This is a genomic window from Halorussus marinus, from assembly GCF_004765795.1.
GTDB classification, from domain to species: Archaea; Halobacteriota; Halobacteria; order Halobacteriales; family Haladaptataceae; genus Halorussus; species Halorussus marinus.
In genome coordinates, this window is the sequence record NZ_SBIV01000006.1 from 54,532 (window position 1) to 111,374 (window position 56,843).

The following is a 56,843-nucleotide window of genomic DNA, read 5'->3' on the forward strand; positions in this document are numbered from 1 at the left end:
GCCGACGACGTGCTCGCCGATGTTCGGGCCGTGCACGCCCGAGGCGTTGGTGACCGCCACGCCCCGGTCTTCGAACGCGTCGAGGGGCAGGTGGCCTGTCCCGGCGTACGCGCAGGCGAACAGTTCGATCTCCGCTGCGTGCGCGAGCAGTTCCTCGTCGATCTCCATCCCGGTGACCACCGGCGCGCGCTCGATGAACTCGCGCTCCTCGGCCGGCGTTCGGGCGACCCGCACGTCGGCCTCGGGCAGGCGCTCGCGGAGCGCCGCGGCGTAGTCGCTCAGGGCCATTCCGTGGGTCGGCTTCCGCAGAACGAGCACGTCTGGCGTGTCGGCGTCGGACATGTGGGGCGGTTCGGGAGCGAGTCCCAAAATAGCACTCCAATCGGCGAGGCGTCGGCTGAAGAATTAACGGCCTTAGAATGCTCGCTAGGGGATTTGAACCCCTGTCATTGGCTCGAAAGGCCAATATGATTGGCCGGGCTACACCAAGCGAGCTAGCTTTCGTTCGGGGACCGCCTCCGAACGTACTCTGACCGATGGCCTGCATACTTATAAACGCAACTAATTCGAGCTGTCCCCGTCCCCGATTCACCGAGTGGCCGTTCGTCGCTACCGCTTCGCCTCGAACAGAATCTCGACCGGCTCCTCGAACTCGATCGCGCCGTGATCTGCCCGCGGGTGACATCGGTTACAGAGCAACACCAGGTTTTCCGCTCGATGTGCGTCCTCTATCGCGAGTTCGTCGGCGCTACGAAAGACGCGAACTGGGACGATGTGATGCACTTCGAGCCGACGGTCTGAGCCGCCGTGGCCGCAGTGCTGACACTCTTTGTCTCGCTCCCGGATACGCTCTCGCATCACTGACCAGCCCGAGCCGTATCGGTTGCTGTAGCCGCCGCGCCAGTTGGGGTTCGCATCACCGGCCGTCGATTCGCTCATTTTCCGGCGCGTCTCCTCGGATCGAACAGTCCCCGTGAGCGACTCGGAGATCTTCCCGCGAACTTCGGACGGAAGCTCGGTTCCTCGCTGAGACTCGGAAATCCGTCGGCGAGTTCGTTCGGAGACCGAGCGGTTTTCTAGCGACTTCGAAATCCGTTTTTTCACGTTCTCTGCTCGTTCTCGTCCGTACATCGGGTGATTCTCTCCGCGCATCTCGCGCGTCGGGATGTCGAACCGGTTCATGTACCGACGCACTTGTCTGACCGAGATCCCACACTCCTCGGCGATTTCCCGCTGTGTCAGGTTCTCCTCCCAGTACTTGATTTCGAGCCACCAGCCGTTCCGGTATCGCTTCACGCGTTAGTTTAGGAGATATACCGATATAAATTTTAGATGGGGTGTTCTTGTTCCTGCTAATTGCGACCGAAAAGGAGACGGTCGAAATCGCGCCGCCCGAACCCGGGGTCCCTTACCGTCGACGGCGAGCCCCGACGGCGGTCGCTTCGCTCACTTCCCTTGGAAGTCGGGCTCGCCGTCGCCCATGAACGCCGTGACGCCCTCCATCAGGTCGTCGGTGTTCATCAGGTGGCCGAACGCCTGGGACTCGACTTCGAGGCCCGCGTCGGTGTCGTCCCGGCCCGCGAGCATCGCCCGCTTGGTGTACTTCTGGGCGATGGGCGGCCCCGCCGCGAGGTCGGCCGCGAGCTCGAACGCCCGGTCGCCGAACTCGTCGGGAGCGACGACCTCGTTGACGAAGCCGTACGACGCCATCGTCTCGGCGTCGAAGCGGTCTGCGGTGAAGATGATCTCTTTCGCGCGACCTTCACCGACGATGTGCTTGAGCCGCTGGGTGCCGCCCCAGCCCGGCAACAGACCCAGATCGTGTTCGGGCTGGCCCAGCTCCGAGCGGTCGGTCGCGATGCGCATGTCCGCGCAGGTCGCCAGCTCCATCCCGCCGCCGAGACAGTAGCCGTCGATGGCGGCGACGACGGGCATCGGACACGCCTCCAGCTTGCCGAACGTCTCTTGGCCCTTCTTCGAGAGCTCGACCGCAGTGAGCGGGTCTCCGCCGCCAGCGGCCATGCTCTGGACGTCCGCGCCCGCGGAGAACGCCTTGTCGCCGGCTCCGACGACCAGGAGCGCACGCACGTCCTCGTCGGCTTCGAGCGCGTCGACGGCGTCGGCGAGGTCGTCGAGCAGTTCCTCGCTGACCGTGTTCATCCGGTGGGGTCGATCGAGAACGACCTTCCCGACCATCTCGCCGGGCTTCTCGACCCGGATCGTGTCGAACTCGTAGGCGTCGCCGCCGTCGCCGTCGGCCTCGTCGCCGTAGAAGCCGCCCTCGTCGGCGGCCGTCCGGAGCGCGTCGCTCGGCTCGTAGCGGGCCGCGCCGGTCTCCTCGTGGAGTTTTTCGAGCGTCTCGACGAGGGCGTCGAGTCCGGCGTCGTCGGCCAGCTTCGCGGGGCCGTCGGGGAAGCCCGCCCCGAGCATGACCGCCTCGTCGATCGCCGCCGGGTCCGCCACGTCGTTGCCGACGAGCTTGGCGACCTCGTTGGCCATCACCGCCTGAAGTCGACGGACCGCGGCCTCGCTCCCGGCGTCGGTCGGGATCTCGACGCCGCCGTCCTCGTAGTCGTAGAACCCCTCGCCGGTCTTCTTGCCCAGCGTCTCGGCCTCGACCTTCTCGACCAGCAGGGGACACGGCTCGTAGGCGTCGCCCAGCACGTCGTGCATGTAGTCGAGGACGTGGTAGCCGACGTCGATGCCGACCTGATCGGCGAGTTCGAAGCTCCCCATCGGCAGGCCCATGTCGAACTTGGTGGCGCTGTCGACTTCGGCGACGGTGTACTCGCCGGATTCGACCATCCACGCCGCCTCGTTCATCAGGGGCACGAGGATCCGGTTCACGATGAATCCGGGGCTGTCCTTCCGGACCCGGACCGGGGTCTTGCCCATCTCCTCGGCGAGGGCCTCGGTCAGTTCGAGCACCTCGTCGTCGGTGTGGGCTCCGGAGATGACCTCTACGAGCTGCATCCGGACCGGCGGATTGAAAAAGTGCATCCCGCAGAACCGCTCGGGGCGCTCGGTGACCTCCGAGAGCTCGGTGATCGAGAGGCTGGAGGTGTTGGTGGCGAACACCGCGCTGTCGGGCGCGTACTCCTCCAGTTCGCCGTAGACGTCCTTTTTGATCTCCATCTTCTCGGGCACCGCCTCGATCACGAAGTCGGCGTCTTCGACCGCCTGCTCGAAGTCCACCAGCGCCGTCACCCGATCGAGCGCCGCGTCGGCCTCCTCGTCGGTGATCCGGTCGTTCTCCGCGAGCTTGCCGAGGCTCCACTCGATCTGGTCGTAGCCGTTCTGGACGAACTCCTCTTTGATGTCCCGGAGGTTCACGTCGAACCCCGCGAGGGCCGCGACCTCCGCGATGCCGTGGCCCATGTTTCCGGCGCCGAGAACTGCGACGGTGTTGATATCTTCGACTTCCATACCCGTACGCTCACTTGCCGGCCGTTTCAACGTTTCCCTCTCGGAATAAGAAACTCTGAGTGAGTTTATTTACGGTTACAAAGGAATTTACGGTCGGGTGTGCAATCGGCGCACATGGACTTTGGACTATCCGACGAGCAGATCGCGATCCGCGACGAAGTGCGGAAGTTCGCCGAAAACGAGATCGAACCGGTCGCCGGCGAGTACGATCAGGCCGAAAAGTACCCCTGGGACGTGATGGACAAGGCCGCCGAGATGGGCCTGACCGGCTCGAACATCCCCGTCGAGTACGGCGGCGCGGGCTACACGCCCCTCGAAACCGCCATCATCGTCGAGGAGTTGTTCGCGGTCGACCCCGGCATCGGGCTGTGTATCACCTCCGCGGCGTTCGGCGCGGACGCCATCCGGGAGTTCGGCACCGAAGAGCAAAAAGAGCAGTACCTCCGCCCGGTCGCGGAGGGCGAGGCCGTGATGGGCGCCGCCATCTCCGAACCCGACACCGGCTCGGACGTCTCGTCGGTCTCGACCAGCGCCGAGAAGGACGGCGACGAGTGGGTGCTCAACGGCAACAAGATGTGGATCACGAACGGCTCGGTCGGCGACTACTTCGTCGTGATGTGCGAGACCGACCCCGAGATCGAAGACCGGTACGCCGGCTTCTCCCAGATCGTCGTCGAGTCCGACCGCGACGGCTTCGAGGCCGACAAGATCACGGGCAAACTCGGCATCCGGGCGAGCGACACCGCCGAGCTCATCTTCGACGACGTCCGGGTCCCCGAGGAGAACCTCGTGGGCCAGCGCGGGATGGGCTTCCCCCAGCTCATGCAGTTTTTCGACGAGACCCGCACGATGGTCGCCGCCCAGGGCGTCGGCATCGCCAAGGGCGCCTGCGAGCGCGCCCTGGAGTACGCCCAGGAGCGCGACCAGTTCGGCCAGCCGATCTCCGAGTTCCAGGCCATCCAGCACAAGCTCGCCGAGATCCACACCAAGACCGAGGCCGCGCGCAACCTCACCTACAAGTCGGCGTGGAGCATCAACAACGAGGACGACCAGCTCACCCAGCTCGCGTCGATGGCCAAGGAGTTCTCCTCGCGGGTCGCGGTCGAAGCCGCCGACGAGGCGGTCCAGATCCACGGCGGGTCGGGCTACGTCAACGACTTCGACGTCGAGCGGCTCTATCGGGACGCGAAGATCACCCAGATCTACGAGGGAACCACCGAGATCCAGAAGAACATCATCGCCCGCGAGCTACTGGGCAAAGGGTTCTAGACGACCGACGACCCTTTCGAAGGGCGGCGCATAAACGCGCCGCCCTTGCAAACGCTCCATCAAAACCGCCGGAAGAGGGAAGCTCTCCCGAGCCTGCGTTCGCTCCGTTCACGCAGACACGGCGTTCCTCCCGCCGTTCGCTTCGCTCACTCTGGTCGTCGCTTGGTCCGCTCGCTCGTCGTGGTCCGAGAGAGCGACGCTCTCTCCTCATCACGAAAGGCGATGGCGTTCGAACGACGACGCTCCTCGCTCGCGGTGCGATTGCTGGTGCTCACAGCATCGCACGACTACGGCATCGCGCCTACGCCCACGTCTCCCCAAGCACTCGAAGCCAGTTGTCGCGGGCGATCTTCTCCACTTCGTCCTCGTCGAACCCCCTGTCTCGAATTGCGGCGAGCACGTCGGAGAGCCCGGTCGCGTCGCCGATCGGGTCGGGGATGGTCGCGCCGTCGAAGTCCGACCCGAGCGCGACGTGGTCGACGCCGACGCGGTCGGCGACGTACTCGACGTGATCGACCAGCGTCGCGATCGGCGTGTCGGGGTCGCTCTCGCCGTCCGGGCGGAGAAACCCCACCGCAAAGGTGATTCCGACGAGCCCGCCCGAGGCGGCGATCGCGTCGAGCTGTTCGTCGGTCAGGTTTCGGCTCGACGGACAGATGGCGTGGACCGCGCCGTGGCTCACCACGAGCGGATCGGTCGACAGCGCCGCGACGTCTTCGAACCCGGCGGCGTTGAGGTGCGCGAGGTCGACGACGATCCCCCGGTCGTTGCAGGCCGCGACGAGGTCCCGACCGGCGTCGGTGAGTCCGGGACCCGCGTCGGGCGTCCCGGGGTACTCGAACCGGACGCCGTGGCCGAAGGCGTTCGGGCGGCTCCACACCGGTCCGATCGAGCGCACGCCCGCGGCGTAGAGGAGATCGAGGTTCGAGAGGTCGGGGGCGACCGCCTCGGCGCCTTCGAGGTGCGGGATCGCGGCGAGCGCGTCCGAGTCGAGCGCGGCGTCGAGGGCCTCGGCGTCGCCGACGATCCGGACCGCGCCGTCCGAGTCGGCCCGGATGCGGTGGAGTCGCGCCAGCGCGTCGTAGGTGAACGCCCTCGCTCGCTCGCGGTCGACCGCCGGCGGGAGGTCCATCTCGTAGCCCTCGGCGGTCGGCTCGCGGTCGTACTCGTGGTCGTCGTTCGGGACGAACACCGCGAACAGGCCGCCGGCGAGGCCGCCGTCGCGGGCCCGCGGGAGGTCGAGGTGGCCCGCCTCGCGTCGCTCGAAGAACGAGCGACCGCCCTCCCGGCCGTCCGCTCGGACGTCGAGGAGGGTGTCGTTGTGCCCGTCGAACACCGCGACCGGAGCGTTCGTCATACCGGGTCGGCGTCCCGGAGACCTGTCAATCTGTCGACCGGGATCAGGCCGAGTACTCGTCCTCGCGGAACTGGACGTACTTGCCGCCCCGGTACTTTCGCTTGGTGGTCTTGTACTTGGTGACCAGCTTCGCGCCGGTCAGCCCCGAGGAGAGCTTCCAGTCGAGGAGTTTGCCCTCGCTCTCGTCGGCGAGGATGTCGCTGGCGACCGCGAACGTCCGGTCCCAGTCGTCGGGGCCGTAGTCGGCGACGATGTCGGCGAACGCGACGTTCCGGAGTATCTCGTCGCCGATCGCGTCCTTCCAGCGGTCGTTGTAGCCGTCGAGTCGGCCCTTGCCGGCGAGTTCGCCCGCGATGGCGCCGGTGCGGGCCGCGACGTGGTACCCGCCCTCGTGAAACGCCGAGGTGGTCCCCATCGCGCCGCCGACCACCGCGACGTTGGCGTCGACCGGCGAGTCGATCGGCCGGGTCGAGGAGATCGGGTAAGTCTCGGTGCCGCCGGTCTTGCCCCGGTCCTCGACGCGAGGGAACTCCGAGAGGTCGTACTCGTCGCCGTACTCGCGTTCGAGCAGGCGGTCGATGTACTCGTTCGGTCGCGGGAGCGCCTCGTCGTCGTCCCGGAGCAGGTCGTACCCCGCCGGGTCGTCGACGTCGTCGAGGCGCATCCCGATCGGCATCGTGAGCCCGACACGGGCGACCGTCCCGTCGTTCGGGAACACCCACGGGTAGGCGGTCTCGCCGGGCATCACGCCCCACCAGAACTTGAGCGCGTCGGGGTCGAACAGCTCCTCGGGGAACTCCCGGTACTCCTGGTAGGCGATGTGGTTGGCGGTGTCGGGCGACAGCACCTCCGAGATCGGGCGGTCGGCCGGGCTGAACCGGTCGAGGACCCGCATCGTGACCTGTCGCTGGGGGCCGTCTGCGAGCACGAGGTAGTCGGCCTCGATCGCCTCGCCCGACGAGAGCGCCAGTGTGTGGGTCGGCGCGCCGGTCAGGTCGGTCTCGACGTCGGTCACGCTGGTCCCGACCCGGTACTCGGCGCCAGCGGCCTCGGCGCGGTCGCGGAACCAGTCGTCCATCCGGGCGCGGTGGAAGGTGAACCCGAAGCCGTCGTACGAGGACTCGATGCCGGTGGCCCCGAGGACACACGACTCGGTCGGGCCGTAGAACTCCGTCCGGTCGAGTTCCCGGAGCACCACGTCGTCTGGGATCTCCTCGAAGGGGACGTCGAGGATGTCCACCCAGTAGTCGAGCATGCCGGCGGCGTCGGTCGAGTCCGGTCCCAGCGCCTCGCGGTCGGCGCGCGGGACGCCCTTCTCGACGAGGAGGGTCTGGGCCCCCTGTTCGGCGGCACAGCGGGCGGCGGAGGTCCCCGCGGGACCGCCGCCGACGATGGCGACGTCGACTCGCTTCATACGACTACGGTTCCGCGCGGGGTATTAAATGCTTGACCTTCCCAATCCGTGAGACCTTCCGGCGCCGCGTTCGGCGACCGGCGCCGGAGTCGGCGGGGCGTTCCCGTTCGCGACCGCTCTCCGTCCGGACACGTCGCGGCGTCTCGGGTCCGACTGTTTCGAACCGAAATACTGATACTTCGATCGTCGCTGGTACGAGCCGTGAAAGCAATTGTCAACGGAACGGTCCACACTCTCACGGAGGCAGGGACCGTCGAGGACGGTGCGGTCCTGTTCGAGGACGGCGAGATCGTCGCGGCCGGCGCAGACGTGGACGTGCCCGACGACGCCGAGGTCGTAGACGCCGGCGGGCGCCACGTCACGCCCGGCCTCGTCGAGGCCCACAGCCACGCCGGGATGGGCGAGTGGGGCGAACCCGAGGACGGCGACGTCAACGAGGGGACCGACCCGATCACGCCCCACGTCAACGCGCTGGACGGCTTCCACCCCCGCGACGAGGAACTCCAGCACGCGTTTCAGGGCGGGGTGACGACCGTCAGCGCCCGGATGGGGAGCGGGAACGTCGTCGGCGGGATCATCTGCTCGATGAAGACCTACGGCGACGTGGCCGACGAGATGCTCGTTCGCGAGGACGGGATGAAGGCCGCGATGGGCGAGAACCCAAAGCGGTTCCACGGCGAGCAAAAAGACCGGGAACCGGTCACCCGGCCGGGCATCGCCGCCAAGCTCCGTCAGGCGCTGATGGACGCCGAAGACTACGTCGAGCGCCGCGCGAACGCCCGCGAGGAAGGCGAGCCGTTCGACCGCGACCTCGGGATGGAGAACCTCGCCCGCGTCGTCGAGGGCGACCTCCCGCTTCGGGTCCACGCCCACCGCGCCGACGACATCGCCACCGTGTTCCGGATCGCCGACGAGTTCGGCATCGAGGACCTCTCGATCGAACACGCCACCGAGGGCCACGTCCTCGCCGAGGAGTTCGCCGCTCGGGACGTGCCCGCGGTCGTCGGGCCGTCGATCTCGTCGGCGAGCAAGTACGAACTCCGAAACATCACCTTCGAGACGCCCGGCATCCTCCACGAGGCCGGCGTGAAAGTCGCGATCCAGACCGACGCGCCGGTGCTCCCCCAGGAGCACCTCGACGTCTGCGTCGGGCTGGCGGTCCGCGAGGGGCTCCCCGCCGAGGACGCGCTGGCGACCGTCACTCGCAACCCCGCCGAGATTCTGGGCATCGACGACCGAGTCGGCACGCTCGAAGCCGGCACCGACGCCGACGTCGTCGTCTGGGACGGCCCGATGTTCGATCTCGACTCGGACGCCCGACAGGTGTTCCTCGAAGGCGACCTGATCTACGACAGCGAGCGCGACGACGTCGACCCGCGCGAAGAGTACGCCTGGTAGCCGCCGGGTCACTCGACGCCGGTGATTTCGAACCGCGCGCCGCCGTCGGCCCCCTCGGTCACGCTGACGCTCCAGCCGTGGGCCTCGGCGACGTCCTCGACGATCGCGAGCCCGAAGCCCGTTCCGTCTCGGGCGGTCGAGAACCCGAACTCGAACGCGGCCTCGCGGTCGTCGGCCGGGATGCCCTCGCCGTCGTCTTCGACGTAGAAGCCGTCGCCGAGGTCGCCGATCGTGATCGCCACGCCGTCACCGCCCCGCTCGGGGGCGTCCTCGGGGCCCTCCGGGCGCCGTTCGTCCGTACCCCCGTGCTCGACCGCGTTCCGGACGAGGTTTTCGAGCAGTTGCTTGAGCCGGCCCCGGTCGGCCCGGACGGTCCGGTCGGTCTCGATCGAGAGCGTCGCGTCGGCCGTGTCGACGGTCCGCCAGCTCGCCTCGGCGAGGTCGGCGACCTCGATCGGCTCGGGGTCGGTCGCCGCCTCGCCCTCCCGGGCCAGCGTCAACAGATCCTCGACGAGCGACTCCATCCGGTCGAGCGACCGCGCGACCGCGTCGAGGTGGTCGCTGTCACAGCTCTCGGTCGCGACTTCGAGTCGCCCCTGCGCGACGTTCAGGGGGTTGCGGAGGTCGTGGGAGACGACGCTCGCGAACTCGTTGAGCCGCTCGTTCTGGCGTTCGAGTCGCTCGCGAGCGCGCTGGCGGGTGAGCTCGTAGCCCACCCACTGGCTCATCAGGTCGACGAGCGTCACGTCCCACTCGGAGAACTCCGTCTCGCGGGGCTGGTCGTCGTAGAAACAGAACGTCCCGTACACCTCGCCGTCGACGCTGACCGGCGCGCCGAGGTAGCACGAGATTCCCTGCTCCGTGTACCCCGCCCGATCGGTCAGTTCGGGGGCGTCCTCAGCGACGTTCGAGAGCACGAGCGTCTGCTCGGTCGCGACCGACCGCTCGCAGTTCGTCGACGACAGCGGGACCGTGTCGCCGGCCCGGACGCTATCGTCGGGCGATCGCACGACCTCGTAGACGTACTCGTCGCCCCGGACGTCCGAGAGCGTGCCGTACGACGTTCCGAGGGCGTCGCGCCCGATATCGAGCAGCGCCCCGACCTGCTCGTCGAACGACCGGTCGGTGTCGGCGATGACGTCGTGGATCCGCCGGAGGTGTCGCTCGTACTCGGTCCGCTCGCTGACGTCCCGGCCGGCGGCGACGATGGCGGTCGGCTCCCCGTCGGCGTCGGTCACGGGGTAGAGCGTCCCGTCGATGGTGAGCCGGTTGCCGTCGGCGTCGTAGTGGTCGGCCTCGTAGCGGACGAACTCCCCGTCTGCGGCCCGGTCGATCCACTCCCGGAGGTCGGCCTGCATCGCCTCGGAGTGGTTCCACCACGGCGTCTCGGCGAACGGTTCGCCCTCGACTTCCGCGGCGGTCACGTCGCCGAACGCCCGGGCGGTCTCGTTCGCGCGCTGGACGGTGCCGTCGAGGTCGAGGATGCCCATGAACGAGACGGGGTTGTCGAACACCGCGTCGAACCGCCTGCTCGTTCGCTCCAGTCGGTGCTCGCGCTCGCCCCGCTCGACGGCGTCCAGAACACGCTTCGCGAGTAGCGTGTAGCCGGCGCTCCCGGCGGGTCGGTGTACGAAGTCGTCGACGCCGGCCGCGAGCGCGTCGGCGACCGCCTGCTCGCTCCCGGCGTCGGCGAACACGACGAACGGGAGGTCCGGGAACACGGACCGGACGGCGTCGCGGAGCCCGAGGGCGTCACCGTCCGGCAGTTCGAGCCCGCTGACGACGCAGTCGAACGACGCCGCCCCGAGCCGGTCGAGCGCCTCGCTCGCGCCGGCCGCGGACTCGACGCTGAACCGGTCGGTCTCGCGTTCGAGGGCCCTCGCGGTCTCGGCCGCGCGGTCGGCGTCGACACAGAGGACACGAATTCGGTCGGCGTACGATTCCATCGGCGTACTCGCTAATTTATCGCGAGTCCGTACATATGTATCGCTGTGGACTCTGCCCGGCTTGTCACGCCACGGCGACGAGCCTGTCGGTTCGGTCCGTCGCTTCTGGCGGCCCTGCCGCGTCGCTCCGAACGAGAAAAGTCCCGCCGATCAGGCCAGCCACTCCTCGGGCTTGGTATCGTAGTCGACCTCGGTCGCCGCGATCTCCTCGACCTCGCTCCACGGCAGGTCCTCCATCGTGAACTGCTCGCCGTCGTAGCGCAGGAGCTTGCCCTGCTCTTCGGGCTCTGGCTCGCGGTCCCGGCGCCGGGCGATCTCGGCGTCCCGGTCGTCGATCTCTTTCACGATGGTCTTGAGGTTCACCGGCCGGCCCCACAGGTCGAACACCCGTTCGAGGGTGCGTTTTGCCTGCTCCACGTCGAGCATCACGCCGTTGTAGTGGTGGCCCAACAGGAGCTCGTTGCGGTTGTTGTAGTTGCCGTCGTACACCGCGATGGTGGGCTTGCCGAAGTTGGTGAACTGCAACATCAGCTTCTTCTTGACGTCCTCGTAGTCGGTGCTCGCGACCCGGTAGTCGCCGGTGGTCTGGCTGAACTCGTAGGTGAAATACTCGTTGTCCGTGACGAACTCCTGGGTGAGATAGCCGTCGAGGAACGTCACGTCGTTGTGGCTCTCGCGGATCTCCCGGAGCTTGTCCCAGCCGGCGGCGTAGTCGACGGCCGCGATCGCCGCCTCGATCGAGTCGTATCTGGCGTCGTCGAGCAGGTAGCGCGCGAACTGTTCGAGGTCCTGCTGGGAGACCGACCTGAGGAACCCCCGATTCTGGGGCTTGCAAAGCGAGAAGTGTCGCTCGGCCAGCCCCTCGTAGTCGAGCACCTTCCAGGGGTACTCCGCGACGTCTAGGTCGCCGGCCGCCGCGCGGTCGAGGGCCGCCTCGTCGATCTTCTCGGCCGGCAGGTCGCGCAGGTCCGCGAGCGTCTCGGGCGTGATTCGGTCGAGCGCGGGATCGGGCGCCAGAAGCTCCTGAACCCGATCGAAGTCGACGGTGTCGTGGAAGTTCCGCCAGGTGATCCCCTCGACCCGCAGGAGCTTCCGACACACCTCCCGGCGGTTCTCGGTGTTCTCGATGTACTCCCACAGCTCCTTGCCGAGCTTGTAGGGGTTGAGCCCGGGGGAGTTGAGCACCCGGGCCTGGTGGTCGGCGTAGCTGAGAAACTCGTCGTCGCCCGCGAACGTCTCCTCGCCCATCATCATCGACTCCCAGTAGGCGGCCCACCCCTCGTTCATCACCTTCGTGAGCTTCTGGGCCGCGAAGTAGTACGACTCTGCCCGGAGCATCTCTAAGATCTCGCGTTGCCACTCCTCCATCTCGACGGCCTTGCCCGTCTCGCCGTCGAAGGCCTTGCCGTGGTCTCGGAGGAAGGCAAGCACGTCCATCTCGGGTTCGTCGAGGTCGGCGTCCTCCGACTGGGCTTTGACCCATTCCTCGTCGAACACCTGGCGTTTGACCTCCTCGCTCAGGTCCATCTCATCGAGCCGCTCGGCGAGCTCGTCGTCCTCGAACTCCTCGTCGTCGGCGCGCTCGAACTGGCGCTTGAACGGCTGGTGCTGGTCGATGTTGTCCTCCAGACAGAGCACGCTGTCGATCCAGCGCTCGACGGCCTCCCGATCGATCTCGGGGTCGGTCATGTACGACTCGATGCGCCGGGCGTGGCGTTCGAGCATCGCGGCGGCGTCGAGGTCCTCTGCGAACATGCCGTACCACTCGTTGTTCGCGAAGAAGTCCGAGTGGGCCTCGACGTGGGTGATGACCGCCTTCTGGTCGGCCAGCGCGTTCGACTCCTGGAGGAAGGCGTGAGAGGGGTCGTCGTTGATGACGATCTCGAACGCCTTCCCGCCGGTGTACTGGCCCTGCTTTTGCTGGCGGTCGTACTGCATCCCCCACCGCCAGTGGGGGTATCGCTCCTGGAAGCCGTTGTAGGCGATGAGCTCGTTCATCTCGTCGTAGTCGACCACCCAGTAGTTGACGTCGTAGGGGTCGAGCCCGAGCTTCATCGCGAGATTCCGGGCCTCCGCGGCGGGTTCGTCGAGCTGTTCGGCTGCCGTCCGGGTGCGGGGTCGGTCCCTCATGAGTCTGTCTCCGTGGTGGTCACGATTCGGCCTCCGTGCTGAGTATCTCGTAGATGGCGTCGGTCACGTCCTCGGGGCTGTTGACGTAGCTGACCGCCACCTCGTCCGAGTCCCCGAAGTGCTCGTCGACCTCCTCGGCGTGAGTCGCGTTGATCGCCTTCCCGTCGGGCTGGGTCTCGACGTAGGCGTGGAGGTTCGCCGGGATCTCCTCCATCATCGGGATGACGTTCTCGCTCGTGTCGTTCCGGGAGTTCTCGCTGTCGCCGGCCGCGAACACGTAGCGGTTCCACTCGGCCCACGGGTACCGCTCGTCGAGGATCGCCGCCGCGAGCTCGTAGGCCGAGGAGATCTTGGTGCCCCCGCCCGACCGGATGCCGAAGAAGTCGTCGCGCTCTACCTCCCACGCGTCGGCGTCGTGGGCGATGTAGACGAACTCCGCGTTGTCGTACTTGCCTGTCAGGTACCAGTCCAGCGGCGTGAAGGTGCGCTCGACCAACTCGCGTTTCTTCTCGCGCATCGACCCCGACACGTCCCGGATGTTGACCACCACGACGTTCTTCTCGCGCTCCTCGACGATCTCGGGGTAGCGGTAGCGCTCGTCCTCCTTGCGGAACGGGACGTGCCGTATCCCCTCCTCGCGGATCTTCTGGGCGGCGCTCCGCCGGGGCGTGTTTGCCTCCATTTCCTCGAGGCTCGCCCACGTCGTGCGCTCCTCGGCCGAGAGGGCGCCGTACTGCTCGTCGAGCCAGTGGCGCGAGACGGTGATGCTCTCCTCGCGGGCCCACTCGAACGCCCGGTCGGGCCCCCAGCCCTCGATCTTCAGCGCCTCCCGGACGTAGTCGGGGTCGAAGTCCATCGCGAGCTTCCGCTTGAGCCCCTCCTTGAACATTCGCTCGAAGTCGAGCGTCGAGTCGGGCCCCGTCCGGGTCATGTCGGTGAAGTCGCCTTCTTTCTCCTCGATCACCTCCTTGCCCTTCGGTTCGAGATCGAGCCCGAGCTCGTCGTCGAGCTCCTCGGCGAACTCCTCGGGGTCCATCTCGTAGTAGTCGTGCTCGCCGCCCTCCTCGCCGGGCTCGTCGCCCTCCTCGCCGTCGTCGCCGGGCTGGGGCTGGGGTTGGCCCACTGGGTCGCCCACGTCGGGCTCGCCCTGTCCGACGCCGCCCTGATCGAGTTGGTCGTAGGCGAACTCGGGCAGGTCGACGATCTTGATCGGGATCTGTATCTCGTCGGGCAGGCTCTGGCCGAGATCGCCGTACTGGATGAACTCCGCCAGATCCTCGCGCTTTGCCTCCCCGACCTCCCGGTAGCGTTCGAGGTCCTCTCTCAGTCCCATTTGTAGCTCACCTGGCTCATGACGTGTTGGCTGGTCAGTTCGGCCGACGCCGGCGAGTAGCCGAACAGCTCGACCATGTTGTCGATGGTCTCGGCTTTCAGCGCCGCGGTCTCGGTGTCGCTCGGCGGGTCGGCCCACTGGTCGGGGTCGAAGTCCTCGTACACCCGGCGGACGTCGTCCCAGTCGTAGTTCGCCAGCACGGTCTTGATGATCGGTATCTCCTTGGGGTCGATGTCGCCGACCTCGAAGTCCTCGTCGCGGCTCTGCCACGCGTGGCGGTTCAGCGCGGTGATCACCTTGTTGCGCCGGAACTCCTCGACCGCCGGCGAGGCGGCGTGGTCGGCGGCGTAGCTCTCGGGACCGAACCGGCCCAGATGCTCGGTCTCGAACACCTTCATCTTCAGGGCGTCGGGGCCGACGCGCTCGCCGCGGTCGTTCTCGACGGTCTCGTCGGTCGCCCACGCGTAGACGTGCTCGACGTACTCCTCGACGGTCTCCTCGTCGACGCGCTTCTCGCGCATCATCGCGTCGAGGACGTCCGCCTCCTGGCGCTGGAAGATGTGGTTTTTGACGGGCACGAGCCGGTTCTCGTACTCGGTGCGCTCGGCGGTCGAGAAGACGGGGGCGTCCGAGAGCCCCTCGGCCATCGCGTTGAGGATGTCCCGGGGCATGATGACTTCCTCGACCGAGTACTCGGCGTGGGCCCGGTCGCTCTCGTCGTTGAGCAGGTCGGCGATGCCGTCCCGGGTGTAGGTCACCGGGATCCCCTCCTCGCCGTCCGCGGCGTCGTCGTCGAACTCGAAGTCGTCTTTGTCGAGCCGGTCGTCGCCGTCGAGCAGGTACCCCCGATCGAACAGCGTCGCCTTGTCCACGAGGTCGAGCCCCGCGGGCACGTCGTCGCCGTCGAGCCGAGTCACCACGCTGTAGAGCGCGGCGGCCTCGACGGCGTGTGGCGCGAGTTCGCGCTCGGCGACGCCGTCGCCGTCGCTCCGGACCCGGACCCGGAGGGGCTCGCGGATCAGCCCCTCGAGCTCGTCGTAGCTTTCGGCCCGCCAGACGTCGGTCTCGTTGGTCAGCTCCCGGCGGATGAGCTCGGCTTCGAGGCTCAGGTTGGTGAGGTACTTGAACCGCCGGCGGTCGAGCCGGCGCTTCAGCGCCTTCAGCGGGTCGGCGCCGCCGGCGTCGGCGTGCTGATTGAGCTGGGCCTCCAGATCGGGGTTCGAGATGATGACGAGCTGGGTGTCGATGTCCATCTGGATGCCCTTGTCGAGTTTCACCGTCTGCTCGTCGGGGACGTTCAACAGCTTCTGGAGCAGGTCGGCGTGCTGGGCGGCGTCCTCGACGATGGTCAGCAGGCCGTTGCCCTGCGAGAGCACGCCGTCGTAGCTGAACGCCTGGGGGTTCTTGCGTCCCCGGGAGTCGAGCTCCTGCAACATCCCGCGCATCCACGAGCCGACGAGGCGCTCTTTGGGCGGACCCGAGTCCTCCGAGTGGAGCACCCCGATCCCCTGACCGACGTCTACGACGTAGTTTTTGACCCGGAGGTGGCTGGGGTCGGTGATCGCCGAGAACAGGTCGTCCTCGCCGGTCCGGCGGTACTGCTCTTCGAGGAACTCGTAGGCCTCGCGGCTGAACGGATCGAGGTCGCTGTCGACTCGCACGTCGATGTGGTCGTCGACCCGCGCGTTGATCTCGGCGAGGATCTCCTCGCGGACCGCCGGCGGGAACACGGTCAGGGGGTTCGACTGGACCGGGCTGGCGTACCAGTTCTCCTCGTCGGTGGCGGCCCCGCCCTCGCCGTACGAGAGGCTCCGGCCGCCGCTGGCGCTTGCGACGTTCCACTCCATGGTGTAACGCCGGCCGGCCTCGGTCTTCGAGAACTCCCGGAGACCGTTGACCAGACACCGCTTGAGCTCGGACTTGCCGGTCGCGGTCGGGCCATCGAACCAGATGATCTTCTCGGCTTTGCCCCGCTCGGCCGCGATCGACCGGAGGTCGTCGACGAAAGCGTTGAGCACTTCCGTGTTGCCGAGGATGGCGTGCTCGCCGTCGTTGGCGGGATCGTCGAAGAACCGGTAGCGCTCTTTTTCCTCGCCCTCCTCGATCACGGTCCGGGTGCCCATCGACTCGATGGCTTCGAGGAGGTACTTGCTCGCGTGGGCGGCGACCGTCGGGTTTTCGAAGGCCTCCTCGACGAACGTCGCGAGCCCCTTGGGCTCCTCGTAGGTCTCTCTGAGCTCCCGATCGGCGTCCTCGATGAACGTCTCGCCGTCGACGGGGTCTCGGTCCCCGGTTCGGGCGGCGTCCTCGCGGTGCGGGCGGTCGTCGTGGCCGGTCGCCACGGTCAGTCCTCCATCTCCGCGCGGGCGACCTCGGCGCCGGCGAACTCCAGCACCTCCTTGGCCCCCTCCCGCGAGTACCCCTGGTCGATCAGGGCGTCTATCCAGGCGTTCTGTTCGTCGTCGTCCATCTCGTTGGCCGACACCAGCGCCGAGAAGTTGATGTTGTGCTTCTTGTCCTCCCAGAGCTTGCGTTCGAGGGCGCGGCGCAGTCGGTCGTTGTCCTGGGGGTCGAACGGCGACCCCTCGCGTGCGCGCCGGGAGACCCAGTTGCTCACTTCCTGGCGGAAGTCGTTCTTGCGGTCGCGGGGGATGTCGAGCTTCTCCTCGACCGCCCGGAGGAAGCTCTCGTCGGGCTCTTGCTCGCGGCCGGTGAGCTCGTCTTCGACGGTGTCGTCGTCGATGTACGCCATGACGTGGTCCATGTACTTCTCGCCCTGGCGCTGGATCTCCTCGATGTCGTAGGCCAGCGCGTGACGGACGTCCTCGATGGCCCGGTCCTTGTACTCCTCGCGGACCATCTCGAGGTAGCGGTAGTACGTCTGGAAGTTCTCCTCGGGGATCGAGCCGTGGTTCTCGAGGTTCTCCTCGAAGTGGTTGAACACCGACAGCGGGCTCAGAAAGCCCTTCTCGCGGTGGGTGGAGTTCATGATGGCCTCGGCGATCTCGTCGCCGATGAACCGGGCCGAGACGCCCTCCATCCCCTCGCCGATGTCGGCGCTCTCCTCGCCCTCCTCGCGGAGCTTCTTCACGTCGACCTCGTCGCTCTCCTCGCTCTCGCCGTTGTACGCTTTGGTCTTCTGGAGTAAGTCGACCGTCTCGGAGTCTGGCTCCTCGACGCGGGTGAGCACGCCGAACAGCCCGGCCATCTCCAAGGTGTGGGGCTCGATGTGGACGTCGGGCACGTCGGCGTTGCCAAGCATCTTCCGGTAGATGTTGGCCTCCTCCTCGAACTCCAGGACGTACGGGAAGTCGATCCGCTTGGTGCGGTCGTTGAACGCCTCCATCTTCTCGTCGCCTTTCTTGTCGCGGTACTCGGGCATGTTCGTCCGGCCGACGATCACCTGATCGATGTCGATCCGGGGGTTGTTCTTGGGTTTGATCGTCTGCTCTTGGGTCGCGTGGAGGAAGTCGTAGAGGAACTCCCGCTGGAGCTTCAACAGTTCCTCGCCGCTGAAGATGCCGCGGTTGGCGTTACAGAACGCCCCCGAGTAGTCGAACGCCCGGGGGTCGGACTCGCCGTAGATGGCGATCTTGCTGTAGTTGACGTCGCCGGTCAGCTCGGTCTCGTCCTGATTTTTCTTGTCTTTGGGCTCGAACGTCTCGACCGCCTGTCGTTTGTTCTCGTCGGCGGTCAGCCGGATCACCTCGACGTGGTTCTCGAGCACCTGCTGGATGTCGTCGTCGTAGTGGGCGAGCAACTCGTCCATGTAGAACGCCGAGGCGGGGTCGAGCGACTGCTCGTTCTGGATGGTGTAGGGCGCATCGAGGTTCTCGTTGAGGTCCTCGACCACCCGCTGGCGCTGTTCGACCGGGAGGAGCACGAGCGGGTCTTGGTTCATCGGCGACCGGACCACGTCGTCGGCGGGGTCCTGATCGTGGATCACGTCACAGAGGTTGGTCCACCGGTAGGTGTACATCCGGCCCTCCTCGCGGAGGGTGTAGTCCTCGAAGTAGGTCCGGACCTGTCGGTCGAAGTCGGACTTCCCGGAGCCGACCGGGCCGAGCAGGAGCTTGATGCGCTTTTCGGGACCGAGCCCGCGTGCGCCCGACTTGACCTTGTTGACGAACTCGTGGATGGCGCGGTGGATCTCGTGGCCGTAGAAGGTGTTCTCGCCGTCGTGGAGGGGGTCCTCCGAGGCGAGCAGGTACTCGACCACGCCGGCCTCCTCGTCGTACTCGGTGCCGTAGTAGTCGAACATGTCCGCGACCCGCTGGTGGGCGTTGCGGGCGACTTTCGGGTCGGCGTACACCTCTTCGAGGTACCAGTCGAACGACTTGGTCTCGCGGAGGTCTTCGGGCATCGATTCCTGGTATCGCTGGCTGAGTTCTTCCAGTGTTTCCGTCATTGTATCACGTTTTGTTCGGTGGGAGAGGCGAGAGAGAAGCGACCGACTGCGCTTCGGTCGGAGTATGTGGTAGGCACACGCCTACTAAGCTCTGGCGGCCCGCTCGGGCCGCGTTCGTGCGCCCAGATGGACGGCCCGCTCCAGTCGGCGTCGTGAGCGTGCGCGCCGTCCCGCGAGAGTCCGGGCCGATCCCGTGCTGGCAGTTCATGTGCGTGCCATCCCCACACCCCTCTCACGGCGGCCGGGCGTCGGAGGGCGACTGAATCGAGCGAACGTGAAGGGGGATTGTGTGCTACCGTGTACCGCGTGGATCGATACCACCGATACTATTTAATGGATGGGGCGAGAGAACATATAACTGTTGCCTCTAAACGAGACTGTAGAGGGTTAATTCAAGCAGTAGATAAAAGAAGAACTAGCGTGTGTCGTCGGCGTCGCTCGCGCGCGCCGTCGGGCTCGGAGCCGTGGCGATTCTCCCGTTTAAGTACGGGCCGCTCCCGGGCGACCGCCAACGACTTACCGACTTGCACCCAACGACTCGCCATGACCGACGACGAGTTGCCCGAGGGGTGGACCGTCTGGAACGACGAGCCCGGCGGGCGGCGGATCCTCGCCTACCGGCCCGACGTGTTCGACGCCGAGCGGTTCCCGGCGGCCTGCCTCCCCACGCTGTACGTCGCGGCGGGCGCCCCGAACCGCCCGCCGGGGGAAGCCGAGGTCGGCTCGACCGACGTCTGGCGCGTCCAGTTCTTCCTCGAACCCGACGTGGAACTCACGAGTGCCCGGACGTACGACTCCCGAGCGGACGCCCGGGCGGCCGCTCGCGAACTGGCCGCCGCGTTCGCCGCCGGCGAGCTCGACTACCGCGGCGCCTACCAACTGCCTCGCGAGGCGTACCTCGACCGACTCGACGAGCTCACGGGACGGGAGCCTTAACCGCCCGGCCTTCGTACCCACGCTCATGTCGTCCATCACGCTCGTCGGGACTCGCCTCGCCGAGCCCGACCGGGAGTTCGTCTACCGCGGGGAGTCGACGGCCTGCGAGGGCTGTCCGTACCGGAGCCAGTGTCTCAACCTCTCGGAGGGCGTCCGCTATCGGATCACCGACGTCCGGGAGGGCGCCCAGACGCTCGACTGTGCCGTCCACGACGCCGGCGTCACCGCGGTCGAAGTCGAGCCCGTCGGGATGAAGGCAAACGTCCCCTCGAAGAACGCCTACGCCGGGAGCAAGGCCGAACTCGCCGGCCCCTGTCCCCACACCGACTGTCCGAGCCACGAGTACTGCGAGCCCGTGGGCGCGGCGTTCGACGAGGAGTACCAGATCGCCGAGAAGCTCGGCGATCCGCCCCACGACTACTGCATGCTGGACCGCGAGCTGACGCTTGTGGAGTTCGCGCCGAAAAGCGACAGTTAGTCCGGGCTCGCGGCGCTGGCGTAGACGAACTCCCGGAGGAGCTTGCCCGCCAGCGCCGCGGCCTGCCCGTCGTCGCGGTCGTTGACCTCCACGACGTCGAAGCCGTCGGCCAGCGGCGCGACCGACCGCACCACCCCGCGCATCTCTCGGGGCGCGAGCCCGAACGGCTCGGTCGTCCCGGTCCCGGGTGCGAACCCGGGGTCGGCCGCGTCGATGTCGACGCTGAGATACACCGACTCCCCCTCGAAGTCGGGCGTCCAGTCGGCGACCGCCTCGGGTTCGACGACGGTCACGTCGGGCTCGCTCGCCCGGTCGTACTCGGCTTCGCTCCCGGTCCGGGCGCCCAGAATCACCGCCTCATCGGCGACCGCGAGCGCGCGGCGGGTCGCGGTCGCGTGGCTGAGCTCGTTGCCGTCGTACTCCTCGCGGAGGTCGAGATGGGCGTCGAGACAGACGAAGACGTCGGGGTCGACCGCCCGCACGCCCGCGACCGAGACGGTGTGTTCGCCCCCGAGCAGAACGGGGACGGCGCCGTCTCGGACCGCGTCGGTCGCGACCCCGCCGAGGTACTCCAGATACTCGGCGGCGTCGTCCCACGCGCGGACGTCGCCGTGGTCGTGGACTGCGAGATCCGAGAAGTGTCGGTCGGTTCTGGCGTCGTAGTCGTCGAAGGCCCGGGCGTACTTGCGGATCCGATCGGGGCCGAACCGCGTCCCGGGCTGGAACGTGGTCGAGACGTCGAGAGGCGCGCCCACGACCACGTAGTCGGCTCGATCGCGGTCGGCGGACGCGCCGGGGAACATCTACTCGAGGATCTTGCGCTGCTCGTCCATCTCGAGGTACTCGATCTCGTCGTCGGGCGAGAGGTCGACGTCCGAGGGGGTCTTGATGGTGATGGTCTCGTACGTTTCGAGGTCCATGACCTGTGCGATCTCGTCGCTCTCGACCGCGACGACCTGCCCCTGTTTGCGGTGGATGATGGGGACCCAGATCTTCGCGTCGACGGGCTGAGAGAGGCTTCGCTTCTTACCGTCGAAGACGCCTTCGGCGTCGATCCGGGCCTTCGCGCTACCGTGCTTGCCCGGCTTTGCGGTGCTGTAGGAGTTGATCTCGCACGCCGCGTCCTCGATCATCACGTAGTTGCCTTCCTGGAGGTCCCGCACTTCCTTCTGCTCTCTTGCCATACCGCCGGATAGCGTTCGCGGGGGTATAAACGGTTTGGAATGCGGTTCGGGCGCGTACGGGTGCCACGGGGCGCGGTACGGCCGTCGAGAGAACCGGGATGGGTCGCGTCGGGGACCTCGGGGAGGGCGTCGAGAGAATGAGAATCAGTCGCGGCGGTAGTCGTGGCCGGCGAGGAGCGCGAGCGCGTGGACCGCGACCAGCACCGCGAGCGTCGACCGACCGCTCGGGACCGCGCCCGAGAGCACCGGGACGTACGCCAGCGGGAGCGCGACCGCCGACCAGAACCCGACGAACTCGAACGGGGCCGCGATCGACCCGAGCGCGTCGGCCGGCGACGCCGGCAGATCGACCGCCGAATCGTCCGGTAGATCGGGGAACTGTTCGCCGTCGAGGGTGGAGGGAGCGTTGGACATCGTGGGGAACCTCTTACTCGTCCCGTGGAGCGCCACCGTCATATAAGGGGCCGAGCCTTCGTGGAGATTCGCGTGATTTCGCGCTCAGGCGTCGAGTTCCGACGTTTTACGACGCGGTCGACGACGTTTTACGACGGTTTTAGAAGCGCCGAGACGTTTTACGATCCGTTCTCGTGGCGTCCCGATGTTTTCGACGGGCGGGGCGACTGCGGCGGCTTCGGTCGCCCGATCCGGCCATCTGACCCGGGGTGCGGTCGGGTCGCCGGGGCCCGCGCGCTCGGCCCGCGGTTCAGGCGCGGTGGCGCTCGATGCAGTCGCCGACCCGCGCCAGCCCCTCCTCCAGTTCGTCGGTCGGCAGGCCGAACCCGATCCGGAAGTAGTCGTCGTACCCGAACATCGACCCGGGCGCGAGCACGACGCTCTCCTCCTCGACGACCGTCCGACAGAACGCCTCGCTGTCGTCGAACCCGTCTGGAACCGAGACGAAGCCGTTGACGCCGACGGGGTCGTGCCACGAGAGGCCGTGGTCCTCGACGAACGCCCGGACCCGGTCGCGGTGGTCGGCCGCGAGTTCTCGGTTCTCGGTCAGGATCTCGTCTTCGTCCGCACCGAGCGCCTGCCGAGCGACGTGCTGGCCCACGATGCCCGGCGAGATCGTGGTGTAGTCTTTCCACTGGAGCGCGCCCTCGATCACGTCCTCGGGCCCGGCGATCCATCCGAACCGGAGGCCGGCGAGCCCGTAGGCCTTCGTCAGGCTCGTCGTGCTGATCCCGTGCTCGCCCAGCGACGCGACCGGCGGGAGCGGCTCCGCCGCGAGCAGTCGGTACACCTCGTCGCACAGCAGGTAGGCGTCGGCGTCCGCCGCGAGGTCGTAGATCGCTTCGACCTTCTCTTGGGAGTGGTACCGTCCGGTCGGGTTGTTCGGGTTGTTGAGGACCACGATCTCGGTCTCCGGGCGGATCGCGTCGGCGACCGCGTCGACGTCGAGTTCCCACTCTGGGGGTTCGAGCGAGACTCGCGTCACCGATCCGACCGCCTCGGGGACGGCGTGGAGCGCCTGATAGGTCGGCGTGACGACGACCGCGTGGCTGTCCTCGTCCATCAGCGACGTGAACGCGAGGAAGTTGGCCTCCTGCGTGCCGCAGGTGAACGCGACCTCCTCGGCGCTCCGGTCGTAGCGCTCGCCGACTTCCGCTCGGAACTCCGGATCGCCGTTCGTCGGGATGACGTACCCGAGCGTTCCGGGATCGAGGTCGAACCGGCTCGCGTCGAGGCTCCGGATGCCGCTCTCGGCGAGCATGATGTCGGCGTCGTGTTCGTACTTGTCGAACCACCGTTCGAGCCCGAATTCGGCGACGTTCATACCGGTAGATTGGCGGCCGAGAGCGTAAAGCTACGGGAAGGGGTAGTCTCGACGCCAGTCGTCTCCGCTTGGCCGGGCGTGAGCCAGAACGCTATCGCGTCCGGCGTCTCGCGGGTCGGCCTCCGGTCGAGTCGACCCGCACCGCCTCGTCGCTTCGCGAGGGCTCGCTGTCCGACGTCCGACCGCCGGGATCACACCGCCAGTAGGGGCACCATCGCCGCGGCGCCCGCGAGCGCGCCGACGAGGAGTTCGCGTCGGCCCTCGCCCGGCAGGTCCGCGCCGGTTTCGAGCGCCTCGGGCACGAACTCGGTGACGACCAGATACACCATCGCGCCGGCCGCGAACCCGAAGCCGAACGGGAGAAACTCTTGGGCCCACCGGACGAACGCGAACGCGATCACCGCGCCGATCGGCTGGGGGAGACTGGAGAAGACCGCCGCCCCGACCATCCGCCAGTTCGAGAGCCCCATCGCTCGCATCGGAATGGAGATCGCCAGCCCCTCCGGGACGTTGTGGATGGAGATGGCGACGGTCATAAACACCGCGAGCACCGGGACCGAGAAGCCGAGCACTCCCACGCCGCCCTCCAGTCCCAGTTCTGCGAACGACACCCCGACCGCGACCCCCTCGGGGAAGCTGTGGACGGTCAGGATGCCGAGGATGAGCACGAGCTTCTTGAGGTCGCCCTCGGCGAACGCTTCGACCTCCAGCGCGTGCTCGTCGTGTGCGTGCTCCGGGTCGACGCCCGCGTTCGACTCGTCTGTCTCCTCGGGGTGGTCGTCGGTCCGACCGCTCACGTCGATCCGGTCGAGCAGCCAGTCGGAGACCTCGACGAGCACCACCCCGACGAGCAGGCCGGCGACCATCAGCGTGGGCAGTCCCTCCGAGTACGCCAGCCCCTCGTTGACGAGGCCGAACAGCGACGCAGAGACCATGATGCCCGAGGCGACGCCCCAGAGCGCGACGTTCCAGCGGTCGCTGAAGTCGTCGACCACGAAGAACGGGAGCGCGCCGAGACCGGTCGCGAGCGCGGTCATCAGCCCGGCGACGAACACGAGCACGAGGTTCTCGACGAGTCCCATGGTCGAACCGAGTCGCCGCCCGGTGAAAAGATTTCTGATAAACGGAAAATATTTTTGGCTATCCTAAACCTCAGTCGCCGCCGCGTCGCTGGCGCATCTCGTGGCGGGTGAACTGCGGGGTGACCCGGGTCCCCTTGCGCTTGCGGAACGTCCGGAAGAGCGCGAACGCGACCCCGAGCGACAGCACCGCCGCGACGGCCGCGGCCTCCACCTCGGTGGTGGCGTAGAGGAACGCGGTCGAGAACGCGCCCGCGGCCACCATCATCCCGTAGACGAGCCGCTTTGCGAGCAACGCGAAGACGTCGTTGCCGTCCTCGATGTCCGCCCGGACGTAGAAGTCGTCGCGGTCGATCCGATCGAGCGTCCGTTCGAGCTTCGGCGGGACCCGGACCGACGACAGCACCGACTGCTGGAGCTGGTCGCTCGCCTCGCCGGCGTACCGCTTGATCGACTCCTCGCGGTAGCCCTGCTCGGAGAGGTAGTCGGTCGCGACCGTGATGAAGTCGAACTCGGGGTCGAGCGTGACACAGACGCCCTCGACCACGGTCGCGACCCGGAGGACCAGCGCGAGGTTCGACGGGAGCCGGAGCGGGAACTCGTAGATGGTGTCTTCGACCTGCTCGACGATCTGCTGGACCCGGTAGGTCTCGATGTCCTCTCCGCGGGCGTCCTCGATGGCCAGCTCCATCACGTTGCCCATCGTGGCGCGGTCGGCCTCCGGGCTCAGCGTCCCCATCTCGATGAGCGCGTCGAGGATCCCGTCGATGTCCTGGTTCGCGACCGCGACGTAGAACTCGATGATCTTGTTCTGGATGAACTCGTCGACCCGCCCGGACATCCCGAAGTCGTAGAAGACGATGGTGCCGTCCGGCCGGACCGCGAGGTTCCCCGGGTGGGGGTCGGCGTGGAACACGCCGTCTTCGAGCATCATCTGGAGGTACGCCTCCTGGAGGTTGACCGCGAGCTGGTGGCGGTCGATCCCCAGTTCGTCGAGCTCCGCGACGTCGTTTATCTTCGTCCCCTCGATGTACTCCATCGTCAGGACCCTCGGCCCCGAGTGGGAGTCGAGGACCGCCGGGATCACCACGGCGTCGTCGCCCTCGAAGTTCGACCGGATCTCAGCGAGCATCCGGGCCTCCCGGTCGTAGTTCATCTCCTGGCGGATGGTGCGGTCGAACTCGTCGGCGAGGTTCTCGAGCGAGAACGCCCGGGCCTGCCCGATGAACCGCAGGAGGATCGGGAGCGACCACCGGATGACCCGGAGATCGGCCTCCACCAGTTCCTCGATGTCCGGGCGCCGCACCTTGACCGCGACCTCTCGCCCGTCGACCTCGGCGGTGTACACCTGCCCGAGGCTCGCGCCGCTGATGGCGTCGGTGTCGAAGTCGTCGAAGTACTCCTCGACCGGTCCGACCTCGTCTTCGAGCACGACCCGGGCCTCGGCCCACGGCGCCGGCGGGACCTCGTCTTGGAGCTTCGAGAGGACGTCGACGTACTCGGTCGGGAGCACGTCGGGGCGGGTCGAGAGGAGTTGGCCGAGCTTGATGAACGTCGGCCCGAGCGTCAACAGCGACTCCAGCAGGGTGTTGGCTCGCTCGATGCGCGTCTGGCTGTCGACGCGACGCGACCGACCGAACAGCAGGAAGCGTCGGCGATCGCGGGCGTAGCTCACCAACAGCGGGAGGAAGTGGTACGCGACCACGAAGAACCGTCGGTACGCACGGAGGTTGACCAGTGTGATCACCCCGGCGTCTCAGCGACCTTCGATGGGGATTTCGCGGCTCGGCGTGGCCTCGCGCTTCGGCAGGCGAAGCTCCAGCACGCCCCGGTCGACGGTCGCCGACGCGTCCGCACCCGTCGCGTCCGGCGGCAGTGGGAGGTCGGCGTCGAGAAACAGCGATCGCTCCTCGCGGAGGTACGAAAACTCCATGGGCGCGTCTTTCTCCCGGCGGGCCTCGATCTCCAGTCGCCCGTCATCGACGCTCAGCTCCACCGTCTCGGCGGTGGCGCCCGGGAGGTCGACGACCAGCAGGTAGGCGTCGTCGCTCTCTAGCAGGTCGGCGAACACCGCGTCGGGCAACTCGCGCACCGCCTCACGAAGCGCTGACATACCCGGGACTTGGGACGCGGGGGCGAAAAAGGGTGGGGTACCGTCCCGGCTCGCCGTCCCACACGCTTTTGGCCGCGGGCGGTAGATTTTCAGGCATGAGCGACGACCAGCCGGACCGCAAGCGGTCCGGGTTCAAGGACAAGACGCGGCTCGCCGCGGCCCGCGAGCGCCTCCTCGACGCGGTCGAGCCCCACGACCGAACCGCGACCGTCGGCCTCTCGTCGGCGGACGGCCGGGCGCTCGCCGAGTCGGTCGAGGCCGCCCGCGACGTGCCCCACTACCCCCGGGCCGCGATGGACGGCTACGCGGTCCGGGCGGCCGACACGTTCGGGGCGAGCGACCGGTCGCCGGAGGTGCTCCGGCGCGTCGGCGAGGCCGGCGAGGTCGAGACGGTCCCGCCGGACGGGGCCGTCCGCGTCCACACGGGTAGCGAACTCCCCGACGGCGCCGACGGCGTGGTGATGATCGAGCAGACCGACGAGCGCGAGGCGCCCGGCGCCTCGGACGGCGCGAGCGCCGAAGTCACCCGCGACGTGGAGGTCTTCGACGCCGTCGCCGAGGGCGAGAACGTCGCGCCCGTCGGCGAGGACGTCGCCGCCGGCCAGCACCTCTACGACGCCGGCCACCGGCTCCGGCCCTCCGACCTCGGGCTGTTGAAGTCGGTCGGGATCGAGTCGGTCGCGGTCCGCGAGCGCCCCTCGGTCGCGGTCGTCCCGACGGGCGAGGAGTTGGTCCAGTCCGACCCCGACCCCGGCGAGGTGATCGAGACCAACGGCCTGACGGTCTCGCGGTACGTCGAGCGGTGGGGCGGGTCGGCGACCTACCGCGACGTGGTGACCGACGACGCCGAGGCGCTCCGGGTCGCGATCCAGCGGGACCTGACCGAGGACGTGGTCGTCACGACCGGCGGCTCCTCGGTCGGCGAACGCGACCTGCTCCCGGAGGTGGTCGCGGACCTCGGCGAGATCGTCTTCCACGGGGTCGCGCTGAAGCCCGGCCACCCGGTCGCGGCGGGCGTGATCGAGGGGACGCCGATCGTGATGCTCCCGGGCTACCCGGTGGCGTGCATCGTCAACGCCGTCCAGTTCCTTCGGCCCCTGCTGAAGTACGTGGGCGGGCTCCCCGACGAGCCGTTCCCGACCACCGAGGCCCGACTCGACCGCAAGATCCGGAGCGAGCCCGGAATCCGGACGTTCGCGCGGGTCGAGGTCGAGGCCGACGGCGACAAGCGAGTGGCGACCCCGACCAGAGCCTCCGGGTCGGGCGTGCTGTCGAGCGTCGCGCTCGCGGACGGCTGGGTCGTCGTGCCCGAAGGCCGGGAGGGGATTCCGGCGGGCGAGACCGTCGCGGTTCAGGACTGGGAGTGGTCGGCGTGACGGGACCGACGACCCGCGGCGCGACCACGGGGGGTGAGACGCGATGACCGATCGAAAGGAGTTCCGGGACCTCTCGACCCCCGCGCAAGCCCGCGACGCGATCGACGGCCTCGACCTCGCGCCCGACGCCGAACGCGTCCCGCTCGACGAGGCCCGTGGTCGGGTCCTCGCCGAGCGCGTCGACGCCGGCCTCGACGTGCCGGGGTTCGATCGGGCCGCGATGGACGGCTACGCGGTCGGGGGCCGGGACACCTTCGGCGCCGACGAGGCCGACCCCGTCGTCCTCGATCTCGTCGGCACCGTCCACGCTGGCGTAGAGCCCGACGTCGAGGTCGCGGAAGGCGAAGCCGCAGAGATATCGACCGGCGCGGTGATGCCGCCCGGCGCGGACGCGGTGGTGATGGTCGAGCGCACCACCGAGACCGAGGCCGGCGTCGAGATCCGAACCGCGGTCGCGCCGGGCGACCATGTGATGTTGGCGGGCGCGGACGTGGCCGCCGGCGAGCGCGCGCTGGGCCCCGGGACGCGGCTCACGGCCCGCGAGATCGGCCTGTTGTCGGCGCTCGGCGTCGAGTCGGTCCCGGTTCGGGGCGAGCCGGTCGTCGGCATCGTCTCGACCGGCGACGAACTCGTCCGACCCGGCGAGGACCTCGACAGCGCGGCGGGCCAGATCTACGACGTCAACAGCTACACGATCGCGGCGGCGGTCGCCGAAGCCGGCGGCGACCCGGTGCTCTACCCCCACGCGGGCGACGACTACGACGAGATGGAGCGGCTCCTCCGGAAGGCGGCCGCCGAGTGCGATCTCGTGCTGTCGTCTGGCTCGACCAGCGCGAGCGCGGTCGACGTCATCTATCAGGTCATCGAAGAACGGGGCGAACTCCTGTTGCACGGCGTGGCTGTCAAGCCCGGCAAGCCGATGCTGGTCGGCCGGCTCGACGGCCGCCCCGACGAGTCGGCCGACGACCCCGCCGAACCGTCGGGCGGCTCCGCGTACGTGGGCCTGCCGGGCTACCCCGTCTCGGCGCTCACGATCTTCCGCACCTTCGTCGCGCCCGCGATCCGGGAGGCCGCGGGACTGCCCGAGCCCGCGACCGCCACCGTCACCGCGCGGATGGCGGCCGAGGAGCGCTACGGCGAGGGGCGGACCCGGATGCTCCCCGTGGGACTCGTCGAGGCGCCCGAGGCGGTCGGCGAGGAGGGCGACGCGACCGGCGCCGCCGGCGGCGACCGCGACCTGCTGGCCTACACCGTCGACAAGGGCAGCGGCGCGACCACCAGCCTCGTCGAGGCCGACGGCGTGGTCGAGGTCGACGCCGACACCGCCTACGTCGGCGCCGGCGAGTCGGTCGAAGTCGAGTTGTTCTCGCCGGACGTGCGCCCGCCGTCGGTCCTCGGCGTCGGCGAGGACGATCCCGCGCTCGCCCGATTGCTCGACGCGCTCGACCGGCCGCGATACCTCGCGGTCGGCTCCCGGGAGGGTCTGCGTCGGTTCCGGGACGGCGTGCCCGACGTCGTCGCGACGACCGCGGGATCGCCCGCGGGCGACCCCGAGCCGCTCGGCGCCTACGACCGCGAGTGGGGACTGGTCGTCTCGGCCGGTAATCCCGAGGGTATCGCGGGACTCGGGGACCTCGTCGACCGCGAACTGCGGTTCGTCAACCGCGGGACGGACTCGGGGCTCCGGACCAACCTCGCCGACGCGCTCGCCGACCTCGCCGACGAGCGGGCGACGACCCGCCACGAGCTGGTCGAGGCGATCGACGGCTTCGAACTCGCGGCCCGGGCCCACGAGAGTCCCGCACGGAAGGTCGCGGCCGGCGACGCCGACGCGGGGCTCGGGCTCCGGGCGACGGCCGAGAAGCTGGGGCTCGGGTTCGTGTCGGTCGGCACCGAGCGCGTCCGGCTGTTTGCCAACCCCGACCGCGCCGAGAAGCCGGGCGTCGAGGCGCTCGCGACCGCCCTCGACGAGCGACTGGCCGCGATCCTCGACGAGCTACCGGGGTTCGGCCAGTAGCTCGTCGAAGCTCTCGATCCGGTAGTCGCCGAGCACGCACTGGCGGCGCCGGTCGTGGCCGTGGCGCTCGACGTGGACCGCGTCGAGGCCGGCGTTCCACGCCGCGCCCACGTCGTTGGCGCCGTCGCCGGCGAAGACCCCCCGCCGGTCGGTCGCTCCGACGCCGAGGTCGGCCATCGCGTGCTCGACGGGGCCGGGGTCGGGCTTCCAGCCGAGGTCGGCGTCACAGCAGACCACGGTGTCGAACCAGTCGCGGATGTCGAGTTCGTCGAGCACCGGCCCGGTCAGGAACGGCTGGCAGTGGGTCACCAGCCCGACCGGACAGTCGAGCTCAGCCACGAACCGGGCGTCGTCGTAGAGGTAGGTCTTCTCGGCCCGCCGCTGTGGGTCCTCGACGCCGTGGAACGCGTCCCAGAACCGCTCGGGGTCGATTCCCCACGCCCGGAGCTGGTCGTCGCGGCTCCCGCCGAGCCCGTGCCACAGGAGCTCTGCCTCCCGGTCGGTGAACTCCCGGCCCAGCCGGTCGCCGACCTCGTCGAACACCGACCGGGGGTACGACCAGTCGATGTCGATGAGCGTGCCGTCGAGGTCGAGCAGCCAGAAGTCGTACTCGCGGGCGACCATGGGACCACTCGTAGGGACGGCGGAAAGATAAGTATTCTGCCCTATCGGAGTTCGACAGAGCTCCCGAGGTACTTCGTGAGCACCGCCGGGACCGAGTCGGCGTTGAACGTCGCCAGCTCCGTCCGGATCGCGTCTTTCAGCGCCTCGAAGTACTCCTCGTCGGTCTCGAACGCGCGGTACTCCACCGACCGGACGTCCACGCCCAGCGCCTCCTCGGTGAGCCGCCGGAAGTGCTCGTCGTCGTTGACCTCGCCGCGCCAGAGGTTGTCCCGGAAAAACAGCCACCCCTCCTCGCCCGGCGGGTCGGCCGCCCGGGCGAGGCGGGTCTCGAACTCGCCGGGGTCGACGCTCACGCCCTCGGCCGCGGGATCGAGCCGGAACCGCACCGCGAAGACGTAGCGGGCGTCCATCAGCGCACGTCGTTCACCAACTCGGCCATCTCGACGTCGGCGTCGGTGATGCCGCCGGCCTCGTGGTTGGTGAACCGCACCTCGACCTCCTTGTACCCGATCCGCATCTCGGGGTGGTGAAACTCCTCTTCGGCGAGTTCGCCGACCTCCGAGGCGAACGCCACGCCCTCTAGGTAGTCGTCGAACTCGAACGTTCGGACGATCTCCTCGCCCTCGCGCTCCCAGCCTTCGGGCGCCTTCTCGCTGATCTCCTCGTCGGATAGCAGGTCACTCATACCGTCGAATTCGTCGCGCTCGTAAATAAAGGTCCGTGGCGGCCCCCGAGTTTCACTGAGCAGCGGGCATCCACGAACGCTCGACGGTCCATCGAGGATCCGCGAACGCTCGACAACCCACCGGACCCACAAGCAGTTGGACCGCGAGCGACCGGAGGGAGCGAGCGGACCAAGGAACCCCCGAAGGGGGTGAGGCAGTGTTTTTGATCGAGCGTTTGCAAGGGAAGCGCGTTTATGCGCCGACCGAACAAAAGGTCGCGGTTAGTCGTCGTCGCCGGCGATCCGCTGGCGAACGTGGTCGGGCATGCCCGGGGCGGCCTCGTCGGGGAGTTCGTCGGCGTGATCCGCCGGTCGCTCGTCGTCGCCGAACTCGGGGTTGAACAGTTGGAGCGCGGTGTTGATCGTCGCCCAGTCGTCCTCGGCGGCGGCGTCGCGCAGGCTCTTGGTCGGGGGCGCGAGCAGCTGGGAGACCAGCGAGTCGGCCATCGCGTCGACGACCTCGCGCTGGTCGTCGGTCAGGTCGCCGTCGGCTTCGAGCTGGGAGATCGCCTGCGAGATCTCCCGCTCTTTGATGCGTTCGGCGCTCTCGTACATCGTGGCGATGACCTCGTCGGCGCGCTTGCGCTTGTACCCTTCCAGCAGGTGCTCGAACTCCCGGTCGATCATCGCCTCGACAGACTCGGCGGCCGCCCGACGGCGGCGCTCGGTCTCGCCGGTGACCGATTCGAGGGCGGACATGTCGTAGACGGTGACGCCGTCGAGCGCGTCCGCGGCCGGCGAGACGTCCCGGGGCTGGGCGATGTCCACGACCAGCGCGCCGGTGTCGGCGAGGTCGGCGGCGTCGAGGACGTGGCCCTGACTTCCGGTGGCCGAGACCACCACGTCGGCGGCCGAGAGCGCGGCGTCGAGCGCGTCGAGCCCGAGTCCGCGAGCGTCGTCGTGGTCGGTCTCGGTCGCGAGCTTGACCGCCCGCTCGGGCGAGCGGTTGACCACGTACAGCGTCTCGACGGGGGCGTCCGCGAGTGCGTGGGCTGCGATGGCGCCCATCTCGCCCGCGCCGACGACCAGTCCGGCGGCGTCGCCGAGGTCCCGGCGCTCGCCGAGCAGTTCGACCGCCGCGCTCCCGACCGACACCGCGCCCTCGTTGATCGCGGTCTCGGTGCGGGCGCGCTCGCCGACGTGGATCGCCTTGGTGACCGCGTCGTCGAGCATCGGCCCCATCGCGTCGGCCTCGACGGCGGTCTGGTAGGCGTCCCGGACCTGTCCGAGGATCTGGTCTTCGCCGAGTACCAGCGATTCGAGCCCGGCCGCGACCCGGAGCAGGTGGCGCAGGCTCTCCTCGTGGCCCATCTCGACGGCGGCGTGGCCCGCCGCGTCGGGCGCGAAGTCGCCGAGCACCGCTCGGCCCGTCGACTTCTCGTCTGTGACGACGTACGCCTCGAAGCGGTTGCACGTCTGGAGCGCGAACGCCTCCTCGACGCGCGGGATGGCGACCAGTCGCTCGACGACCGCTTCGGTGTCCGCGTGACAGGCCGCTTCGACGTCGTCGAGGCTCGCGTTCTCGTGAGTCACCCGAAGCCCCGAGACGACGCCGGTCGCTGCGGTCACGGGAACCGACCCCCCGAGACGACGCCGGCAGTAGATGTTCCGAGAGTCATGATTGTCTGAATGAACTCACCGCACTCGTCTTGTTCGGGGGTTTGAACCGCCGCTACGTAAAGCCTTCCAAACGCGACAGTTCGTGCCACGCCGTGTCGCGGTCACTCGCCCTCGACGCCGGTCACGTCGAACCCGAGCTCGCGGACGTCGTCGAGGATCGCCGCCTGATCGGCGTCGGCCTCGTAGTAAAACACCACGTCGAAGGTGCCCTCCCGCAGGAGCTGTTGGCACTCCCAGACGAACTCCTCGTCGTCGAGGGTGAGCCCCTGGTGTTGATTCGACGCGAAGTCGGTGTCGTCGGTGCCCGAGTAGACGAACGTGTCCTTGGGTTCGTAGCCGGCGTGCTCGGCGATGACCTCGCCCACGTCGACGGTGAGCTGGTGCATCTCGATGTCGTCGCTCCCGTCGAGGTCGGTGTGGACGATCGCGCCGTTGAGCCGGATCTCGCCGGGTTCGAGCAGCTGTTTCGTCCGGCGATACAGGTCCTCGTCGAGCGTCTCGGTCATGTCTCGACCAACGCGCTCCGGGCGTTAAACGCCCTACGATTCGGAGGACACCCGTCGCTACGCGGTCGGCGCCAAGAAAATACAGCTACGGGCGGAACCGTTACAGACGCGTGAGGTTCGTCGCCCGCGGCCCTTTGTCTGCCTGTTCGATGTCGAACTCGACTTCCTGTCCTTCCTCGAGGTCCGGGCCGCCGACGTCTTCCATGTGGAAGAAAACGTCCTCGTCCGCGTCCTCAGTGTCGATGAAACCGTAACCGCCAGTGTCGTTGAAGAAGTCGACCGTACCTTTCGCCATTGCAGTCGTACCAACTCGTTCCATCCTTAAAAAGCTATGCAAACGGGCGGAGCTGACCCGGATGTGAGTGACTCTCTTAGCGCGCCACAGGTCACAAAACTAATTGCTCTCGGCGGCGTCTGCTCGACAAAGCGATGTTACCGTGGGTACAGCGCCGAGCGCGGGCCGCCTACGAGCGTCTCCTCAAACGCGAAATTTCCGGCGGGCCGACACACGTCGCGGTCATTCAGGACGGCAACCGCCGGTACGCCGACCGGAACGGCGGCGAGGCCCCCGACGGCCATCGCGCGGGCGCCCAGACGACCGAGCGGATGCTCGATTGGTGCCGGGACCTCGGCGTCGAGGAGCTGACGCTGTACGCGTTCTCGACCGAGAACTTCGACCGACCCGACCACGAGCGCGAGGCCCTCTTCGACCTGCTCGAACGGAAGCTCTACCAGTTCGCCGACGACGACCGGGTCCACGACGGCGAGGTCCGGATCCGGGCCATCGGCGACGAGACGATGTTGCCCGAGAGCGTCCGAGAGGCGATCCGGTACGCCGAGCGCCGGACCGACGACTACGACCGGTTCACGCTCAACGTCGCGCTGGCGTACGGCGGTCGAAACGAGCTACTGGGGGCCGCCCGCGACGTGGCCCGCGCGGTCGAGGACGGCGACCTCGACCCCGACGATATCGACGTCGGCGAGATCGACAACAGGCTCTACGACGACCCGCTCCGGGACGTCGATCTCATCATCCGGACCGGGGGCGACGAGCGCACGTCGAACTTCCTGCCGTGGCACGCCAACGGCAACGAGGCCGCGGTGTTTTTCTGTACGCCCTACTGGCCGGAGTTCTCGAAGGTGGACTTCCTCCGGGGAATCCGGACCTACGAGTCCCGCGAGGAGTCCTGGCGCCGGACCAAAGTCAAGCGCGCGGCCGCGCTCGTGCGGGCGGTCGGCGGCGTCGAACTCCGGGAGGCCCGCGAGGTCATCGACCGGTTCCGGGACACGCTCCCGGAGGGGACGACCGTCGACGAACTCGACGCGGAGGGCGAGAGCTCGTCGGCCGATTGAGGTCAGAGGGCCCCGCCCGGCTCAGCGTCCGAACTTCCGTCGCCGTGCTTCGCTCGCGACGCCGTTCGGCCTACCGGCCGAACCGCCGCTGGCGGTTCTCGTAGTCGAGTAGCGCGCGGAGGTAGTCGCGCTTCCGGAAGTCCCGCCAGTTCACGTCGGTGAAGTAAAGCTCCGAGTAGACCGACTGCCAGATCATGAAGTCCGAGAGGCGCTCGGCGCCGGTCTTGATAACCAGATCGGGGTTTTCGGGGAACACGAGGTGTTGCTCGACGTCGGTCTCGTCGATCTCCTCGGGGGCGAGTTCGCCCGCCTCGACGTCCTCGGCGATCCGGGCGACCGCGCCCGCGAACTCGTGTTTGCCGCCGAGTCCGACCGATACCTGGATCGGCGCGTCGGCCCGCTGGACGTCCTCGGGACTGCGGACCGCCAGCGGGCGGGGCGCGCTCACGCGTTCGAGTTCGCGTTCGAGCGTCGGGACCGCGCCCTCGTCGAGGACGCTGACGTACACGGTTACCCGGTCGGCGTCGTACTCGAAGGCCCACTCGAAAAACTCCTCCAGCGTCCGGTAGGCGCCCTGTTCGAGCAGGTCGCGCTCGGTGATGACGACGGCGACGTGGCTGGGCGGGGTCGCCTCGTGGCGACGCAGGCGGGCGGCCAGATACCGGTCGTACAGCCCCACTGAGTGGGAGTTGATCGGGGAGCGCCCTAAACGTCACGGACCGCGACGGGGCTCTCGGCGGGTCGTCCGTCCGCCGTCCGTCAGACGGCGCCGGGGAGCAGAGCCGGCGCTTCGGGAGGATTAAGTAGGCGTCGGCGGAAACGGGGAAGCAACGTGACCACGAGAGTTCGTCGCGCGGCGGCGTACGCCGCGGTCTCGACGCTGTCGCTTGGGGCCCTCGCCGTCGGTCCGGCGACCGCCATCGCGTTCGGTCTCGTCGCGGTGGCGGCCCTCTCGATCACCGACGGCCCGGTGTTCGAGCTGTTCGCCCGGCCCGCCGACAGACAGGTGGGTCGGCTCGACGGGCTGGCGGGATTCGCCTTCGCCGCGACGGGGCTGGCTCTGCTGTCGTCGCTGCTCGGACTCCCGACGCGGGCGTTCGTCGCCAGCCTCCTCGTGGTCGGATTCGGCAACCTCGCCCAGCAGGCGGCCCGGGAGTACGGCGCCGACGAGCTTCAGCGCACCGGCGCGTTCGTGCTCGGCGGCCTGCTCGCGGCCGCGGTCGGACAGGCTCTGGTGCTCGAAATCGACGGACCCGGGATCGCGGGCGCCCTGCCGAAAGTGGTGTTTCTGGCGGCCAGCGGCGCGCTCGCGGCCGCGCTCCTCCGGTCGGTGCTGTTCGCCCGCGACGACCCGCTGGTGTTGCTGTCGGTGGCGTTCCTGCTCTGGCTGTTCGCGGATCTCGCGGTCGCGGTGACCGTCGAGAACGTCGCGATCGCGGTTGCGGTGACCGCGCTCTTTGGCTACGTCTCGTGGGCGCTCGACGCCGCCTCGATCCCGGGGATGCTGACGGGCATGCTACTGGCGGTGCTCACCGTCGTGCTCGGCGGGTACGCGTGGTTCGCGGTGCTCATCGCGTTCTTCGGCATCGGGAGCCTCTCGACGAAGTTCCGGTACGAGGACAAGCAGGCCCGCGGCGTCGCCGAGGACAACGAGGGCGCCCGCGGGAGCGGCAACGTGCTCGGGAACGCCGCGGTCGCGCTCCTGGCGGTGCTCGCGTATGCGGCCCACGGGAAGCTCCCGGTCGACGGCTCGCTGTTCCTGTTCGCGTTCACCGGTAGCATGGCCGCGGCGATGAGCGACACCCTCTCCTCGGAGATCGGCGGGGTGTTCGACGAGCCACGGCTCATCACCACGTTCGAGCGGGTCGAACCCGGCACCGACGGCGGCGTGACCTGGCAGGGCGAACTCGCGGGGCTCGCGGGCGCGTCGGTCGTCGCGGCGCTCGCGGTCGCGCTGTTCGGGGACATCGGGCTCGTCGGCGGCGCCGTGATCGTCCTCGCCGGAGTCGGCGGGATGACGATGGACAGCGTGCTCGGGGCGACCGTCGAGGGCGACCGACTCGGCAATCAGGGCGTGAACTTCCTCGCCACGCTGACCGGCGCGATCGTCGGCGCGGCGCTGGCGGCGCTCGTGGTCGCGTGATCCGGACCGCCGTCGCCGCCGACGAACCCCGGCTCCGCGAACTTCAGGGTCACCTCCGGGAGCCGAACCCGCCGCTGTTGAGCTACGCGATCGACGGTCCGCCGATCACCCTCGTGTCGGTCGCCGACGGCGAGCCCGCCGGCTACCTCGTCGCGTTCCACGACGGAGAGGCCGGCTACGTCGCGGAGCTGGTCGTCGCGCCGGCCCGCAGGCGGGAGGGCCGAGCGCGGCGATTGCTCGCCGGCGCCTTCGACGCGCTCCGGGCGGCCGGCTGTTCGCGAGTCCGCCTCGCGGTCCACCCGGAGAACGACGCCGGGAGCGCCCTCTACGAGTCGATGGGGTTCGAGGAAGTCGGTCGCGACCCGGCCTTCTACGCCGACGGTAGCGACGCCCGAGTGCTCGGCCGACGGCTCTAGAACTGGTCTGCGGTCCGGATCCGGACGCCGGCCGGCTGCTTGACGAACTCCCCGAGGTCGGCGGCGACGAGTTGCCCGACGCCGCGCTGGGCCGCCACGTCGAGGAGTCGCTGTTCGAGCGTCCCGTCGAGCACGACGGCGTACGGCGTCTCGTCGGCGTCCCGAACCGCCTCGAAGGCGTTTTCGGCCGCCACCTCGCCGAGCGTCTCGTAGGACTCGCCCAGCAGTCGGGCCGTCCCGGTCTCGGCGTCGACGACGTCCTCGACGTGGCCCTCGAGGGTCGCCGGCGCTGGCTCGGCGTCGGTCGGGGCGTCGGCGTCGTCGCCCTCACGGGTCGACTCCGCGTTGGACGCGTCGGTCGCGTCCGGGTCGGGTTCGGCGCCGGGCGAGACCGGTTCGGCGTCGGCCGAAGCCGGCTCCTCGGGGCCGGCGTCGCCGTCGGGTGCGGGCGCGGGCCGGGCGCTCCCGTCGGTCGCCGCGGTCCCGGGCTCGCTCGCGTCCGAGTCGACGCTCGCGTCCGCGCCGTTCGGTGTCGCGTCCCCGTCGTCGGAGCGCTCGTCGTCCTCGCCGACCATCGACTTCTCGAACGGGCGCTTGCTCCGGAGCGCGGACATGACCTCGTGGCGTTCGAGGTCCTCGACGGACTTGCCGCCGGGCGCGAACGCCACGTAGTCGATGTCCCCGACCTGCGAGAGCTCTTTCCGGATGAGGTCGCCCCCGCGGTCGCCGTCGAGGAACGCGGTGACGGTCCGACCCTGCGTGAGGTCGGCGACGGCGTCGGGGACGTTGGTGCCCTCGACGGCGACGGCGTTTTTGACGCCGTACCGCAGGAGGTTCAGCACGTCCGACCGGCCCTCGACCACGACGATGGCGTCGCTGTCCTCGACCCGCGGTCCCGCGGGCAGGCCCTCGTACTCGGCGATGTCCTCGACGCGGACGCTCTGGCGGACCTCCTCCATGATCTCTCTGGAGGACATCACGTCCTCGTCGAACGAGTCGGCGAGCAACTCCTTGGCGCGGTCGACGACCTTCCGGCGCTTGGCGGCCCGCACGTCCTCGATCTTGGAGACCGAGACGCTCGCGCGACACGGACCGACGCGGCTGATCGTTTCGAGCGCCGCCGCGAGGATAGAGGTCTCTACCTTGTCGAGACTCGACGCGATGGTGACGGTTCCGAACGACTGTCCGTTCTGGCTGTCGACGCTGACGTCGATGCGACCGAGTTTCGACGACTGCTGGAGGTCGCGGAGATCGAGGTCGTCGCCGAGCAGGCCTTCGGTCTGCCCGAAGACCGCGCCGACGACGTCACTCCGCTCTACCACCCCGTCGGCGGTGATGTCCGCGTGAATGACGTATTTTGCTGTATCGTCCATGAGTGATGAACTGCCCGTGTGAGGGGCGTGATTGTGATGTGTCCATGTGCGGAAACGCGGCCATGGATGTTTTAAAATGACACACCGAAACTGAAATACCTGTCGTCACCGTGGGGAGCCGGGTGCCACCTTTTTTGAACTGTCGCCGAAATCGTCGGTCGTGAACCGCACCGTTCGGTACGCCGTCGGGGTCGCGGTCGGTCTCGCCGTGCCCGCGGCGGTCGCGGCCGCCGCGCCAACCTCTCGCGTCCCGATACTGCTCGTCGCCATCGCACAGGTGTACGCCGTCGGAACCGCCATCGCGCTCCGATTTCCCGACCGGCTCCGCCGCACCGACGCGCCCAACTGGACGAGCGGCGCGTTCGCCGGCGTCCTCACGTTCGGGACCACGGCGCTCTTGCAGGGCGTCGACGCCGGCCCGACGCTCGCCGCGACGGTTCTGGGGTGGGGGCTGGCCGGGTTCGGTTTCGTGACGGGAATCGCGTACGAACGGGGCGAGTCCGGCTCTCAGTAGTCAGTCGCGGGCTCGCCGCCCGGCGTGCGGGCGACCGCTCACCTCCCCGAATCGCAAAAAAGTCGCTGTCGGTCGATCAGTCGTCGGACGGCGCGGCGTCCCGGCTCGACCGCTGGGCTCGCGCCGTGAGGTTCTTGCGGTTGGCGTCCCACTCCGAGAGGCCGTAGACCAGCCCGTAGAGCAGGCCGACGCCGACCGGGAGCAACACGAGCGGCGTGACCCGAGTCGCGCCCCAGATGGTCAGCATCGCCGCCGCGACGAGGACGACGGTCACCGCGTAGTACATCTGGGTCCGGACGTGGTCGATGTGGTCCGCCCCCGTGAACGTCGACGACAGGATCGTCGTGTCCGAGATGGGCGAACAGTGGTCGCCGAAGATCGCACCGCTGAACACGGTCCCGATCGCGACCGGTAGTAGCTCCGGCGTCGAGTTGCCGATGTTCCACGCCAGCGGGACCGCGATCGGCGTGACGATCGCCATCGTCCCCCACGAGGTCCCCGTGGAGAACGCGATCAGCGCCGACGCGAACAGGATGATGACGGGCAACAGCATCGGACTGATCAGCGACTCGGCGACGTTAGTCACGTAGACGCCCGTCCCGAGCGAACTGGTGACGCCGCCGATGGTCCACGCCATGACGAGGATCGACGCCGCGGTCAGCATCATGCTGAAGCCGTCGATAACCGTCTCCATGGCCTCTTCGAGGTCCATCAGGCCCCCGACGGTCCCGGAGATGATCCCCATCGCGGCCATCGAGAACGCCCCCCAGAGGAGCGCGTCGACGAACTGGGCGTTGCTGACGACGTCGATGAACGCCGCGCCGCTCTCGGATCCCGCGAAGCCGGTGTAGGCCGCGCCCGCGAAGACCACGGCGATGAGCGTTCCGACCGGCAGGAGGAAGTACCGGAGCTGGGGCGAGTCGGTGAACATGTCGCCCAGACTGTCCTCGGCGCTTTGCATCGGCACCGCGTCGTCCCGAAGCACCTTCCCCTCCTTCCACGAGCGGTGCTCGGCGTCGAGCATCTCGCCGAAGTCACGCTGGGTGAGGATGATGATCCCGACCATCGCCAGCGCGAAGATGCAGTACATGTTGAACGGGATGCTCTGGAGGAAGAGGCCGAACGACTCGGGGGCCTGACCGGTGATCCCCGCGGCCTCGTAGCCCTGTTCGATCATGCTCAGTTGGTAGACGACCCAACTGGAGATGCCGAACGTCGCCACCGGCGCGGCGGTGGAGTCGACGATGTACGAGAGCTTCTCCCGGGACATCCGCATCTCGTCGGCCATGTCACGCATCGTCGTGCCGACGATGGCGGTGTTCGAGTAGTCTCCGAAGAACCACAGCATCCCGAAGATCCACGTCGCCAGCCCGACTTTCCGCTGGGAGTCCAACCGGGAGGTGGCGGCGTTCGCGATGGCGAGCGCCCCGCCCAGCCGCCATATCAGGGCGACTCCGGCCCCGAGGAACATCACGATCATCAGGATCTTCGCGTGGAAGAGGCTCTCGCCGATCGACTGGGCGGTCCACGTCAGCGTCTGGACGACGCCGTGGCCACCCGTGTAGATGACCCCGCCCGACCAGATTCCGAGGAACAGCGAGAGGATGGCGCGGCGCGTGACCATCGCCAGTACGATCGCCAGCAGCGGCGGTACCAGCGAGAGCGCACCGAACGTCTCAGTCGCCATCGAGTCCCTCCGCGACGGCGCTCCGTTCGACGCGAACTGCGTTCGGCGTTCCGTCCCGCGTCGGTCCGGCCTCCGTTTTGGCTCCGTCGAAAACGCTTTTTGTGTATGACATATGTTGTGTTTTGGCGTAACCCAGTACTGGGTGGACAGTTGACGCAAATAAACCCTCCGGATTCACAGGTAGCTTGTCATTATCGGATTTTTCTCTGACTATCGTAGCGTAATACTTGAGCGGTTCGATAAACCATCAATTCGCTCGGCTCCAGTCCGAATCTCCGGGTGTCTCGCCGAGACCCTGTCGGCCGGTTCACACGAAAAAAGAGGCGTGAACGCGTCGCCCGCGACCTCTACGCGAGGAGGTCGGCCACGCCGGCCGCGCCGCGGGCCAGCGACGCCTCGGGGTCGTCGGGGTCGTCGTGCTCGTACACGAGCCACTCGGTCCCGGCCTCGCGGGCCGCTCGGACACACCGCTCGGCGTCGAGGTCGCCGTCGCCGAGTTCGACCGGCCGGTCGCCCGCCACGTCCTTGAGGTGGACGAGCGGCGCGCGGTCCCGGAGCCGACCCAGCAGTTCGGCCGGCTCTCGTCCCGCCGCGGTCGCCCACCCCGCGTCGAGTTCGAGATCGAGGTCGGTCTCGCCGACCAACAGATCGTACGCCGTGGCGTCGCCGACCGCGACGAACTCGTGGTCGTGGTTGTGGTACGCGAGTCCGAGCCCGCGCTCGCCGAGGCGGGCGTCGATCTCCGCGAGGAGTCGGGCGGTCTCGGTCGCGCGGTCGCGGCTCGTGAAGTGTGGCTCGTCGAGATACGGGACGACGAGCCGATCGCACTCGAGTCGCCGGTAGGTCTCGACGGTCGCCTCGAAGTCGTTTTCGAGCGCCTCGATCCCGACGTGGGCGGCGGCCGCGTCGAGGCCGGCGTCGTCGAGCGCGCGCCGGACCTCGCGGGGGTCCGCGCCGCCGAGCCCGGCGAACTCGACGCCGTCGAAGGCGGTCTCGCCGACCCGGGAAAGCAGTGCGGGGACGGGCTCGTCCAGTTCGCGGAGCGTGTACAGCTGAATCGCGGATCGCATACCGCCGGTACGCCGGACGGACCTAAATCGGTTGTTGCGCCCGACCCCCGGTCGGCGAGCGGGCCAGCAACAGCTATTACTCGGTGTCGGCCGACGCCGTAGACATGCCCAACGATCCGACCGTTCTGATCCCCCACTACCTCTCGGACGACGCCAGAGCGAGCCTCCGGAGCGCGCTCGCCGACCGACTGCCCGGCGCCGATCTCGCGGTGACCGCGACGCCGCCCGAGACCGACGACCGACTCCCCGACGCCGAGATCGTGGCGACGGTCCGGCTCCCCGACGACCGGCTCGACCGCGCCGAGCGCCTCCGATGGGTGCAGTCGCTGAGCGCCGGCGTCGACCACTTCGACGCCGACGCGCTCGAATCCCGGGACGTCGCGCTCACCAACGCCTCGGGGGTCCACGCCGAACCCATCGGCGAGCAGGTGCTCGGGTACATGCTGGTGTTCGAGCGCAACATCCACAAGGGGATCGCCCAGCAACACCGCGGCGTCTGGGAGTCGTACGGCGGGCGCGAACTCCGCGACGAGACGGTCGGTATCGTCGGCGTCGGCGCCATCGGCGCCCGCGTGGCCGAACTGGCGTCCGCGTTCGGGATGGAAGTGCTCGGCACCAAGCGGACCCCCGAGACAGCCCCCGAGGCGGTCGACGAGGCGTTCGGCCCCGACGGGCTCTTCGAGGTGCTCTCGCGGTCCGACTACGTCGTCGTCGCCTGTCCGCTCACCGACCAGACCCGGGGACTGCTCGGCGAGGAGGCGTTCCGGACGATGCCCTCGACCGGCGTGGTCGTCAACGTCGCCCGCGGGGAGATCGTCGATCAGGACGCGCTCACCGCGGCGCTCCAGCAGGACCGGATCCGCGGGGCGGCCCTCGACGTGTTCGACGAGGAGCCCCTGCCGGCCGACTCGCCGCTCTGGGACCTCTCGAACGCGGTCCTCACGCCCCACATGGCGGGGTCGACGCCCCACTACTGGGAGCGGTGTGCGGACCTGTTCGCGGACAACTACGAGCGGTACGTCGCCGGCGACCTCGACGGGATGACGAACAGGGTGCTCTGAGCGCCGGTCGAGCGGTCGATTCCCGAGCGGGCCCGGTGGCCCGATCGCGGACTCCCCCGAGGACGACGAACGACGATCGTACCGGAACCGCGCAATTGAATAAAATTTTGATTCAAAGAACTACCTTGGGTACTTTCAGCAATACTTATGCCGGCGTGGTGGCAATCGGCTGATATGGTCTCGAAACTGGAAGCGGTCGGGTGGGCGATCGCCGGCTTCGTCGTCGTCGCACTGGCGATCCCGTGGTTCATGTGGCGTGACGCGACCGTGATCGCGGGACTGCCGGCGTGGCTCTGGTGGCACATCGGGTGGATGGCGCTCGCGGCCGCGACGTTCTGGGCGTTCGCCCGCCGCGCGTGGGGCCTCGGCATCGAGGCGGAGGTGCGACCGTGAGCGACCTCCCGCTCCAACTCGGCATCATCGGCGGCTATCTGGTGCTCGCGCTCGCCATCGGCCTGTTCGCCTACCGGCTGACCGACCGCTCGGCCGAGGACTACTACCTCGCGGGCCGGACGCTCGGGACGGTCGTGCTCCTGTTTACCACCTTCGCCACCCTGCTGTCGGCGTTTACCTTCTTCGGCGGGCCGAACCTGGCGTACGGCGCCGGCCCCGAGTGGATCCTCGTGATGGGGCTGATGGACGGGATCATCTTCGCGGTGCTGTGGTACGTGGTCGGCTACAAGCAGTGGCTGGTCGGCCGCGAGCACGGCTACGTCACCCTCGGCGAGATGCTCGGGGACCGCTTTGGCTCCCAGTGGCTCCGCGGACTCGTCGCCGCGGTCAGCCTCTTTTGGCTGTTCCCGTACGTGATGCTCCAGCAGGTCGGTGCCGGCACCGCGCTCGAAGCGCTCACCGGCGGGACCATCCCCTACTGGGCCGGCGCGGGGCTCATCACGGCGTTCATGATCGCCTACGTCGTGCTCGCGGGGATGCGGGGCATCGCGTGGACCGACACCCTCCAGGGGGCGTTCATGCTCGTTATGGTGTGGGCCGCCCTCGCGTGGGTGCTCTCGGCCGTCGGCGGGGCGGGCGCGGCCACCGACCGGCTCGCGGCCTCGAACCCCGAGTTCCTCGCGCTCGGCGGCGGGCTCTACACCGTCCCGTGGATGCTCTCGCAGGCGATCTCGATCGCGTTCGGGGTGGCGATGTTCCCGCAGGTGAACCAGCGGTTCTTCGTCGCGAAGTCCAAGACGGTGCTCAAGCGCACCTTCGCGCTGTGGCCGATTCTGGTCGTGTTGCTGTTCGTCCCGGCGTTCCTGCTCGGGGCGTGGGCCCAGGGGCTCGGGCTGGCGGTGCCCGACGGCGGGAACGTCCTGCCGGTCCTGCTGAACGAGTACACGCCGGCGTGGTTCGCCGCGCTGGTCGTCGCGGGCGCGATGGCCGCGATGATGAGCTCCTCGGACTCGATGTTGCTCTCGGGGTCGTCGTACTTCACTCGGGACCTCTACCGGCCGTTCGTCAACCCCGACGCGAGCGACCGGCGCGAGGACGTCCTCGCGCGGATCGGTGTCGCCGTCTTCGCGATTCTGGCGTTCGTCGCCAGCCTGTTCCGGCCGGGCTCGCTCATCGAGATCGGCGACACCGCCTTCGGCGGGTTCGCCCAGCTCGCGCTCCCGGTCATCGCCGCCCTCTACTGGCGCGAGACTACGCGGGCGGGCATGTTCGCGGGCGTCGGCGGGAGTCAGGCGTTCTACCTCGCCAGCGTCTTCACCGGGTTCGTTCCCGACGCCTTCTGGGGCTGGAGCGCCTCGGTCGTCGGGATGCTGATCGGGCTCGCGCTCACGGTCGGCGTCTCGGCGTTCACCGCGCCCGCGGCCGACGAGCGCCCCGCCACCTACGAGGGGCTCGGCGCCGACTAGCCAAACCTTTTCTCGCGCTCGGAACAACCCACGCGCATGCAGACACACGTCGTCCCGGTCGGGTTCGACTACGACCGGCTCATCGCCCCGCTCGTCCGCGACCAGCTCGACGTCGACAGGGTCATCCTGCTCGAAGGTGCGGTGGGGAGCGAGGCGAACGTCGAATACTCCCGGCATATCTCACAGAAGCTCGAACAGGACTTCCGGAACCTCTTAGGCGCGACTACCGAGCGGGTCGTGGTCGCGGACGTCTACGACTACGACGCCGCGTTCGAGCAGGCCTACGACCTCATCAACGCCGAGCTCGACGCCGGACGCGAGATCTGGGTCAACATCTCCTCGATGCCCCGCACGGTCAGCTTCGCGTACGCCACCGCGGCCCACTCGGTGATGGTCGAGCGCGAGGACGAGCGCGCGAAGATCCACACCTACTACACCGCCCCGGAGAAGTACCTCGAAACCGAACTCGCCGAGGAGCTTCGCCGGCAGGCCGACCTGCTGGCGGACCTCGACGACGGGGTCGACGACGACCGGGTCGCCGAGCGCCTCGACAGCGCCCGGGACCTCCTCGCGGAGTTCGACGAGCGCGGGACCACCATCGGCGCAAAGGAGTTCGGCGACGGCCACATCGTCGAGCTTCCGGTCGCCTCGTTCTCGAACGTCAAGCCGTTCGAGGAGGTCATCCTGTTCAAGCTCGGCGAGGACGGGGAGTTCGCGTCGGTCTCGGAGCTGGCGGAGGCGCTCGCCAGCGAACTCGACGAGGAGTACACCGACAGCTTCCGGTCGAAGGTCATCTACAACGTCGACCGGCTCGGGCCGGGCGGCAAGGGGTACATCGAGCAGGAAGAACACGGGAAGTCCTACCGGACCAAACTCTCGCGAATCGGCGAGCTGTGGGTTCGGGCCCACGCGAACGGGGAGTGACGTCGTCCGATAGCTGACCTCGCCTGCTGGCGACCGCGTCGTCTTCTCGACTCGTTCGGCGCTATCACTCCAGCCCGTACAGCAGTCCGTCCCCGGTCCCCACGTACAGCATCCCGTCGGCGGGCACCGGCGACCCGCTGACCGGCGGGTCGATCCGGACCCGCCACCGCTCGGCGCCGTTCCGGGTCCACGAAACCACCTCGCCGTCGGCGCCGACCGCGTAGACGCCACGATCGCCGACGGTCGGGCCGCCGTAGTACTTCTCGCCCGCCCCGGTCCACTCGGGGTCGCCCGTCGCGGCGTCGACGGCCCGGAGCGTCCCGTCGAGGCCGGCGACGTAGAGGACGCCGTCGGCCAGCGCGGGCGAGGCCTGTACGCCGTCTGGCGGGGCGAGTCGCCACGCCTCGTCGCCGGTGTCGGCGTCGAGCGCGACCAGCGGGCCGGTTCCGGTGGGCACGTAGACGAGGCCGTCGCCGACGACGGGCGCCCCGACGGGGTTGAACCGCGGCGACTCGCCGAGCCGTTTGGACCACACCGCCGCGCCGTCGGCGAGGTCGATCGCGTGGACGGTGCCCCGCGTGTCGGGGTCGGCCTCGTCGTCGTCGCGGGCCGCGGCGTAGGCGACGCCGTCGGCGAGCGCTGGCGCGCCCCAGACGGAGGTCTCGACGGAGTACTCCCACCGGACCGAGCCGTCGGCGCGCTCGACGGCCGCGACCCGGCCGCCGTCCGGGCCGTGACCTGCCGTTCCGACGCAGAGGACGAACGCCTCGTCGGCGACCGACGGCGACGACTCGGGGTTGGTGAGGTCGGTCCGCCATCGCCCGAAGCCGACCGCCCGGCCGAACGCCCGGAGCCCGCCGTCGGCGGCGACTCCCCGGAGGCCGTCGCGGTGGGGAACCGCGAGCGTCCCGTCGGCCAGCGCGGGCGTGAGCTGGGCGTAGTCGCCCGCGTCGTGCCACCGGACCGCGCCGTCGGCGGGGGCGAGCCCGAACACCCCGTCGAACCACGCGTTGGCGTAGACCGCGTCGCCCACGAGGGGCTGGGTCGAGTTGCGGTAGTAGCTACCGGCGGCGTGGACCCACGCCACCGTCGGCTCCTCGGACGGGCCGACGGCGTCGGGGTTGGCGGCGGCGTTGGTCGCGTCGAACCCGAACTGGGGCCAGCGCTGGTCGTCGGGGACGCCGTCCGAGCCGGTACAGCCGGCCGTCGCGGCCGCGCCCGCGGTCGCCGCCGAGGCGAGTAGCTCGCGACGAGAGAGCGTCGTGGAGGGCATCGGTTCCGAGATTACGGGCTCGGCTCAAAAGGATTTCGTCGCCGACGGGCGGCTCAGGCCTCGCGGCGGTCGGCTTCGAGCTTCTTCACCCGGGTCGACAGCGCCAGAAACGTCGCCCCGAGCGTGAGCGCGACCGCCCCGGCGGCCGCCACGTCGTGAGCGGCGAGCGCGTGGTCGTACGTCGAGCCGACCCACTCGGCCGGAACGGTCGTGTGGTGGGGCTCGCCGACGATCGGGACGAAGTAATCGACGAGGTCGTTGAACCCGTACCACGCGACCGCGACCGCGACCGCCCGGACCGAGAAGTCGGCGTATCGGTGGAGCACGAACGCCTCGGCGACCATCCCGAGGTGGCTCCAGAACAGGAAGTTGTACATCGCCCAGTGGAGATACGAGAACTCCGCGTTGAACGCGAGCAGGACGTACGGCGTCCAGAGCCCGAGCTTGATACAGCCGAAGAACGCGAGGGCGTCGAGCCACTCCCGGGAGCGCCCGAGCTTCCAGAGCGCCAGACTCCCCGCGATGAACAGGGTCGCGACGGGGCTGTCCGGGACGAACGGCCACATCACGACCGGCTCGAACGAGAACTGCCCCTGATAGTACCAGAACCCGAACGCGGTGCCGACGAGGTTGATCGCGACGATGACCCACGCGTACCGGAGCGCGAACTCCTCCAGCCGCCCGGGCAGGGGCGCGACGTACCGCGGGAGGTCCTCCCGACTCGGCAGCGACATATCGGGACGGTCGCACGACCGGCGCAAAGCTCTGGCGGTCTCGGCGAGCCGCCTTACGGCCGCCCGAACAGCCGGCGCCGGAGGCTCCTGTCGGTCGCCCGTTCGGCGAGCACCACCGAGTTGTTCACCTCGTTGACGATGTCGAAGTGGAGCGAGTCGGTCATGAGTCGCGCGAGCAGGCCCTGCTCGGTCGCCCCGACCAGCAGCAGCGACCGATCGGCGGCCTCGCGGGCGATCGCGCCCTCGACGTCGCCCGAGTCGTCGACCACCAGCTCGGCGTCTCCGAGGTCGTGGGCGTCGGCCCAGTCGGCGAGGAACCGCTCGCCCGCCTCGCGCTCGTCGGGGTCGTCGACGACACGCAACAGCGTCACTTCCGAGCCGGCCGTCTCGCCCAGCGCCCGGGCGACCTCGGCGTTCAGGTCCGCGTGGGCGTTGTCGGCCACCGGCAGGAGGATCCGGGAGGCGTCGAGCCCGCGGTCTTTGAACACGAGGAAGTCGGCCGGGAGCCGGCTCGTGAGCTCGTCGAGCGCGCGCTCGGCCCGCCCCGCCGACCACAGCCGGTCGTCACCCCAGCCCATCACCACGAGGTCGGCGCGGTTGCGCTCGGCGATGTCGAAGATCTCCTCGAACGACCGGTGGGAGACGACCGTCGAGGTCCGCGAGTCGACGTCGTAGTGGTCGGCGATCTCCCGGATGTCGGCCATCAGCGCGTCGGACTCTTCGATGATGCGGTCGCGCTGGTCGACGTTGTACCCTTTCGGCGTCCGGTCGGGCGTCTGGACGATGTGGACGACGTGGACGCTGGCGTCGGGCTTCCGGGTCGCGAGCGCGCACGCCAGTTCCACGAGCGCGGTCTCGGTCCGCGGGTTCGAGATCGGGACGACGATGCGATAGCCCTCCCGGCCCTCGCCGCCGTGCTCGGCGGTGTCGATCAGCGGGACGTACGATCGGCCCGCGACCCCGCCCAACAGCCACTCCCGGAGCGAGAGCTGGCGGTCGATCCCGTCGAACCGGGCGGATTCGAGGCGGTGGTCGGTGGTCTGGAAGTAGTTGACGATGGTGACCAGCACCACCCCGCCGATCGTGTTGCCGAGCAACACCGGCAACACGAACTCGACGATGCCGACCCAGAACGCGAGGTCGCCGTGAAGCACCAGATACACCATCTCGGTGAACGAGACCACAGAGTGGTACAGCCCTCCGAGCGGGATCGCGAGAAAGGCGATGTACACCACCGCGAGCCGCGAGATGGTGTCGCGGGCGGCGTACTCCACCCAGACGACCCCGGCGACGATGAGCCCCGCGAACGCGGCCTTCGAGAACAGGCTCCACCACGCGGTGTCGACGCCGGTCTGGCCGAGGTCCGCGGCGACCGCGGCCGCCTCCGGCGAGATGACCCCGCCGAACGCGAGCGCGGTCGCCCCGAGCGCCCCGCCGACGAAGTTGCCGGCCAGCACGACCGTCCAGTTTCGCAACAGCGCCGGGATGCTCGCCAGCCGTTCGAGCGCCAGCGCCACCGGCGGGAGCGTGTTCTCGGTGTAGAGCTGGTAGCCCCCGATGATGATGTAGATGAACCCGAGCGGGTACAACAGCGCGCTCACCACCGGATCACCGCCGGTGGAGGCCTTCAGCGAGACGTACAGCATGAAGGTGATGGTGATCGCGAACCCGGCCGCCAGCGCGCTGAAGAACAACTCGCGGCTCCCCGAGGTGATCTCCTCGTCGGCGGCCGCGATGATCCGCTGGAAGATCTCGTCCGAGGAGAACCGGTCGCGGACGACCGACCCGACCGCCGGCGCGCCGCTCCGCGAGCGCTCGACCGCCTCCCGCACCGACTCCTCGGGGTCGGGCGGCGCGCCCGAGTCGGGTGTAGTTCGACTCGACTCCGCAGGGCCGGTATCGGCGTCCGTCATCGTCGGAACTGTCTCGCACAAAAAACTAAGCGTTTGGCATCTGCGTTCGGCTCGGCTCCGGGCGCGACCGGACCGCCCGACGCGGCAACCTCGTGGCCAACCGGTACGCATTAACCGTTCCCGTCGTAACCAACCACCATGGCCGACCCAACCGATATCGAGGAACTCAAGCGCGGTAGCGAACTCGTCAAGCGCGGGTTCGCCCAGATGCAGAAAGGCGGCGTCATCATGGACGTGGTGAACCGCGAGCAGGCCCGGATCGCCGAGGACGCGGGCGCGGTCGCGGTGATGGCGCTCGAAGCCGTCCCCGCCGACATCCGCAAGCGCGGCGGCGTCGCGCGGATGGCCGACCCCGCCGACGTCGAGGAGATCATCGACGAGGTCTCGATCCCGGTGATGGGCAAGTCCCGGATCGGCCACACCAAGGAGGCCCAGATCCTCGAAGCGATCGGGGTCGACATGATCGACGAGTCGGAGGTCCTCACGCCCGCCGACGACGCCTACCACATCGACAAGCGGGAGTTCACCTCGCCGTTCGTCTGTGGCGCCCGGAACCTCGGCGAGGCGCTCCGGCGCATCGAGGAGGGCGCGGCGATGATCCGGACCAAAGGCGAGGCCGGCACCGGCGACGTGAATCAGGCGGTCCACCACCAGCGCACCATCAAGGGCGCGATCCGGAAGATCGTGGGCATGAACCACGAGGAACGCGAGGCGTTCGCCCGCGAGATCGAGGCGCCCGCCCATCTGGTCCACGAGACCGCCGACGCGGGGCGGCTCCCGGTCGTCAACTTCGCGGCCGGCGGCATCGCCACCCCCGCCGACGCCGCGCTGATGATGCACCACGGCTGTGACGGCATCTTCGTCGGCTCGGGCATCTTCGGTGCGGAGGACCCCGAGGCGATGGCCGACGCCATCGTGGCGGCGACCAACAACTACGACGACCCCGAGCGCCTCGCGGAGATCAGCAAGGACATCGGCTCGGGCATGAAGGGCGAGGCCAACGCCGACCTCCCCGAGGAAGAGAAGTTGCAGGGCCGCGGCAACTGAACGGCGACCCGCCGACTTTTTATCGATAGATCTCCGCGCCCGATCCGACCTCGGTCGGGTAGGCGCGGGCGTCGACGCCCGCCTCCGAGAACCCCTCGACCATCGCGGCCGCCACCTCGCGGCGGTCGCCGGGCCGACACACCGCCAGCACCGACGGCCCCGAGCCCGAGACCGCGATCCCGGTCGCGCCCGCCTCGCGGGCCGCCGACTCGACCGCCTCGTAGCCGTCGATGAGTTCGGCGCGGGCGGGCGTGACGACCGGGTCGGCCATCCCCCGCCCGACGAGGTCGGGGTCGTCGCGGGCCATCCCGGCGACCAGCGTCGCGGCGTTGCCCACCGTCTCGACCGACTGATCCATCGTCACCGAGTCGGGGACGACCCCGCGGGCATCCCGGGTCGAGACGACGGTCTCGGGGAGACAGACCACCAGCGAGAGGTCGGCCTCGAGCGTCGTGATCCCGTCGTCGGTGACGATCGTGAACCCGCCGAGGATCGCGGGCGCGACGTTGTCGGCGTGGGCCTCGCCCGAGACGGCGGCCTCTCCCTCGGCGGCGACCCGGACCAACTCCTCGTCGGAGAGTCCGCGGTCGTAGAGTTCGTCTAGCGCGACAGCGGTCGCGGCCGCGCTCGCCGCCGACGAGCCCAGCCCCGAGGAGGGTCTGATCCCCTTGTCGATCTGGATGCGGGCCGGCGCGTCGAGCTCTCGGGCGACCACGCCCGCGGTGTTGTCGGCCGGGTCGGTCGGGATGAACTCCGCGCCAGCGCCCGTGATCTCGATCGTCGTCTCGCGGGCTCGCTCGACCCGCACCACGTCGCCCGGTCGGACGAGCGCGACCCCGAACACGTCGAAGCCGCTCCCGAGGTTCGCGCTCGTCGCCGGTGCCCGCACCGTTAGCATGTCCGACCGTTACGGGGGCCCCCGCAAAAACCTGCCGGGAGCCGGTGGCCCCGGCGATCCGCGCCGGCGGCCGGCGAGCTTCAACAAGACCTTTGGCCGCCCGCGGCGAACCCGGTGGCATGAAAGGTGTCGTCGGTGGGGGAATCGCGGGCCTCGCGGCCGCCTACCGCCTCCAGAAGCACGGTCACGACGTGCAGGTGTTCGAAGCCAGCGACCAGATCGGCGGCCTCGCGGCGACGTACCAGACCCGGGGCGACCAGATCGAGAAGTTCTACCACCACCTCTCGGCGACCGAAGAGACCATCGTCGACCTCATCGAGGAGCTCGGACTGGCCGACGATCTGGTGTGGCCGATCGGCAAGAACGCCTACTACATGGAGGGGACCGTCTACCCCCTCGACAAGCCGTGGGAGATCGCGGCGTACCCGTACATGAGCGTCTACGACAAGTTCCGGCTCACGATGCTCACCCAGGAGATCGACGTCCGGGGCGGGGTCCCGAAGTTCGACACCTACGACGACCTCGAAGCGTTCGAGGACGTTCCGATCAAGGAGTTCCTGCTTGAGCACACCTCCCGTGGGGTGTACGAGAACTTCTTCGAGCCGCTGCTCGACGCGAAGTTCGGCGACCGCAAGGAGGACGTGAGCGCGGCGTGGCTCCTCGGGCGCATCAAGTTCCGGGGCGAGCGCGACCTCCTCCGGGGCGAGCCGCTCGGGTACCTCGAAGGCGGGTTCGGCCGCTTACTCGACGCGCTCGTCGCGGCGGTCGGCCGAGAGAACATCACCACCAACGCCCGCGTCGAGGGGCTCGGCATCGAGGACGGCGCGGTCGGCGAGCTCACCGTGGCGGTCGAGGACGGCGCCGGCGCCGACGGTCCGGACGCGGCGGCCCACGCGGAGGCCGACGGCGGGACGACGACTCGGACGCACGCGGTCGACGACGTGGTGGTCGCGGCGATGCCCAACGTCCTCGAAGACCTCACCGGCTACGAGTGCGACATCGACTTTCAGGGGGCGGTCTGTGCGCTCGTGACGATGGAGGAGTCGCTCACCGACACGTACTGGCTCAACATCGGCCACGACGCCCCGTTCGGCGCGCTCATCGAGCACACCAACTACGTCCCGCCCGAGCGCTACGGCGGCGATCGACTGCTGTACGTCGCGAGCTACATTCAGGACTACGAGGAGGACCTCTGGCAGATGGACGACGACGAGATCGAGGCGCTGTGGCTCGACCACATCGAGGAGATGTTCCCCGACTGGGACCGCGACAGCGTCTCGCAGTTCCGGCTCGCCCGGAACCCGCGGGCCGCGCCGATCTACGAGCGCGGGTATCTCGACACGGTCGTCCCCTACGACCTCGCCGAGGAGGTCGCCGACGGCGTCTACTACGCCGGGATGGCGAGCCGAGCCCAGTACCCCGAACGGAGCCTGAACGGCGGCATCCTCGCGGGCTACGAGTGCGCCGACCGGATCGTCGACCGGAAGGAAGTCGTCCGGACCGAGTAGATCCGATCCGTCCGGAACGCGCGACGATCGGTCACTCGGTCGGCTCTTCTCCGGGGGGCTCTTCGGACTCGGCTTCCCGCACGAGCACCTTCGAGACACGGGCGCCCTCGACCCGCACGACCTCGAACGCGTAGCCGCCGGCCTCGATCCGGTCGCCGACCTCCGGGGCGCGCCCGAGCCGGTCGAGCACGAGCCCGCCGACCGTCCCGAAGTCGTCGATCTCGACGTCGGCGTCGAGTTCGTCGTTGACTTCCGAGATGGTGACGGTGCCGTCGACGGCGTAGCTCCCGTCTTCGCGGGCCTCGATCGACGGCTCGCGGGCGTCGACGTCGAAGTCGTCCCGGAGATCTCCGACGATCTGCTCGACGAGGTCTTCGACCGTGACGATTCCCTCGAACGATCCCCACTCGTCGATGATCGCCGCCATCTGGTTGCGCTCGCTCTGGAACTCGGCCAGCAGGTCGTCGATCCGGCCGGTCTCTGGCACCACCGGGAGCTCGCGAGCGAGGTCGCCGGCGGTCGCGTCCGACGGGCCGTCGCTCGACTCGCCGGCCCGCAACACGTCTTTCACGTCGACGAAGCCGACGACCTGATCGTCGTCGGCCTCCAGCACGGGGTAGCGGGTGTGGCCCTCGTCGATGATGACCTTGCGGAGGTCGGCCAGCGAGAGGTCGGCTCGGACGCTCACCACGTCCGGCTGGGCCACCATGACCTCCCGCACCGAGGTGTCGTCGAGCTCGAACACCTGTTCGATCATCTCGACCTCCGCCTTGTCGATGTTGCCCTGACTCCCCGACCGCGACAGCACCATCAGGATCTCCTCTTCTTCGAGGGTCTCTTCGGTCTCGGAGGCCGGCGGGATGCCGAGCAGTCGGGTGAACGCGTTCGCCGTGCCGTTGAACACGACGAGCCCCGGCAGGAACACGTAGTAGAAAAAGCGCATCGGGGGCGCGACGAACAGCGAGAGCTGTTCGGCGCGCGCGATCGCGATGGTCTTGGGCGCCAGCTCCCCGAAGACGACGTGGAGGAACGTGATGGTCCCGAACCCGATCGCGAACGCCGCGAGGTGGATCAGGTCCGGCGGGAGGATCGAGCCAAGAACCGGCTCGATCAGCGCCGCGACCGCGGGCTCGCCGACCCACCCGAGCCCGAGCGACGCGATCGTGATCCCGAGTTGCGTGACCGCCAGATAGTCGTCGAGGTGTTTGAGCTCTTCCTGAAGCAGTTTCGCGCCCGACCGGCCCTCCTCGACGAGGCTGTCGACCGACGTCGACCGGACCCTGACGAACGCGAACTCCGCCGCGACGAAAAAGCCGTTGAGGACGACCAGAAACAGGGCGAACAGAACGCGACCGACCGAGAACGCGACGTCTACCATCCGGGTTACGCCTCGGCGTTCTCGTCACTGACGCCCGGCGCCTGACTCACGTCCACGTCCTCGGGCTCCTCGCCGCCGCCGACGCGGACCTCGCCGTCGGGACCTTCGACGTACACGTCGTCGGCGAAGCCGCCCTCGGCGTAGGGGTGTTCGGGCTCGGCGAGCTTCTCGGGAGTCGAGGGGGCCTCGGGGATGTCGCTCGGGGGCGCGAACTCCCCGAGCGGGTCGTCGATGGCGATGCCGTGTCGTTCGAAGAACGTCTCGTAGCGCTCGTAGTGGTCGCCCAGTTCGTCGACCGGGAACTCCATCATCTCGGTCCAGCCGTGGTTGTAGAAGTCGAAGTTGGCCTGGATGTGGGTGATCTCGCGGGCCTCGGCCTCGGGCGCGCCGTCCTGGAGCGCGGCGAGGTAGGTGTCCATCGTCGCGTCGAAGAAGGCGTCGAGGTGCTCGCGGCGCTCCTCGCGGCGCTCGGCGTCGGCCTTCCCGAGGAAGATGTCGGTGTGCATGTCGACGAGCTTCCCCTTCACGAGGTCCGAGACCATCGGGAGTTCGAGTGCCTTCTTCGATGCGAAGTGGCGGACGTTCTGGTTTATCTTCATCACCCGAGAGTTAGGGCCGAACTCCTAAAAGATCGTTTGTTCGTGACTGTCTGTCACGATAGACAGATAGCAATCCACTTTAACCCCGACACTGAACGTTCGGCTATGAGCGATTCGTACGTGATAATCGGCGACGGCATCGCGGGGAGTTCCGCTGCCGAGACCCTCCGAGAGGAGGCCCCCGACGCCGATGTGACAGTCATCACCGACGAAGGTGAGGCCCTCTACAACCGCATCCTCATCAAGGAGTTCGCCAAGGGGAAGCTTCCGGAGGCTCCCATCTCGATCCACGAGCCCGACTGGTACGAAGAGCGGGACATCGACCTCGAACTGAACACGTTCGTCACCGAGGTCGACCCCGACGCCCGCGAGGTCCACACCCACGACAGCGGCACCTACGAGTACGACAAACTGCTCGTGGCGACCGGCGGCACCCCGACTCAGCTCCCGGTCGAGAACAGCGACGCCGAGGGTATCCACCACTTCTGGACGTTCCAGGACGCCCGGAAGATTCAGCAGGACGCCGCGGTGGCCGACACCGGCGTCGTCGTCGGGGCGGGACTGCTCGGGATCGACCTCGCGGCGGTGTGTGCCGCCCAGGACGTCGACGCCAAGTACATCATGCGGGGCAACCGCTGGTGGCGCTACGGGCTGAGCCTCGACGGCGCCGAGATCATCCACGACGCCCTCGAAGAGAAAGGCGTCGACCTCGTGCTGGAGAGCGGCGTCGAGCGCTTCGAGACCGACGACGACGGCGCGGTCGTCTCGACCGTCGACGCGAACGGCGAGACGTTCGACAGCGAGTTCGTCGGCGTCGCCATCGGGCTGAACTTCAACACCGAGTATCTCCAGGGCGCCGGCATCGAGGAGGACAACGGCATCGTCGTCGACGAGTACATGCAGACGAACGTCGACGACATCTACGCCGCCGGGGACATCACCCGCTACTACGACACCATCCTCGACGAGCACGCCCAGAACGGCTCGTGGGGCTCGGCGAAAGAGCAGGGCCAGATCGCGGCCAAGAACATGGCCGCCGACGAGGAAGTCGAGTCGTTCCGGTGGGTCTCCTCGTACTCGATCACCCACTTCGACTTCCCGTTCCTCTCGTTTGGCTTCCCGACGCTGGGCGACGACGAGTGCGAGCGCAAGTACAGCGACACCGAGTGGCGCCGCCTCGCGTTCAAGGACGGCAAGCTGGTCGGCGGCGTCCTCATCGGCGACATCGCCCCGCAGGGCAAGTACAAGGACCTCATCCGCCAGGAGGCCGAGGTGGCCGACCAGAAGGAGGTCCTCCTCGAAAAGGAGTTCGACCCCGAGAACCTCGCGATCCGCCAAGAGCAGTAACCCGACCCGTTTTTTCGAATCCGATCGCCCCGGCCCTGTTGGCCGGCGTCCTTATCAGCGTCCGCGCCGAACGTCGCGCCGATGGGGGAGTTCTCTCCGGCCGAGGAGCGCGACGAATCCGACGCCGACGACCCGCGACTGTCGGGCGCGGCGCTCCTCGACGCGGTCGCCGACGGCGTCTACCAACTCGACCGCGAGGGCCGGTTCGTGGCGGTCAACGACTCGCTCGCAGACCTGACTGGCCACTCGCGGTCGTCGCTGGTGGGCAGTCACGTCTCGCGGGTTCTCGACGTGCAGGACGTCGTCGGAGCCGAGACCGCCATTCGAGAGCTGTTGGTCGGCGAGTCCCGCGACGAGATCCGGCTCACCTGCCCGGTGTTCACCGCAGGCGGCGACACCGTGGCGTGTGAGGTGCGGGCGAGTCCGATCCGGCTCAAGGGGGAGTTCCGCGGGACCGTCGGGGTCGTTCGCGAGGTCGACGACGCCGACGCCCCGGGAATCGATGACGTCGGCGAGCACCGGCAGGCGTTCGACGCGCTCGCGGAGGCGTCGGCCGACGGCATCATCATGCTCGACGACGACAGCACGGTCCGGTACGCCAACCCCGCGGTCGAGCGCATCCTCGGCTACG

General features: G+C 68.6%; 51 protein-coding genes, 1 tRNA gene and 1 pseudogene (2 of these 53 only partly in view). 18 read left to right on the forward strand and 35 right to left on the reverse strand.

Going from position 1 to position 56,843, the window contains the following annotated elements:
- The 5 genes and pseudogenes from EPY72_RS12635 to EPY72_RS12650 form a co-directional block, all read right to left on the reverse strand.
- Positions 1–342: the beginning of a D-2-hydroxyacid dehydrogenase gene (locus tag EPY72_RS12635; RefSeq protein WP_135806663.1), read on the reverse strand. 621 nt of this gene lie to the left of the window's left edge; 342 of the gene's 963 nt are visible here — the first part of the coding sequence; its start codon is at positions 340–342; the stop codon falls past the left edge of the window.
- A 78-nt stretch (positions 343–420) separates the two neighbouring features.
- Positions 421–495: transfer RNA gene (locus EPY72_RS12640), tRNA-Glu, on the reverse strand.
- Between the two features lie 114 nt (positions 496–609).
- On the reverse strand, positions 610–939 hold the full coding sequence (locus EPY72_RS20165) for an HNH endonuclease (protein WP_244605575.1): 330 nt from the start codon (positions 937–939) through the stop codon (positions 610–612).
- A gap of 171 nt (positions 940–1,110) precedes the next feature.
- A pseudogene (locus EPY72_RS20170) lies at positions 1,111–1,296 on the reverse strand (helix-turn-helix domain-containing protein); the annotation flags it as partial.
- Between the two features lie 150 nt (positions 1,297–1,446).
- Positions 1,447–3,426: a 3-hydroxyacyl-CoA dehydrogenase/enoyl-CoA hydratase family protein gene (locus EPY72_RS12650; RefSeq protein WP_134671269.1), complete on the reverse strand. Its 1,980-nt coding sequence runs from the start codon at positions 3,424–3,426 to the stop codon at positions 1,447–1,449.
- Between the two features lie 114 nt (positions 3,427–3,540).
- On the opposite strand from EPY72_RS12650, the gene EPY72_RS12655 reads away from it, so the two are divergent.
- The gene (locus tag EPY72_RS12655) at positions 3,541–4,695 is read left to right on the forward strand and encodes an acyl-CoA dehydrogenase family protein (protein ID WP_134671270.1); all 1,155 of its coding nucleotides are present in this window, start codon (positions 3,541–3,543) and stop codon (positions 4,693–4,695) included.
- A gap of 301 nt (positions 4,696–4,996) precedes the next feature.
- Here the strand turns inward: EPY72_RS12655 and EPY72_RS12660 are convergent, their stop codons facing one another.
- Entirely contained in the window at positions 4,997–6,052 is a 1,056-nt protein-coding gene (locus tag EPY72_RS12660) for a dipeptidase (protein WP_135806665.1), read from the reverse strand.
- A gap of 43 nt (positions 6,053–6,095) precedes the next feature.
- Positions 6,096–7,466, reverse strand: a complete 1,371-nt coding sequence (locus EPY72_RS12665) for an NAD(P)/FAD-dependent oxidoreductase (protein ID WP_134671272.1) — start codon at positions 7,464–7,466, stop codon at positions 6,096–6,098.
- 201 nt (positions 7,467–7,667) lie between these two features.
- Between EPY72_RS12665 and EPY72_RS12670 the strand changes: the two genes are divergently transcribed.
- Positions 7,668–8,864, forward strand: a complete 1,197-nt coding sequence (locus EPY72_RS12670) for an amidohydrolase (protein ID WP_134671273.1) — start codon at positions 7,668–7,670, stop codon at positions 8,862–8,864.
- Between the two features lie 8 nt (positions 8,865–8,872).
- On the opposite strand, the gene EPY72_RS12675 is transcribed toward EPY72_RS12670, so the two are convergent.
- From EPY72_RS12675 to EPY72_RS12695, 5 genes are all read right to left on the reverse strand, one after another.
- Complete coding sequence (locus tag EPY72_RS12675; protein WP_135806666.1) at positions 8,873–10,810, reverse strand: hybrid sensor histidine kinase/response regulator; 1,938 nt, start codon at positions 10,808–10,810, stop codon at positions 8,873–8,875.
- Between the two features lie 150 nt (positions 10,811–10,960).
- Complete coding sequence (locus EPY72_RS12680) at positions 10,961–12,940, reverse strand: SpoVR family protein (RefSeq protein WP_134671277.1); 1,980 nt, start codon at positions 12,938–12,940, stop codon at positions 10,961–10,963.
- 19 nt (positions 12,941–12,959) lie between these two features.
- Entirely contained in the window at positions 12,960–14,273 is a 1,314-nt protein-coding gene (locus EPY72_RS12685) for a YeaH/YhbH family protein (RefSeq protein WP_134671278.1), read from the reverse strand.
- Positions 14,264–16,531: a PrkA family serine protein kinase gene (locus EPY72_RS12690; protein ID WP_244605580.1), complete on the reverse strand. Its 2,268-nt coding sequence runs from the start codon at positions 16,529–16,531 to the stop codon at positions 14,264–14,266. The genes EPY72_RS12685 and EPY72_RS12690 overlap by 10 nt, the downstream gene beginning before the upstream one ends.
- A gap of 86 nt (positions 16,532–16,617) precedes the next feature.
- Entirely contained in the window at positions 16,618–18,681 is a 2,064-nt protein-coding gene (locus EPY72_RS12695; RefSeq protein ID WP_134671280.1) for a PrkA family serine protein kinase, read from the reverse strand.
- A 543-nt stretch (positions 18,682–19,224) separates the two neighbouring features.
- On the opposite strand from EPY72_RS12695, the gene EPY72_RS12700 reads away from it, so the two are divergent.
- Entirely contained in the window at positions 19,225–19,617 is a 393-nt protein-coding gene (locus tag EPY72_RS12700; protein ID WP_134671281.1) for a DUF5820 family protein, read from the forward strand.
- Between the two features lie 25 nt (positions 19,618–19,642).
- Positions 19,643–20,095: a UPF0179 family protein gene (locus EPY72_RS12705; protein WP_134671282.1), complete on the forward strand. Its 453-nt coding sequence runs from the start codon at positions 19,643–19,645 to the stop codon at positions 20,093–20,095.
- Here EPY72_RS12705 and speB read toward each other — a convergent pair.
- The 7 genes from speB to EPY72_RS12740 all read right to left on the reverse strand — a co-directional run bounded on the left by speB (position 20,092) and on the right by EPY72_RS12740 (position 26,248).
- Complete coding sequence (speB, locus tag EPY72_RS12710; protein WP_134671283.1) at positions 20,092–20,898, reverse strand: agmatinase; 807 nt, start codon at positions 20,896–20,898, stop codon at positions 20,092–20,094. The genes EPY72_RS12705 and speB overlap by 4 nt on opposite strands.
- Complete coding sequence (locus EPY72_RS12715) at positions 20,899–21,279, reverse strand: translation initiation factor IF-5A (RefSeq protein WP_134671284.1); 381 nt, start codon at positions 21,277–21,279, stop codon at positions 20,899–20,901.
- A gap of 144 nt (positions 21,280–21,423) precedes the next feature.
- Positions 21,424–21,693, reverse strand: a complete 270-nt coding sequence (locus EPY72_RS12720; RefSeq protein WP_210423537.1) for a DUF8028 family protein — start codon at positions 21,691–21,693, stop codon at positions 21,424–21,426.
- A gap of 289 nt (positions 21,694–21,982) precedes the next feature.
- The gene (locus tag EPY72_RS12725) at positions 21,983–23,056 is read right to left on the reverse strand and encodes an aminotransferase class I/II-fold pyridoxal phosphate-dependent enzyme (RefSeq protein ID WP_135806668.1); all 1,074 of its coding nucleotides are present in this window, start codon (positions 23,054–23,056) and stop codon (positions 21,983–21,985) included.
- A gap of 191 nt (positions 23,057–23,247) precedes the next feature.
- Positions 23,248–24,138 (reverse strand): ZIP family metal transporter, encoded by an 891-nt coding sequence (locus tag EPY72_RS12730; RefSeq protein ID WP_134671286.1) that lies wholly within the window; start codon positions 24,136–24,138, stop codon positions 23,248–23,250.
- Positions 24,139–24,208: 70 nt separating this feature from the next.
- The gene (locus EPY72_RS12735; RefSeq protein ID WP_135806669.1) at positions 24,209–25,882 is read right to left on the reverse strand and encodes an ABC1 kinase family protein; all 1,674 of its coding nucleotides are present in this window, start codon (positions 25,880–25,882) and stop codon (positions 24,209–24,211) included.
- Between the two features lie 9 nt (positions 25,883–25,891).
- Complete coding sequence (locus EPY72_RS12740) at positions 25,892–26,248, reverse strand: Hsp20/alpha crystallin family protein (protein WP_134671288.1); 357 nt, start codon at positions 26,246–26,248, stop codon at positions 25,892–25,894.
- Between the two features lie 95 nt (positions 26,249–26,343).
- Between EPY72_RS12740 and EPY72_RS12745 the strand changes: the two genes are divergently transcribed.
- Together EPY72_RS12745 and EPY72_RS12750 are read left to right on the forward strand one after the other, a co-directional pair.
- Entirely contained in the window at positions 26,344–27,624 is a 1,281-nt protein-coding gene (locus EPY72_RS12745; protein WP_135806670.1) for a molybdopterin molybdotransferase MoeA, read from the forward strand.
- A 43-nt stretch (positions 27,625–27,667) separates the two neighbouring features.
- Positions 27,668–29,641 carry a molybdopterin biosynthesis protein gene (locus tag EPY72_RS12750; RefSeq protein ID WP_135806671.1) on the forward strand — a complete coding sequence of 658 codons (1,974 nt, stop codon included), beginning with the start codon at positions 27,668–27,670 and terminating at the stop codon, positions 29,639–29,641.
- Here EPY72_RS12750 and EPY72_RS12755 read toward each other — a convergent pair.
- The 6 genes from EPY72_RS12755 to EPY72_RS12780 form a co-directional block, all read right to left on the reverse strand.
- Positions 29,621–30,265: an HAD family hydrolase gene (locus tag EPY72_RS12755; protein ID WP_134671291.1), complete on the reverse strand. Its 645-nt coding sequence runs from the start codon at positions 30,263–30,265 to the stop codon at positions 29,621–29,623. The genes EPY72_RS12750 and EPY72_RS12755 overlap by 21 nt on opposite strands.
- A gap of 41 nt (positions 30,266–30,306) precedes the next feature.
- Positions 30,307–30,675, reverse strand: coding sequence for an LWR-salt protein (lwrS, locus tag EPY72_RS12760; RefSeq protein ID WP_135806672.1), 369 nt, complete (start codon positions 30,673–30,675; stop codon positions 30,307–30,309).
- Entirely contained in the window at positions 30,675–30,950 is a 276-nt protein-coding gene (locus tag EPY72_RS12765) for a 4a-hydroxytetrahydrobiopterin dehydratase (RefSeq protein WP_135806673.1), read from the reverse strand. Before EPY72_RS12765 ends, lwrS begins: the two co-directional genes overlap by 1 nt.
- A 261-nt stretch (positions 30,951–31,211) precedes the next feature.
- Positions 31,212–32,558, reverse strand: a complete 1,347-nt coding sequence (gene hemA / locus EPY72_RS12770) for a glutamyl-tRNA reductase (protein ID WP_135806674.1) — start codon at positions 32,556–32,558, stop codon at positions 31,212–31,214.
- Between the two features lie 152 nt (positions 32,559–32,710).
- A complete protein-coding gene (locus EPY72_RS12775; RefSeq protein ID WP_135806675.1) occupies positions 32,711–33,115 on the reverse strand; it encodes a DUF5778 family protein in 405 nt (134 codons plus the stop codon).
- 100 nt (positions 33,116–33,215) lie between these two features.
- Positions 33,216–33,410, reverse strand: coding sequence for a cold-shock protein (locus tag EPY72_RS12780; protein ID WP_134671296.1), 195 nt, complete (start codon positions 33,408–33,410; stop codon positions 33,216–33,218).
- Positions 33,411–33,544: 134 nt separating this feature from the next.
- Here EPY72_RS12780 and uppS point away from each other — a divergent pair, with 134 nt between their 5' ends.
- A complete protein-coding gene (uppS, locus tag EPY72_RS12785) occupies positions 33,545–34,468 on the forward strand; it encodes a polyprenyl diphosphate synthase (RefSeq protein ID WP_134671297.1) in 924 nt (307 codons plus the stop codon).
- A gap of 70 nt (positions 34,469–34,538) precedes the next feature.
- On the opposite strand, the gene EPY72_RS12790 is transcribed toward uppS, so the two are convergent.
- A complete protein-coding gene (locus EPY72_RS12790) occupies positions 34,539–35,147 on the reverse strand; it encodes an undecaprenyl diphosphate synthase family protein (protein WP_134671298.1) in 609 nt (202 codons plus the stop codon).
- Between the two features lie 153 nt (positions 35,148–35,300).
- Between EPY72_RS12790 and EPY72_RS12795 the strand changes: the two genes are divergently transcribed.
- Positions 35,301–36,611 (forward strand): DUF92 domain-containing protein, encoded by a 1,311-nt coding sequence (locus EPY72_RS12795; RefSeq protein WP_134671299.1) that lies wholly within the window; start codon positions 35,301–35,303, stop codon positions 36,609–36,611.
- Entirely contained in the window at positions 36,608–37,027 is a 420-nt protein-coding gene (locus EPY72_RS12800; RefSeq protein WP_134671300.1) for a GNAT family N-acetyltransferase, read from the forward strand. Before EPY72_RS12795 ends, EPY72_RS12800 begins: the two co-directional genes overlap by 4 nt.
- Here EPY72_RS12800 and dnaG read toward each other — a convergent pair.
- On the reverse strand, positions 37,024–38,400 hold the full coding sequence (gene dnaG / locus EPY72_RS12805; protein WP_135806676.1) for a DNA primase DnaG: 1,377 nt from the start codon (positions 38,398–38,400) through the stop codon (positions 37,024–37,026). The two genes, EPY72_RS12800 and dnaG, sit on opposite strands and share 4 nt — an antisense overlap.
- Before the next feature lie 160 nt (positions 38,401–38,560).
- On the opposite strand from dnaG, the gene EPY72_RS12810 reads away from it, so the two are divergent.
- Entirely contained in the window at positions 38,561–38,914 is a 354-nt protein-coding gene (locus EPY72_RS12810) for a hypothetical protein (protein WP_134671302.1), read from the forward strand.
- Between the two features lie 76 nt (positions 38,915–38,990).
- On the opposite strand, the gene EPY72_RS12815 is transcribed toward EPY72_RS12810, so the two are convergent.
- Positions 38,991–40,601, reverse strand: coding sequence for a Na+/H+ antiporter NhaC family protein (locus tag EPY72_RS12815; RefSeq protein ID WP_134671303.1), 1,611 nt, complete (start codon positions 40,599–40,601; stop codon positions 38,991–38,993).
- A 347-nt stretch (positions 40,602–40,948) separates the two neighbouring features.
- Positions 40,949–41,671 (reverse strand): sugar phosphate isomerase/epimerase family protein, encoded by a 723-nt coding sequence (locus tag EPY72_RS12820; RefSeq protein ID WP_135806677.1) that lies wholly within the window; start codon positions 41,669–41,671, stop codon positions 40,949–40,951.
- A gap of 104 nt (positions 41,672–41,775) precedes the next feature.
- Between EPY72_RS12820 and EPY72_RS12825 the strand changes: the two genes are divergently transcribed.
- From EPY72_RS12825 to EPY72_RS12840, 4 genes are all read left to right on the forward strand, one after another.
- Positions 41,776–42,732 (forward strand): D-2-hydroxyacid dehydrogenase, encoded by a 957-nt coding sequence (locus EPY72_RS12825; RefSeq protein ID WP_135806678.1) that lies wholly within the window; start codon positions 41,776–41,778, stop codon positions 42,730–42,732.
- Positions 42,733–42,906: 174 nt separating this feature from the next.
- Positions 42,907–43,125 carry a DUF3311 domain-containing protein gene (locus EPY72_RS12830; protein WP_135806679.1) on the forward strand — a complete coding sequence of 73 codons (219 nt, stop codon included), beginning with the start codon at positions 42,907–42,909 and terminating at the stop codon, positions 43,123–43,125.
- Positions 43,122–44,591 carry a sodium:solute symporter family protein gene (locus EPY72_RS12835; RefSeq protein WP_134671307.1) on the forward strand — a complete coding sequence of 490 codons (1,470 nt, stop codon included), beginning with the start codon at positions 43,122–43,124 and terminating at the stop codon, positions 44,589–44,591. Before EPY72_RS12830 ends, EPY72_RS12835 begins: the two co-directional genes overlap by 4 nt.
- Before the next feature lie 36 nt (positions 44,592–44,627).
- Positions 44,628–45,515, forward strand: coding sequence for an HFX_2341 family transcriptional regulator (locus EPY72_RS12840; RefSeq protein WP_134671308.1), 888 nt, complete (start codon positions 44,628–44,630; stop codon positions 45,513–45,515).
- Between the two features lie 64 nt (positions 45,516–45,579).
- Here EPY72_RS12840 and EPY72_RS12845 read toward each other — a convergent pair whose 3' ends face one another.
- From EPY72_RS12845 to EPY72_RS12855, 3 genes are read right to left on the reverse strand one after another with little or no spacing between them, the layout of a single operon-like run.
- A complete protein-coding gene (locus tag EPY72_RS12845) occupies positions 45,580–46,788 on the reverse strand; it encodes an outer membrane protein assembly factor BamB family protein (RefSeq protein ID WP_135806680.1) in 1,209 nt (402 codons plus the stop codon).
- Between the two features lie 53 nt (positions 46,789–46,841).
- On the reverse strand, positions 46,842–47,522 hold the full coding sequence (locus EPY72_RS12850; protein ID WP_134671310.1) for a DUF1405 domain-containing protein: 681 nt from the start codon (positions 47,520–47,522) through the stop codon (positions 46,842–46,844).
- A 53-nt stretch (positions 47,523–47,575) separates the two neighbouring features.
- Complete coding sequence (locus tag EPY72_RS12855; RefSeq protein ID WP_135806681.1) at positions 47,576–49,435, reverse strand: formate/nitrite transporter family protein; 1,860 nt, start codon at positions 49,433–49,435, stop codon at positions 47,576–47,578.
- Positions 49,436–49,573: 138 nt separating this feature from the next.
- On the opposite strand from EPY72_RS12855, the gene pdxS reads away from it, so the two are divergent.
- Positions 49,574–50,482, forward strand: coding sequence for a pyridoxal 5'-phosphate synthase lyase subunit PdxS (gene pdxS, locus EPY72_RS12860; RefSeq protein WP_134671312.1), 909 nt, complete (start codon positions 49,574–49,576; stop codon positions 50,480–50,482).
- Positions 50,483–50,501: 19 nt separating this feature from the next.
- Here pdxS and EPY72_RS12865 read toward each other — a convergent pair whose 3' ends face one another.
- Positions 50,502–51,380 (reverse strand): homoserine kinase, encoded by an 879-nt coding sequence (locus EPY72_RS12865; RefSeq protein WP_134671313.1) that lies wholly within the window; start codon positions 51,378–51,380, stop codon positions 50,502–50,504.
- A 119-nt stretch (positions 51,381–51,499) separates the two neighbouring features.
- Between EPY72_RS12865 and EPY72_RS12870 the strand changes: the two genes are divergently transcribed.
- Complete coding sequence (locus EPY72_RS12870; protein ID WP_135806682.1) at positions 51,500–52,888, forward strand: NAD(P)/FAD-dependent oxidoreductase; 1,389 nt, start codon at positions 51,500–51,502, stop codon at positions 52,886–52,888.
- Between the two features lie 31 nt (positions 52,889–52,919).
- On the opposite strand, the gene EPY72_RS12875 is transcribed toward EPY72_RS12870, so the two are convergent.
- Both EPY72_RS12875 and EPY72_RS12880 read right to left on the reverse strand, forming a co-directional pair.
- Positions 52,920–54,266 carry a hemolysin family protein gene (locus EPY72_RS12875; RefSeq protein WP_135806683.1) on the reverse strand — a complete coding sequence of 449 codons (1,347 nt, stop codon included), beginning with the start codon at positions 54,264–54,266 and terminating at the stop codon, positions 52,920–52,922.
- 5 nt (positions 54,267–54,271) lie between these two features.
- On the reverse strand, positions 54,272–54,865 hold the full coding sequence (locus EPY72_RS12880; protein WP_135806684.1) for a DUF6149 family protein: 594 nt from the start codon (positions 54,863–54,865) through the stop codon (positions 54,272–54,274).
- Between the two features lie 105 nt (positions 54,866–54,970).
- Here EPY72_RS12880 and EPY72_RS12885 point away from each other — a divergent pair, with 105 nt between their 5' ends.
- Complete coding sequence (locus tag EPY72_RS12885; RefSeq protein WP_134671317.1) at positions 54,971–56,212, forward strand: NAD(P)/FAD-dependent oxidoreductase; 1,242 nt, start codon at positions 54,971–54,973, stop codon at positions 56,210–56,212.
- Between the two features lie 81 nt (positions 56,213–56,293).
- Positions 56,294–56,843 carry the 5' portion of a PAS domain S-box protein gene (locus EPY72_RS12890; RefSeq protein ID WP_135806685.1) on the forward strand. Its footprint extends 971 nt past the window's final position, so only the first 550 of its 1,521 coding nucleotides appear in the window; its start codon is at positions 56,294–56,296; the stop codon falls past the right edge of the window.

Bases quoted from the DNA above. Each gene is read 5' to 3' on its own strand.
- EPY72_RS20165 (WP_244605575.1), bottom strand. From the start codon at position 939: ATGAGCGAATCGACGGCCGGTGATGCGAACCCCAACTGGCGCGGCGGC.
- EPY72_RS12650 (WP_134671269.1), bottom strand. From the start codon at position 3,426: ATGGAAGTCGAAGATATCAACACCGTCGCAGTTCTCGGCGCCGGAAAC.
- EPY72_RS12655 (WP_134671270.1), top strand. From the start codon at position 3,541: ATGGACTTTGGACTATCCGACGAGCAGATCGCGATCCGCGACGAAGTG.
- EPY72_RS12660 (WP_135806665.1), bottom strand. From the start codon at position 6,052: ATGACGAACGCTCCGGTCGCGGTGTTCGACGGGCACAACGACACCCTC.
- EPY72_RS12665 (WP_134671272.1), bottom strand. From the start codon at position 7,466: ATGAAGCGAGTCGACGTCGCCATCGTCGGCGGCGGTCCCGCGGGGACC.
- EPY72_RS12675 (WP_135806666.1), bottom strand. From the start codon at position 10,810: ATGGAATCGTACGCCGACCGAATTCGTGTCCTCTGTGTCGACGCCGAC.
- EPY72_RS12680 (WP_134671277.1), bottom strand. From the start codon at position 12,940: ATGAGGGACCGACCCCGCACCCGGACGGCAGCCGAACAGCTCGACGAA.
- EPY72_RS12685 (WP_134671278.1), bottom strand. From the start codon at position 14,273: ATGGGACTGAGAGAGGACCTCGAACGCTACCGGGAGGTCGGGGAGGCA.
- EPY72_RS12695 (WP_134671280.1), bottom strand. From the start codon at position 18,681: ATGACGGAAACACTGGAAGAACTCAGCCAGCGATACCAGGAATCGATG.
- EPY72_RS12700 (WP_134671281.1), top strand. From the start codon at position 19,225: ATGACCGACGACGAGTTGCCCGAGGGGTGGACCGTCTGGAACGACGAG.
- EPY72_RS12705 (WP_134671282.1), top strand. From the start codon at position 19,643: ATGTCGTCCATCACGCTCGTCGGGACTCGCCTCGCCGAGCCCGACCGG.
- speB (WP_134671283.1), bottom strand. From the start codon at position 20,898: ATGTTCCCCGGCGCGTCCGCCGACCGCGATCGAGCCGACTACGTGGTC.
- EPY72_RS12715 (WP_134671284.1), bottom strand. From the start codon at position 21,279: ATGGCAAGAGAGCAGAAGGAAGTGCGGGACCTCCAGGAAGGCAACTAC.
- EPY72_RS12720 (WP_210423537.1), bottom strand. From the start codon at position 21,693: ATGTCCAACGCTCCCTCCACCCTCGACGGCGAACAGTTCCCCGATCTA.
- EPY72_RS12725 (WP_135806668.1), bottom strand. From the start codon at position 23,056: ATGAACGTCGCCGAATTCGGGCTCGAACGGTGGTTCGACAAGTACGAA.
- EPY72_RS12730 (WP_134671286.1), bottom strand. From the start codon at position 24,138: ATGGGACTCGTCGAGAACCTCGTGCTCGTGTTCGTCGCCGGGCTGATG.
- EPY72_RS12740 (WP_134671288.1), bottom strand. From the start codon at position 26,248: ATGTCAGCGCTTCGTGAGGCGGTGCGCGAGTTGCCCGACGCGGTGTTC.
- EPY72_RS12745 (WP_135806670.1), top strand. From the start codon at position 26,344: ATGAGCGACGACCAGCCGGACCGCAAGCGGTCCGGGTTCAAGGACAAG.
- EPY72_RS12750 (WP_135806671.1), top strand. From the start codon at position 27,668: ATGACCGATCGAAAGGAGTTCCGGGACCTCTCGACCCCCGCGCAAGCC.
- EPY72_RS12755 (WP_134671291.1), bottom strand. From the start codon at position 30,265: ATGGTCGCCCGCGAGTACGACTTCTGGCTGCTCGACCTCGACGGCACG.
- lwrS (WP_135806672.1), bottom strand. From the start codon at position 30,675: ATGGACGCCCGCTACGTCTTCGCGGTGCGGTTCCGGCTCGATCCCGCG.
- EPY72_RS12765 (WP_135806673.1), bottom strand. From the start codon at position 30,950: ATGAGTGACCTGCTATCCGACGAGGAGATCAGCGAGAAGGCGCCCGAA.
- EPY72_RS12775 (WP_135806675.1), bottom strand. From the start codon at position 33,115: ATGACCGAGACGCTCGACGAGGACCTGTATCGCCGGACGAAACAGCTG.
- EPY72_RS12780 (WP_134671296.1), bottom strand. From the start codon at position 33,410: ATGGCGAAAGGTACGGTCGACTTCTTCAACGACACTGGCGGTTACGGT.
- uppS (WP_134671297.1), top strand. From the start codon at position 33,545: ATGTTACCGTGGGTACAGCGCCGAGCGCGGGCCGCCTACGAGCGTCTC.
- dnaG (WP_135806676.1), bottom strand. From the start codon at position 38,400: ATGGACGATACAGCAAAATACGTCATTCACGCGGACATCACCGCCGAC.
- EPY72_RS12815 (WP_134671303.1), bottom strand. From the start codon at position 40,601: ATGGCGACTGAGACGTTCGGTGCGCTCTCGCTGGTACCGCCGCTGCTG.
- EPY72_RS12820 (WP_135806677.1), bottom strand. From the start codon at position 41,671: ATGCGATCCGCGATTCAGCTGTACACGCTCCGCGAACTGGACGAGCCC.
- EPY72_RS12825 (WP_135806678.1), top strand. From the start codon at position 41,776: ATGCCCAACGATCCGACCGTTCTGATCCCCCACTACCTCTCGGACGAC.
- EPY72_RS12830 (WP_135806679.1), top strand. From the start codon at position 42,907: ATGGTCTCGAAACTGGAAGCGGTCGGGTGGGCGATCGCCGGCTTCGTC.
- EPY72_RS12840 (WP_134671308.1), top strand. From the start codon at position 44,628: ATGCAGACACACGTCGTCCCGGTCGGGTTCGACTACGACCGGCTCATC.
- EPY72_RS12845 (WP_135806680.1), bottom strand. From the start codon at position 46,788: ATGCCCTCCACGACGCTCTCTCGTCGCGAGCTACTCGCCTCGGCGGCG.
- EPY72_RS12850 (WP_134671310.1), bottom strand. From the start codon at position 47,522: ATGTCGCTGCCGAGTCGGGAGGACCTCCCGCGGTACGTCGCGCCCCTG.
- EPY72_RS12855 (WP_135806681.1), bottom strand. From the start codon at position 49,435: ATGACGGACGCCGATACCGGCCCTGCGGAGTCGAGTCGAACTACACCC.
- pdxS (WP_134671312.1), top strand. From the start codon at position 49,574: ATGGCCGACCCAACCGATATCGAGGAACTCAAGCGCGGTAGCGAACTC.
- EPY72_RS12865 (WP_134671313.1), bottom strand. From the start codon at position 51,380: ATGCTAACGGTGCGGGCACCGGCGACGAGCGCGAACCTCGGGAGCGGC.
- EPY72_RS12870 (WP_135806682.1), top strand. From the start codon at position 51,500: ATGAAAGGTGTCGTCGGTGGGGGAATCGCGGGCCTCGCGGCCGCCTAC.
- EPY72_RS12875 (WP_135806683.1), bottom strand. From the start codon at position 54,266: ATGGTAGACGTCGCGTTCTCGGTCGGTCGCGTTCTGTTCGCCCTGTTT.
- EPY72_RS12880 (WP_135806684.1), bottom strand. From the start codon at position 54,865: ATGAAGATAAACCAGAACGTCCGCCACTTCGCATCGAAGAAGGCACTC.
- EPY72_RS12885 (WP_134671317.1), top strand. From the start codon at position 54,971: ATGAGCGATTCGTACGTGATAATCGGCGACGGCATCGCGGGGAGTTCC.